This window comes from Desulfocicer niacini (genome assembly GCF_054657595.1).
On sequence record NZ_BAAHYK010000023.1, the window covers coordinates 1 to 57,671 of the forward strand.

Below are 57,671 nucleotides of genomic sequence, written 5' to 3' on the forward strand. Positions count from 1 at the left end.
CTCAAATTTTATACCTTTTAGATTGTACTATGTTTGAATCCTAATGTTTAAATCACTGGCTTGTCCATGTGAATTGGTTTGTTCAGCAGCCCAGGGAAGTGGGGTGGAGAATTCACTTTAACTGCCGCTGAAGTGTTGCTTCAACAATAGCATAAAATCAGACACTGGTTCCGCGCTGCGCGCTCCCCACATCCACGGCGTTAAAGCCGACTGTGATTCTCACCCTTTAACAGCCCGTCCCATTAGCACATTTTAAAATTTAAAATGGAATTTCATTGTTATTTTCTTCGATATGCCCTCGATCTTCATCCGTTTTGATATACTCCCACATTTCGTTCTGATGCAACCAAATTAGGTCAGCATTTCTTGAGATAAATTCATCTACATCCATTCCATCAATCATGGGACGTCTTTTTACTCTAACTTGTTTGCCATTCATGAACACCCACTCATATTTTTTTCGGCGTTCGGCCTTTTCAACTTTTATAGCCCGTTTTTGCGCTGTTGTGAGTTTGTTTTTGATTTTTGACATTTATCAACCCATTCCGGGAATAGATGAATGGCTCCGTCGACGGATACGCTACTGGAACCAGTGGGTGAAAATTCATTACCCGGCCACGGCCCGGTAATTTTAATGAACCGCACTATGCGGACCCGCTTGGGGGGTGGTGCGGAGGCTGGGGGATTAACCCTCCTGGCTACCCGATTAACTGGCATTTTTTTGCAATCATAGTAGAAATAAAAGAAGACCACACTTCATCGGGTTCCCATACTGAATTCATTGCTTCAAACGCCTTTTCTTTTGATTTCTTTTGCTTAATGAGATAATACAAACCTAAAAAAGCAGTAACTCTCATATTTGCCGCACAGTGTGCATGGACTTTTTTGTTTTTATTGGATTCCATGGCTTTAAAAAACGATTCCAAGTCATTTTCTGTCGGGTCGTCAAACTGTACCGGAATATGTATGTATGTCATTCCAAGCGACGCAACCAAGCCAGTTTCATCAGGTAGAGAGTACCGAGCATCATTATGAAGTGCAAGGTTGATAATAGTATCATATCCTTGATTCGCAAGCGCCGATATTTGGGACTCTGTCGGCTGTCCTGAAGTCGAAAGTGAAGAATCTATTGATAGAAAATTAAATATATCTTTAATTTTGTCCATATTTTTGAATGCCTGTTAATGCCGAGTTGATAAGCGACCCACGTGGACTGTCTGCTCCAACTCGTTGTTCAATGTACTGCGGCACACGTCAAACGCATACTCAACGACTTGTTCAGTGCGCCGCGGGCGCACTGAACGCCTCAATCATCGGGCCAGCTATCACTCTTATTTGGATAGAACATGACTCGTTGTAACGTCAGCAATCAATTTGTTGCCAGCGCCAGTGACAGTTGTGCGCACGATATTTACCGTTTTGCCACGTTTAACAAATTCCGATTTTGCGATAAATTCGCCGCTTGTTTGGTTTGAGGCTAAATTCGCATTCAGGTTGATAGCCAAAGGAAAGCCCTGCATGCCTTCTTCAACTTTAACACCACCCATAACCAACACTGTGGCTGTCACATCAGCAAACCAAAGTATCGCCCCAGCATGAGCTACGCCGAATGGGTTTTTGATGCCTTCGGACACAGGCATCACTGAAATCACGGTACTTTCCGAGTGCTCTTTGATTGTAAACTCAATGTTTCCTTTTACTTTCATACACGATCTCTTTTAATCCCAGAAGCTAAATTCCAATTCAAACTCACCAAATTGTAACGGATACGCTACTTTTAAACATCTGCGGTTTCATCCATAGCACGTTCGTTGTTGAAAATTGTTTCAAGAAAGAGTCAACCATAGATGCGACCCCTTTTTCCGACCTTATCTGAACATCAATCGGCCTTGTTTCCACATAATTTAACTAAAGCTTCGCAGTTGAAAATTCAAGTTCATTTTTTGCAATATCATCTATAATTTCAAGCAAATGTAGGACAATATCAATATTACTTATTTTGGAGCTATCTTCAATAAAAATTATCTATAAAATCAATTGATTGCATTTTTTATAGATAATTTAACTGCGGAACTTGAGTTATTCTTTTATAAACGTACCGTCCTGATACTCTTTAAATGCAGTTGCCAATTCCTCCTGGGTATTCATGACAATGGGGCCTCTCCATGCCACTGGCTCCTGCAATGGTTTTCCTGTGAGCAGCAGGAACCTCAAGGGTTTATCAGAGGCAGTTACGGACAGATGGCCTCCTTTTTCAAAAAGAACCAGTTTACCATTTTCGATGGCTGTACCGTCTGTTGTCCCTTTGCCACCGATCACATAAATAAAGGCTGTATAGGAAGGCTCAACCTCATGGGTAAAGACCTGTCCTGGAGGAACGGTACAATCTAAAAATTGGGGGTTGATAACAATGTCGTCCATGGGTCCTTTTGTGCCGTTAATCGTTCCTGCAATGATTTTGATACGGACACCGTTCTGAATTTGAACCTCAGGGACCTGGTCTGCTGTAATATCACGGTATTTGGGTGATATCATTTTTTGGGATGCTGGTAGATTCGCCCACAACTGAAATCCGTGCATAGATCCATTCGCGTCTCCCTTAGGCATTTCCTGGTGAACAATACCGCTGCCCGCCGTCATCCATTGCACATCTCCTGAAGATATAATCCCTTTGTTGCCCAGGCTGTCCCCGTGTTCTACATCTCCTTTGAGGACATAGGTGATAGTTTCGATACCCCGGTGGGGATGCCAGGGGAAACCTTTCAGAAAATGTTCGGGTGTATCAGACCGAAAATCGTCCAACATGAGAAAAGGATCAAATGTCGGGGCTTCATTGTATCCAAAGACCCTGTTCAAGTGTACCCCTGCACCTTCCAAAGTGGGTTGACAAGTTAACATGAGTTTAATATTTCTTGCATCTGACATGACGTTTCTCCTGTTCATTGATGTTTAAATGAAAATGAACACACCGATTCTATTCATTTAATTCTTTTTTTATGGCAGCCATTCCCACAACAGCGAAGACTGCCGGCTCTGTCACGATGGACGGGGCAACATACTGAGAGGCACAGCCCACTGCAAAGCCCAAAACAGGTTCTTGCGCTGTCGTCTGGTCTGGAACTCTTCCTGTATTTCGGAACGGGCTGCCTCCATCTCTGCAGATGATGTGGAATAATTGTTGATAGCTTTTTGAGTCATTGAAATTCTGTGTCAGTCCAGTCCCAGTGATGGGGAGTCCTATCCCGATAGCCCGTGGGTAGTTCAAATTCGTTACCATACTGCTGGAAACAACAAGTCATAAAATCCGATTTATCAAATCTGTGACGAAATGCCAATATTGTTCTTGTATTGCTTTTCGGAAGAAGATTTTCAAAAAAGGCAGTACTGATAGCCGGAGCAAATTTTTCTTTTCTACAGGGAAATGAAAGAGAAACAGGTAAAGCTTCTTTTTCTATCCAATCTTGAGAATATTGAAAGACGACATTACCCTTTTTGTGGCGATCCAATGTACCGGCCAATCGTTTATTCAGTATGATTTGTAACCCGCCTGTCATTTTTCATTCTCAATTGAATGTGGTGTTACATATAGTTTTAGACCTAAAGCGCGAAGCAACACAAAAGTTTTGTCCATCTGAATGGTCTCTTTTCCTCTTTCCACATCACTAATGAACTTCACACTTGTACCTGTAATATCTGCCAAATCTGATTGTCTCATCTTCTTTTTTTTTCGGGTGTCTTGAATGGCTTTCCCAAGGTATTTAACCAAACGGACATGGTAGGGGTATTCTATATCTTCTCTCATACAAAACCTCAACTTAACCGTACAGTTAAAAAACATACAAATTGACAATCTACACCGTACAGTTAAATCATCTAATCGTCAATCTTTTTTCACCGAACGGTTAAATAAAACCATGGATCAATCAATTTTAGGGGTTGACTATAAGGTGGGGCACTATACGGGAGTCAGAGCACTATCTCTCACAAATACTTGTATTTCTTTATCTTTCATAGTGCCATCACAAGGTGGCCGACGTTATGATCAAGCCCTTAATGTTTACTCACGGGCTTGTCCACATGCAGTGGTTTATTCAACGACCCGGGGAAGTGGGGTGGAGACGTCACCCTAACACAAAATATCATCGGGGCTCCCTTTTAGCCATTGCCAATGAAGAAAAATGAAAATATAAAACTAAAAAAGAGATCTCTCTTTACTTGAAACAGTTCATCCGTTGTCAAGAAGGTCCTTATTCCACGTGATATTCAAAGGCGTTGGAATTTATATTTCAGTGCCTTTTTTGTTTGATTTTGCATGACCGACGGTGTCGTTTTATGCTAAGTAATAGTTAAAATATACTCACAGACACCATTTAAATGTAAACTGGCAAATAAAGGATGCCAAAAATCTCATGGAGAAATTGATAATAAAAGATGCTCTTAAGGTTTTTTCAGGAAATTCCAATGAACCCCTTTCCCGGGAAATATGTGAGGCTATGGATATTCCCCTGGGACACCTTGCCATATCCAAATTTTTCAATGATAATATTCATGTACAGGTTCAGGATAATGTCCGGGAAAGGGATGTCTTTGTCATTCAATCCTTTACCCATCCGGTGAGTGAGTATATCATGGAGCTGCTGGTGACCCTGGATGCACTCAGGAACGCATTGACAAGGCGGGTGACCGCTGTAATTCCCTATTTCTCCTATGCAAGATCAGACAAAAAGAATGCCTCCCGCATTTCCATTGTGGGGCGACTCATGGCGGATTTGCTGAAAACGGCTGGTGCGAACCGGGTATTGACCATTTTACAGATTGTCCCGGCTTAGGTGGGTAGCCCACCAAAATCTATAGTTGCAGTTCAAAATATTAAAACGGGAGTGCCCCCTATGAGGCGTAATATTCTGATCCTTGGCCTTGTTGTCGCCTGCTTTATTACAATTTTGAGCTTTCGGGTTGCCGAGGCAGGGGAACAGGGATCACTTCGGATTATTGAAAACGATTGGCCGCCATACTATTTTAAAAACAAATCCGACAAACTGCCCGGTTTTGCCAGAGAACTTTTGAGTATTTGTATATCCCGGCTGGGATATCGGGCAGAGTTCACCTTTTACCCGGTTAAACGAATGTATGCCTATCTGGAAAGGGGTGAACTTGACATCTCCATTTTTTCCCATAAAAAATCCCGTGAAGATCTGGTCTATTTCGGCCATGAACCGCTGTTTGTCTCTGGGTATCGGCCCGTGGTGCGTTCAGGCAGCGGCATTGGGATACTCAGCCTGGCTGATTTTGATGATCTAAAGATCGGACATCTGGCTGGACTGAGATACTCTGAAGCGTTTCTGACCTATATTGATAAGCGTCGTAAAGCAGGTACCCTCATCACCGGGACCACGGGAGATTCATGTCTCCGGATGCTCACGGAAAATATCATCGATATTTTTGTGGATTCCAAGAACACGGTGCTGTGGCGTGCGCAGCAGACGGGGATTACGGAAAAAATCACAATCCTTGACTATGATATCCAGACCAGCCGTTATTTTGTCACAGTCTCGAAAGCATCCCCCCGCATTGCCGACAAACCAGGTTTTCTGGAACAAATGGACGACTGCCTGCGAGTCATCAAAAAAGACGGCCGCTATCGGGAGATAGCCCGCAAATATGGGCTTTAAGGAAATTATACTTGTCATACTTACATAACATGAAGCTTCGTACTACAATCTGCTTGGTTTTTTTGGCAGGCTTTCTAATGCCGACAATCATTGCCTGCTTTCTAACCATCCAAGATCAACGTCATGTTCTTACTGCCGAACAGAACAAGGATCAGGCACGCACAGTCCAGGTGCTTGCCCTGGGCTTGAGTGAAGCGGTCTGGACCCTGGTTCCCGGGATGGGTGAACCTCTGGTAGACGCTGTCATGGCCGACAGCCGTATCCTGCGCATATGGGTGGACTGCGAGGAAGGTCCATTCATTCGACGGACCCAGGGGAGAGCTGAAAAAGGTCACATCCAAACGATGAAAAGCCCCATTTCCTATCACGGCAAGCTCATCGGAGAGGTGTTAGTTGATATTGACACAAATCCCATGGAAAGGATTCTGATAAAACAGGGCATCCGGTACCTATGGGTCTTTCTGGGGCCGTTTTTTTTGAGCACGGTGATCCTGTTTTGGGTATTGAACCTGAAATTTCTGAAACCCTTGGACAGACTTCTTCTGCAATCCAAAGATCTGGCCGGTAAAAAGCTCGACCAGAAATTTTGTTGGACCCAAGATGACGAAATGGGGATACTGGGCCAGAGCTTCGAACAGACACGCCAGTCTTTGGCAGCGCTTTTTCAGGAGTTGGAACAGACTAATATACGCATCGTGGGTCAGGCGGCTGAATTAACAACAACCAACGAAAGCCTGCAGTTAGAAGTGGCTGAACGGTTCAGGATCGAGGCGGCGTTAATACATCATCAGGAGAGGCTTGAAGAAATCATCAGCCAACGGACGGCCGAGTTGACCACATCCAACGAGGAATTGAAGCAGGAAATCAAAGACCGCCTGCGGGCAGAGACAGAGCGCAGGGAGATTGAAATCAAACTTCAACGTGCTGAAAAAATGGAAGCCCTGGGCACTCTAGCCGGGGGGGTAGCCCACGATCTTAACAATATTTTGTCGGGAATTGTCAGTTACCCTGAGCTGCTCCTAATGGACATTCCCAAGGAGAATTCGCTCCATGCTCCCCTGCTGATGATCCAGCAGGCAGGGGAAAGGGCCGCAGTTGTTGTGCAGGATCTCTTGACCTTGGCACGGAGGGGCGTTACAGCTAATGAAGTTCTGGACTTGCTCACGGTTGTTTCGGACTATCTGGATTCGCCTGAGTACCGCAAACTCTTGGAATCACACTCCGGTGTCAAGGTGGAAACGGATTTCAACGATAGGGGATTGAAAATTAAGGGATCACGCGTACATATCGCCAAAACGGTTATGAATCTGGTTGCCAATGCCGCCGAGGCCATCCCGGAAATCGGTACTGTTCGAATCACCATTTCCCCCCATCACTCCGACGCAGTTGACTTGGCCGACAAGGCCATGCCGGCGGGTGATCTTCTCATGTTGTCCGTATCGGACACCGGATCGGGAATACGAAGCGAAGATTTAGAGCATATTTTTGAACCTTTCTACACAACAAAAGTCATGGGCAAAAGCGGTTCCGGTCTGGGCATGGCCGTTGTTTGGGGTACTGTAAAAGACCATAACGGCCACATTGATATCCAAAGTAAAGTAGGGTTCGGGACAAACGTTACTATTTATTTTCCGGCCGGTGAATATGCAAAATCTCCTAAAATCCAGGAAATACCGGAAAGTATCGGCATGGAAAATAAAAGGATTTTAGTTGTTGACGACCTTGAAGAACAACGAATTATCACCGTAAGTATGTTGAAAAAGATGGGATTTCAAGCCATGGCGGTTGCAAGTGGGGAGGCGGCACTCCATGTTTTAACGGAACGTCGCTTCGACCTGTTGATACTGGACATGATGATGGAACCGGGTATGGATGGGTTGGAAACCTATCGCCGCAGCCTCAAGCTTAACCCGGATCAACAGGCCGTGATCGCATCCGGGTACAGCAAGACAGACCATATAAAGGAACTGCGAAAGCTCGGCAATTGCGGCTACATCAAAAAGCCCTTTCTTCTCAATGATCTCAAGCGGGTCCTTCGAGATGCTCTGGAGACATCGTGAAGTACTATACTATGGGAGGCGGTTAATTTAAAATGTGCTTGATGGGATGATCAGGCCATATATCCTGATGTCATGATGATCCCTGTCAATTTAATTGATCCCTCCCTGTCAGGTAGAATCTGCAAAGGCCACAGGTGTCGGGTTTAAATTTCCGGGCAGCTTTTAAGCAATGTTTGCAGATGCCGTGGCCTCAGAAACCACCACCCGGTTCCGCCCGTTGTTCTTGGCCTCATAAAGGGCCTGGTCCGCCATGTTAAAGCATTGCTCAGCAGTGGTGTCTTCCCGGGGAATATTTAAATAAATTCCCGCACTGATGGTGAAGTTAATCTTCCGGTCACCATGGGTGATATGGCTGTCTTGCATATATCTGCGCAGATCATCAGTATAGGCAGCGATCTTTCGGGCGTCCTTGCCCGTGCATATAATGGAGAACTCCTCACCGCCGATCCGGCACACGATATCTGAACGCCGCTGGAACCGTTCCATAAGGATTCTGCCAAATCGTTTTAGGCATTTATCTCCGGCAGGATGGCCATAGGTGTCGTTGATGCTCTTGAAATGGTCAATATCAAGGATGACAACCGAAAAGTGGATGGCACTGCGCTTGCATATGTCAAACATCCGCCGGAATTGCTCGTCAAATGTCCGCCGGTTAAAAAGCCCGGTCAACCCGTCGGTACTGCTCAACTCCTCTAAGGCATGGTTTGCCTCGACCAGCTTTTGGTTGAGCTTGCGTACTTTTTGTATCCAGAACAAGGAAAGGAGCACCATGACGGAAAGTACTCCCAGGATCTTCCAGAAGGGGGAATAGTCAAATTTTTGCTCCACCTTTACGCTGAGCCATTGATCCAGAATCCGGGACTTTTCCTGGTCAGACACGGACATGATAAGTTTTTGAAAAATTGCCCCCAACAGAGGCTCGTCACTCCGGGTGCCGATACAGGGCTGCCAGTCCATGGGCATTTTACCTGCAATTTTGACATCCACGATTTTCTCCTGCCGCAAATGATAACCGATACTGGTCATGGTTTCGATAAAGCCAAACAACTCTCCTCTCTGTAGCTTTGCGATACCTTCCGGATCGTTGTCCACCGCCACAAGGGACATGCGGGGATAGGCGGATTTAAGCCTTTCATAAATAGGTGAAGCCCTGATGACCCCCATGGGACGATCCATAAATTTCCTAACGTCGTCAATGAAGGGCGCATTAACAGAGGTGGCGATAACATTGGGGACGGTAAGATAGGGGCTTGTAAAATCCATGTACTGCTGCGTTTCATCTGTTTTCATGACGTCCATACAAAAATCGCACTTCTTCTGCCTGATCAACCGGTACAAGTCCGCCCAAGAGTCGCACTTCTCCACAATTATGGCGATGGGCAGCTTCTTGCCCAAAAGCACCATCAAATCAGCACCGATCCCTGTGTAACGGCCGTCGTTGCCGACCTTTCCAAAGGGCAGCCGGTCGGAGAGCACGCAAAGAACCAGTTTTTTCTTTTTTTTCAGATAGGCCAGCTCTTTTTTCGAAAACCTGAGCATGTAATCTGAAAAGCTCCCGGTTCTGGGAGAAAGCCAGGTGTTTTCAAGCATCTGCCAGTCTGCGGCGGACAGGGATTTTAAGGCCTTATTAAGAATGCTGTCCAGAGGGGCCAGGTCCGGCCGGACACCGAAACGTAGATCTTCAGGCGGCACCCCTTCAAAGCCAAGCTCTCCGGCAACCACCAGATTAACCAACCCAAGCTTGCGGATGTAGTGGTTTCCGGTATTAAGCGGAGAGACCACAGCGTCCAGATCCCCAAAGGATAAGGCCTTCATCATGGCGGAGTGATTGTCATATTCACGCAAATGGGGGCCGACAGCTGGGGATAGCGCCTCTTTATAAAAGACATCTGTGGTAATGCCCACAGAAAGGCCTCTCAAGCTGTTGACATCTTTGTAGTCTCTAAACTCGTTCCTCACAAAAACCACTGTTGGAATGGCGTGATAGGCATCCGTATACCGGGTAAATTTTGTCCGTTCTTTGGTATAGGAAATGTTGGCCGTGGCTTCCAACTGGCCGGTTTTAAAAAGATAAAGCACCTTGGACCAGTCATCCACAACATAGGAAAATTTTATTCCGGTCTTTTCGGAAATGATATCCAGAAGGGACGCGGTATAGCCCGCCTGGCGGCCCTGGCTGGTAAAGCTGAAGGGAGAAAAATCCGCCAGCATCCCCATGGAGACAATCGGGTGATCTTGAATAAAAGCCTTTTCCCCATCGGTCAAAAAAAGCTTGGAATCATCTTTGTTTAGATAGGGATATTGGCTCCACTTGCGGGTCAGAGCCGTAAGTGTTTCCTTTGGGACCGTCTTCAACAATTTGGTCAGAATCGAATGGAGCCGGGGTTCCTTTTGAGATACGCCCAGCCGGTAGTCCTCCTCTGTGACTCCTTCTATCTTAAAGGGCCCGGCTACTCCCAACCCGGTGAGGTTATTGTCCCGGGCGATGAAATGTCCGGTTAATTCGCTGGACACCACCGCATCTATCCAGCCAAAGGAAAGGGCCTTCATAAGTGAGATATAATCGTCATACTCGTGAACCTCGATCAAATCTTTCAAGCGGATGGCATCGGCGTAATAAATATCTTTTATGATACCGACCCTTTTCCCCTTAAGACTCTTCAACCCCGAAAAGGGGGAGGGAATTTCCCCGGTCCGCATGAACAGGACAAGCTTTTTAATGTGATAAGCCGGGGTGAAGCGCAGCCATTTGCTACGGTCCTCGGTAAAGGAGATCTGATCAATGACATCCAGTTCCTCTTTTTTGAAAGACGAAAAAACATTGGACCAGCTGCCTAGAACAAAGTTGAATTTCAGCCCTGACTTTTGTTCCAAAAGATGAAGCAGGTCAATGGAGAACCCGTTAATTCTTCCCTGGGAGTAAAATGAATAGGGGGGCTCGTTATCAATAACACCAATGGTCACCTGCTTTTTTTCCTGAATGTACGCTTTTTCCTCAGGCGTCAACGCCTTTTGGTTTTCCGTTGCATGAACAGTGACGGCAATACCCATCAAGGAGAGAGCCAGAATTATTTTAAAGATGTGAATCATCAAAGCACAAAAATTCCTTAAATTTGTTTATACATATCAATGGATTGAGGATAATTTGCCGCAGGATAAACATTTGCGTCATCTTCCTTTGGAGCAAATATCGGAAGGCTTATAGTCATACAGAGAAGGCAAACTGCTATTTTCGCAGCTTTTGCATTGATAACGCTGCTTGGCCGATTCAGTATCATCAAAACCTCTTCTGATAACCCTATGGGACTTACAAAATGGACACGTCCTTCCTTCTGGCCAGCGCAGTTCTCGCACTGTGTCGTAACACTGGGCATCATCAATCAAATTTTTTATGTTTACTTGCACTTGCTGAGCTCCGGTCAAAGATTTAAAAATGAAAAATTATCCTATAGCACATCAAGACCCCGGAATCCAACATGAGCCAAACGAAATTGCAGGGCAGTCCAATGTGGGCATTCGAATAAAGGAGCAGGATATTCCTGTGAAGGATGCGGTCCTTGGCATGTGCGAGCTGCTGGGGTTTGATCCCCTTTACATTGCCAATGAGGGAAAATTGCTGGCCATTGTTTCGCCTGGGGATACCGATGAGGTGCTCACGGCCATTCGGCAGAATCCCTTTGGTAAAGATGCGGCGGTGATAGGAGAGGTCACGGCCAAAGATCCGGGCCGGGTGTTCCTGGAAACCATCATTGGCGGGTCCCGTATAATGGACATGCTGGCAGGGGACCAGCTGCCCCGGATCTGTTGATATCCCGTCAGACCTCACAGGCATCGTTGGCGATTGGCACAATTAGGTGGAGGCGTTGGCTGAAGTCAAGGCGTTTGGATCTGTAGCCGTTGGCATTCAGATCATAGTCCGGATAATGCGTTTTTGCACAGTCAGGACACAGATGGGTCGGCTACATATCATCCTTAATCCGTGGGCAGCACCACAATGCTGAGCCAGAAGTTCTCAATGGATTTAACCACCTTGAGGAACTGGTTGAAATCAAGGGGCTTGGATATATAGCAGTTGGCATGCAGATCATAGGAATTAAGAATATCCTCCTCTGCCCGGGAGGTGGTCAATACCACTACAGGAATCCGCTTCAGGGCGCTGGATTCTTTGATTTCCGCCAGTACCTGTCGACCGTCTTTTTTGGGCAGATTCAGATCCAGCAGGATCAGGTCGGGCCGGGGGGCGTCGATATGGTCGTTCCGTTTCAGCAGAAAATCCATGGCAGCCTCACCGTCCCCCACCACATGCAGGTTATTTCTCATCTTGGTGGATTCCAATGCCTCTCTTGCCAGGTCCACATCGCCGGGGTTGTCCTCCACAAGAAGGATTTCAACCGGTTTTACATATTGTTCTGAACTCATGATTTATGACTCCTTTTTCGCGGCTGGCAGCGTAAAATGAAAAGTGGCTCCCCTGCCGGGTTCCGAATCAAACCAGATGTCACCGCCGTGGCGGTTAATGATCTGCTTGGTCAATGCCAGGCCGATGCCCGTTCCGGGATAGGCTTCACGGGTGTGCAGCCGTTGAAAAATAATAAAAATCTTATCGGCATATTGGGGATCTATGCCGATGCCGTTGTCAGTAATACTCAATTGCCACACGTCCTGCTCCCGTTTTGAGCTGATGTGGATCCTGGGCGGGGTGTCGGCTTTAAATTTAAGTGCATTGCCGATGAGGTTCTGCAGGACCTGGCCCAGCTGGGTTTTATCCCCCATTACCGTGGGGAGAAGATCAAAGGTTACCTCGCCGCCGGAGTCCCTGGTGGCAGCAGTGAGGTTTTCCAGGGCCTCATGAATCAGTGCATTGACATCCACCTCTGCAAACGGGTTGCCATGGGTGTTGATCCGGGAAAAGGTCAGGAGGTCCTGGATCAGTTTCTGCATCCGAATGGCGCCATCCACTGCATAATGGATGAATTTTTCACCTTTTTCATCCAGCCGGTCCCGGTATCGCTCTGCAATCAATTGGGTGTAGCTTGACACCATCCGCAGGGGTTCCTGGAGATCGTGGGACGCCACATAGGCGAACTGCTGGAGCGCCTGGTTGGATCGTTTCAGCTCCTCGTTGGTTTTCACCAGCTCGTCTTCAAATGCTTTTCGATCCGTGATGTCCACGCCCACTCCCATGAGGTAGGGGGATCCCGCGTGCTCGATCAAACGACCGGAAAAAAGAAATGGTATCCTTTCCCCTGTCCGGGTGGTGAAAAAGGCTTCGGACATGGCACTGCCCGATTCAAAGACCTGTTCCACCCGTTTTTGTATCTCTGTCAGATCTTGCCCTTTGAACAGATCAAATGAGGTCATCCCGGCCAGTTCTTCCCTGGAATATCCGGTGATGGATTCGAGATTTTGATTCCAACGGGAAAATTGTCCGGTTTGGTCAAACATGTAAAACACCCCGGGCAGGCTGTCGATGAGGGTCTCTGAAAAATATTTTTCCTGTTCCAGTGCCTGCTGATTCGCTTTTTGATGGGTAATGTCCGATGCCATTTCAAACCGGACCGGTTTGCCGGTGCGCCATTGAATCGCCTTATCTGCACAGCGAAACCAAGCGCCTGTGACCTTGTTCTGAAACTCCCAGACGTGGCAGGCACCGGGTTTTTCTTTAATAATGATATCGTTGGTGCAGAAGGAACAGGGCGTATCCAGATTATGGATAACCTTGTAGCATTTTTTACCTACAACGTTCTTGCCCCAGGTCTTTTCAAAGCAGTCGTTCACATAGAGTAGCTCATGGGTTTCGGGATCGCTGACATACACCACATCGTCAATACCGTCAAACAGCGCCAACGTTTCCTGGTGCTTCTTTTCAAGATGGGCAAATGCCGCACGGGACTCACGGATGTTTAAGAAAAACCGGTACAGGATAAAAAACAGGGTCAAAAAATAGCCGGACAGTCGCAGTCCGTGCCAAAACCACCATCCATCGGACCAGGCCTGGGAATATTGAAAAATAATTCCGGATAATCCGGATAACACCCCCACCATGGTCAGCAGCAGACATTCAAGATGACTGCCCGCCAGATAATTGCGGTATACCCGTATTGAGCCGATGAGAAAAAGCAAGCCCCCGGCAATGTTGAGGGCTTGTGCCGCCGGGGTAAATTTGCCGGTGACGATCATCGCCGGAAGGCGTGAGCGAAAAAAGATCACCGCCAGTCCGATACCCACGGAAACAAAAATTGTCCAGAGTTTGAGCGTTACCCCCCTGTTGAGTATCTTTTTAGATACCGGAAGCCACACCAGGGAAAAAAACGCCCCCCCCAGCAGCAGGGCCAGGCTGTGAAGCAGGACAAATCCATGGACCTCGGACATCGCAGCGTGAAACATTTCCAGGATTCCCATGGACAAAAATCCCAGCGCCACAAACAGGGCCCAGGGTGCCCGGTCCCGGTCCATCCACTGATCGATAAAGAGTCCCATGATCATTGCCGCCATCGCCCCGGTACTCTCCACGGTGGAATGCAGGGGGTAGGACTCAATTACCTGATACTGCCATAGCAGATGGGGAAACAGAACATTCATGAGTGCAAAAAGCACCGGCGTCATGACCAGAAGATGGCCGAGGGTTTTTCTGGGGTGTGGATTTTCCTGAATCTGCACTGCTACCTCCGGTTGTTACCTGCACAGCAGACATCCCATGGAGAGCCCACTTGAAAAAAGCTGTATATATCCCCCGTGGTGCCCGGGCAGGTCATGGTGGCGTGCCACTGTGATCCTGTTGCAGGGCAAGACGAAATTATATAAGCTTGATCAATTATCACACTTTGCAGTGGGCCACAATGACTTTACCTGATTGGGGCTGTTTTACAATGCTGAAAATCATGAAAAAAATTGATTTGCAGCTCAATATCCTGTATGATTTTTTGCGCATAAATTACATGTGTATCTCAGATGTCTGTTATATATTTTATACGAATGGATGATCCCACCGATTTCCTGGGCCAGGTATTGTTTTTTCTTTGAACGGGGGCTTGTAAATGACTGAAAAACCAACATATGAAGCATTGGAACAACGGGTCAAGGCATTGGAGCAGGAAAAGCTTGAACATCAGTGGGCAACCGCTGCCCCGGCCAGAAAAGCAGAGCTTCCGGTGGATAAAACAGGGTCTGCCGACACGCCTGGAATTAAAATCCCAGCGGACGATCTGAAATCCATCATCAATGTTCAGGAAATCCAGTCCATCATGGACGAATTTCACAATTTGACCCATATGGTGACGGCCATACTGGACATGGATGGAAACATCATTGAATCCACGGGATGGCAGGATATCTGCACAAAATTTCACAGGGATCATCCCAAAACAGCCCGCAATTGTACGCTAAGTGATCTCTACCTGGCAAAGAATCTCAAGCCGGGAGAGTATGTGGATTATAAATGCAGGAATGGGTTATGGGATGTGGTCACGCCTCTGTATATAGGTGACACCCATCTGGGGAATATATACACAGGTCAGTTCTTTTATGAGGATGACCCCGTGGATGAAGCATTTTTCATGGAACAGGCCGCCTTGTATGGATTTGAAAAAGAGGCCTATATGGCGGCATATCGGCGTATACCCAGGTACAGTCGAGAAACCATCGGACACCTCATGGATTTCTTGGTTAAATTTGCCACATATATCTCCAGAACCAGTCTCCTGAACCTGCGGTTGGAAAGGGAAATTGGGGATCGCAGGAGGGCCGAGGAAAAAATTTCCACACTGAACCTGCAATTGGAAAAACGTGTCCGCCTTCGCACCGCTGAGCTTGAAGAGACCCACAAAGAACTTGAAGACTTTGTCTATTCGGTTTCCCACGATCTGCGGGCCCCCCTGCGTTCCATCAGCGGATTTTCTGAAATCATCCGTCGCAGATATAAAGACGATTTAAACGAAGAGGGACAGCACTATTTTGACAATATCATCAAGGCAAGTAGACAGATGGGGGTGTTGATTGATGAGTTGCTGCGGTTTTCGCGTCTGGGGCGTAAATCTGTTAAAATGGAAAATATTTCCCTTAAAACAATTTTAAAAGAAGCCCTTGGGACCCTGGCAGAGCGCATAAAAGAGACCGGAGCCCGGGTTGATTTCCCCGAACAGATGCCCGTTGTTCAAGGAGACGTCACACTGGTCACCCATCTGTTTATAAACCTGCTGGAAAATGCCCTGATATACAAAAATCCCGATGCGCCTGTTCTTATCCGCATTGATATTAAAGAAGATACGCCATATGTGGTTGTTTCCATTTCCGATAATGGCATTGGGATTGCCCCGGAGTACCATGAAAAAATATTCAAGATTTTCCAGCGACTTCACAGTCAGGAAGAGTATCCGGGAACCGGCATTGGACTTGCCGCTGTGAAAAAAGCAGTACATATGATGGGGGGCAGTGTCCGGGTTGAGTCCCAACCTGATAGAGGGAGTGTTTTCAAGATAAAGCTGTTAAAAAGAGAGATGTCCGTTCAGGAGGAAATAAAATGATAAAAGAAGCCTCATTGCTTCTGGTGGAAGACAACCCCATGGATGTGGAACTTATTCTTCATGCCTTCAAAGAGGCACGCCTGAGCAACAAAATTCATACGGCCAAAAATGGGAAACAGGCCCTTGAATTTTTATTTGGTGAAGGAAAATATGCCGATAGAAGGCAATTTCCCCTGCCGGATATTATCTTGCTCGATCTAAAGATGCCGGGCATTGATGGCCATGAAGTGCTCCGGAAAATTAAATGCACTGAAAAGCTCAAACGCCTTCCGGTGGTTATTCTGACCTCCTCCCGGGACGAGGGGGACAGGGCTTTGAGTTACGACAACGGTGCCAACAGTTACCTGGTTAAACCGGTAGCCTTTGATGAATTTTTAAAAGTCGTTAAAACCGTCTGCGACTATTGGCTGACATTAAATGTTGAACCGCCCATTGATTGATATCCAAGGGATCTGCCACCATGAGTAACAAGGTCAAAATACTCTACATTGATGATTACGATCTGGATCGAGAGTTGGTAATTATTAGATCAGCCCACAAGCCAACAGCATGAAATTCGGTTGCAGGGTGGGGACGGAGCCCTGCACGATGTGTTGTTAAGCAAGGCAACCTATACCGATGGAAAGGAAAATGTGGTGGGTTTGATCGGTGCAATGCTTGATATCACCCTGTCAAAGGAGATGGAAAAGCGTCTTCAACACTCCCAGAAAATGGAGGCCATCGGCACCCTTGCCGGGGGCATTGCCCATGATTTTAACAATATTTTGTCGTCCATTCTGGGGTTTTCAGAGTTGGCATTGGACGCGGTGGAAACCGGTTCAGATCTGGAAGATGATCTTCAGGAGATTTATGTGGCCGGAAAACGGGCAAAGGATCTTGTGCGACAGATACTTACCTTTGCCAGACAATCAGATGATGCGTTCAAGCCCATTCAAATCCGTTCCCTTGCCGGAGAAGTGCTCAAATTCATCCGGGCCTCTTTGCCTGCAACCATTAAAATAAAACAACGCATTCAAGGTGATGCATACGTTCTGGGCAGTCCCTCCCAGATGCATCAAGTACTGATGAATCTTTGTACCAATGCAGCCGATGCCATGGCCGACAAAGGCGGTTTTTTATGCCTTGATATGGTGGAACGTCACCAGAATAAAACCCCTTTGATTTCTGGGTTGACACTGGAACCAGGGGACTATATTGAGATAAAGCTCACCGATACTGGTGTGGGCATTGATCCGGACATCCTGGGATCTATTTTCGATCCTTATTTCACCACAAAACCCCCCGGAGAAGGCACCGGACTGGGGCTTGCGGTGGTTCATGGGGTTGTCCAGGCCCATGGGGGAAAGATCTGTGTGGAAAGTACCCCGGGTAAGGGAACCACCTTTACCGTTTTCCTGCCCATTACCCAGCAAAAGAAAGACCACCAGGGGTATGTTCCGGAACCCCTGCCCACCGGATCAAAAATTCAATGCCTTTTTAGAGGAGGGGCGTTTTATGCCGATTGAAGTGATGGGATATCTCTCTTGTCCGGGAATCCCTCCAGCGTTGAGCCCCAGGAGATAAGCAGGGTGCTGGCGTTGTGCCAGGATTGAGTGTCTGGCGCCAGAGATAAAAAAACAAGGAATTTCCCAAATGACCATGAATGAATTTAAAATACTTCTCATTGAAGACAATCCCGGGGATGCCCTGCTCATTGAAGAGATGCTGGAACACTCCACAGATGAAGTCTATGCCCTGGAGCATGTGGAGCGTCTTTCTGATGGGTTGGATTGCCTGTCTCGGGGGGACATTGATGTCATACTTCTGGATCTTCACCTGCCCGACAGCCATGGAACAGAGACCTATGAAAAAATCCTGGCCCATGCCGGGGGAACCCCCATTCTGGCCCTCACCGGCATGCAGGATGAAGAGATGATCGCCAAGCTGTTTGCCAATGGGATTCAGGACTATCTTGTCAAAGGTCACACAGATGCCCGGATGTTTCTGCTAAGCATCCGTTATGCCATTTTACGGAGCCAGGCAAATGTGAAACTCAAGGCAAGTGAAGCCCGGTTTCGTTCATTGCTTGAGGCCATGACCGACACTGTAATCATTGTTGATAAAGATGGTATTGTTCAGTTTATGAACCCGGCCGGAGAAAAATTGTTTCGCACCACCATTGAGAGCTTTGTGGGGCAGCAATTCGGGTTTCCCTTGATGGAGGAGGACAGTGTTGAAATTGAACTCTTTGCATGGCGGGAAGATCCGGTGATAGCTGAAATGCGGGCCGTGGAAACTGACTGGGAAGGCAAGCCTGCCTTTCTTGCCTCCATCCGGGATATTACCCTGCGAAAGAAGATGGAGGATGACATGGCCAAAGCCAGCCGGGAACTGAAACACATCGTTCAGGAACTGGAAGTCTCCAATCGCAAGATTCTTGAAAATCAATCCTCCATGATAGAAGAGGAACGTCTCAAGGTGTTACTGGAAATGGCCGGGACCACGGCCCATGAGTTAAACCAACCCCTGGCGGTGCTCCTGGGAAATATCGAGTTGCTTGAAGCCCTGGCAGGAGATCCTGAAGAATGTAAAAGCTGCATAAAAGATATTGCCGTGGCAGGGAAAACAATCGCAACTATCGTTCAAAAAGTGCAGCGCCTTCGAAAATATGAAACAAGGCCCTATGGGAAGGGAAAAACCATTATCAAGCTGGACCAGGCTGTGAAAATTCTTTCAGTGGAGGATTCTGATTCTGATTTTGAATTTATTAAAGGTGCCCTGGCAGATAAAGAGGGCATCACCCTGAAACGTGCCAGAAATATTGACACTGCCCGGAAAATGATGGTACAAGAACCCTTTGATCTTGTCTTTCTGGATTATATTCTTCCTGATGGAGATGCCTTTGCCCTGTCTGACCTGATGCATGGGAAAGACCTGGATCTGCCGGTTATTATCATCGCTGGCCAGGGAAACGAGGTGATTGCCTCCCGTCTCATCCGTGAAGGGGCCTATGATTACATTCCCAAGAACCGATTGTCCTCACCGGTTCTGGCCCGCAGCATTCAAAACACCCTGGAAAAAGTAAGGCTCAAACGTGAAATAAAACAGATGAATGATAAGATCCAGGGAATGGCCCTCCAGGACAAATTGACCGGGTTGTACAACCGTCGCCATTTTGAAACCATGGTGGAAAAAGAGATGGCAAGGCACAGACGATATGAACACAGATTGCTGGTCATCATGATGGATATTGACCATTTCCGTCAGGTGAATGACGCGTATGGCCATGCGGCGGGGGATATGGTATTAAGAGACTTGGGTACGATTATCAGGAAAGCCTTCAGGGAAAATGACACGGCCTTTCGCTATGGGGGGGAGGAATTTGCCGTGTTGATGACCCATCTCGGTTCGGAAAAAGGACGATTGGTGTGTGAACGATTGGTCAAAAAGGTGGCGGAACATCTGTTTAAATATGAGACATCCGATTTTCATATAACTATCAGTGTGGGAGTTTCTGAATATATGGTCAAGACAGATCAGGAAGCAGAAGATACTATCAAAAGAGCCGTTGCTGCTTTGTCCCAGGCAAAACGGGAAGGTGGAAATCGGGTGGCTCTCGGCTTAATTGAAAAGGATAATTGACTTGACTGAATCAAATATCCACAAAAAAGAAAACACAACATCCGACAATGGTCATGACATGGAAAAAGTCGAAAAATATGCAGCGTCGGCACTCCCGGTGTCTGATGACCGTCAAATCATGGTGGTGGACGATGACCCCATGATTTTAAAGATGCTCACGCGGCTTTTGAATGTCATGAAAATTGAGGTGCAGGCATTTATTGATCCATGTGAGGCATTGGAAATATTTAAGAAATGTCCGGTGCCGGTGGTGCTGACAGATCTGGATATGCCGGGTATGGACGGTATTGAATTGCTGAAAGAAATGAAGGCTATCTGTTCTGCTTCTAAAATTATCATCGTTACCGGTTATGGGGACGAGAGGCAGATGGAAAAAGCCTTTGAGTATGGGGCAACGGAATTTATGGAAAAACCTGTTCAGATGGCGGTATTAAGAACGCTTGTGACATCGCTCCTTGATGAATCCGGGGGGTGACCACGACTGAAAAGGAGTTTTGGACACAGACACCGGAAAATGCAGAAGCGTTTTTAAAAAAATGGTACTTCTGGGCGACTCACAGTAGGCTTGAACCTGTCAAGCAGGCTGCTTATACCGTTAAACGTCATTGGGACGGCATCTTAAGATGGTTTCATTCCCACATTAATAACGGAATCCTAGAAGGCATCAACAGTCTGATCCAGGCGGCCATCTCCCTTGCGAGCAACCCACTTCTTTCCCTTCCCAACACAAGGAAGGTCTTTGACGCATTGAAAGCGCTTGAACTCTACGTGGTCATGGAGTACTACCTGACCCCGTCCGCGGCCCTTGCCGATTACGTGTTCCCGGCCTCTTCCACCGTGGAACAGCCGGAACTCTGGCTGACCAACAGCTTCTGCATGGCCTGTCCCCAGGGAATAGATCCCCTTTACGAGCGCCGTAACAGCTATGATTTCTACCGGGGACTTGGCATCCGTCTCGAGCAGGAAGCACACTGGCCCTGGGAGACGGTGGAACATGGGTGGTGGTTTCCGGAGAGTGAAGAAAAGCTGCCGGGCCTTTTCAGGGTATTTGAATCCAGTGCCAATCTCCTCTGCCCGGACGACCCCGCCCCGGGGTCTGCAACCCGGAAACCGGAAGCTGGCCCCACTCCGCACTGCTGTGCAGCATTGAAAAGGAAAATGTGGCGTGATCTCAGGCTGAATTGACGTTTACCCGACTTCAGGACACCGATCTTGATGACATTGCACATGATTTTTAAGAGTGGTATGATTGCCCCGAAAGGCCTTGCAAAAAAGCCTTCCTTATGAACGAACGGTTAAAGTAGTGACGACCCATTAGATCGTCAGAAATTTCTTCGGTTCGCAGCACAAGAAAAGGTAATATGATGACCACTAAAAAAAATCATGCCGGATCCGACCATAATCCATCATCAAAAATCAAACTGGAAGAAATAAGCACCGGTTTCCTTGTCACTTCTGCGGCACTAAGTCTGAAAAAACATTTTTCCCAGGCAATTTCCGCTGGCGGCTATCAAATTTCCACGGAACAATATGTCGTGCTCAGTCAACTCTGGAAGGAGGACGGCATATCCCAAAGTGATCTTGGCAGACGGTCGTTTAAAGACCGCCATAATATAAGCCGGATCATCAAAAGCCTTGAACAGAAGGCACTGGTACTTAAAAAATCCGATGCCAATGATGGCAGGCTGGCGCGTTGCGTTCTCACAGAAGAGGGTCGCGCGTTACGTGCCCCACTAAGCCGGATAAGCAGCCAGGTGCTCAAAGAAGCCTTCCAGGGGATGGACAAAGGGAAAATCCGGGAGCTGAAAAAGGATCTTATCCATGTTCTTCAAAATCTCGGTGAAAATCTGTTTTAAAAAAAATGGCCGATCAACTACAGAATGACTGACAGGATCGGCCATTTTTCACCTCAAGCCGTGTCCCCAAGAAAGTATCCATGACAACAAAAAAGTGTTGACAACAACATTCTCTTCCATTATACGCATATCTGGAAATGCGGATATGAAGTTCGCACTTTTTTTATAGCAGGTTAAAATAAAATCAAGCCACGAAGGCTGTCACAGGCAATCAAATTGTCTGTTATGCTTCGTGGCTTTTTTTGTTTCCGTTCACCAAAAACAAAAAATATAAAAAAAACAAATAGTTAATTTTTTTTTACGCTGACTTCTTTTTAAAAATTAGGAACACTTAAGGGACACTTCGGCTGGAGATGGAAATGGATATGAACATGGCTGGAAACCAGGTATTATATCAATCGGCAATTCAACCCTACCAGGGGGCTTTACGCAAAAAGAGACGTCTGATTGCATTGCTTCTTGTCCTGACGGCGGTGATGTTTTTTGTGGCGATGAACGCAGGTGCGGTGCATATCAGCCTGCCGAAAATCCTGACAGCGCTTCTGGGGTTCGGGGATGAAAGAACCGTCATGCTGGTCAGGAGTATCCGCCTGCCCAGGGTGGCGGCGGGAATTATCGCCGGGGCAGGACTTGCCATATCAGGCTGCATCATGCAGAACAACCTGCGCAACCCGCTGGCCTCCCCCTCCACGCTGGGGATTTCAAATGCTGCGGCCTTTGGGGCCAATGTGGCCATCATTCTGCTGGGAGCCGGCAATGTGTTAAGTACCGGCATAGGCCAGGTCTCCATATCAAATCCCTATACCGTCACCTTGATCGCCTTGTTTTTTGCCCTGGTGGCAACGGGATTCATCCTGGGCCTGTCCATGTTACGCAAGTTTTCACCGGAAAGCATTATCCTTGCCGGTGTGGCCATCAGCTCGCTATTTGCGGCCGGCACCATGATCATACAATATTTTGCCAAGGATACAACCAGTGTGGCCGCCGTGATTTTCTGGACGTTCGGAGATCTTGGGCGGGCGTCGTGGCATGAGATCTGGATGATGGCGGCCATTGTGGTGCTCTGTTTTATCTATTTTCTTTTTCACAAATGGGAATACAACGCCATTGACGCAGGAGAAGACAATGCCAGAAGCCTGGGCGTAAACATTGAGCGGATAAGGCTGGGCGGGATGTTTGCATCCGCCCTGATCGCTGCCGTCTGCGTATCTTTTCTGGGCATGATCGCCTTTATCGGCCTGGTGGCCCCCCAGATCACAAAAAGAATTATCGGCAATGACAAACGTTTTTTAATTACCGCTTCTGCCATCATCGGCGTGTTGATTCTGCTGGTATCCGATACCCTGGCGCGGGTGCTCCTAAGCCCGCAGACACTGCCGGTCGGGGCGGTTACGGCCTTTCTGGGCGGCCCCATGTTTCTGTATCTTTTGATGAAAGGCAGCGGGGCGTCAAGATGATTCTGTCAGTGGACGGCGTACACTTTTCCTATCCCGGCCGGGATGTTTTAAAGGAGATCAGTTTTTCCGTTTGCCAGGGCGACTGCATCAGCATCCTGGGTAAAAACGGCACCGGCAAGTCCACATTGCTCAAATGTCTGGACCGTATCCTGACGCCCCAGAGCGGATCGGTTTTGATTGACGGCCAGGATTTCAGGCACCTGCCCGGCTTGCACCTGGCCCAAAAGGTCGGCTATATCGCCCAGCATCAGCACCCTACCCACTGCACTGTCTTTAACGCCGTTCTACTGGGCAGAAAACCCTATTTCAAATGGGATGCAGGCCGACAGGATCTTAAAATCGTGGATGACATTTTAAAGGCAACCGGACTACTGCCCTATGCCATGCGTTACCTTGACGAGTTGAGCGGTGGAGAACTTCAGAAAGTGGTCATTGCCCGGGCCCTTTGCCAGCAGCCCAGGGTCCTTTTAATGGATGAGCCCACCAGCAACCTTGATCTGAAAAACCAGATTGACACCACAATCATCATTAAAGAGATCATCGGCAGGCAAAATATATCCGTTGTGGCCACCATGCATGATATCAATCTTGCCTTACGCTTTTCCAATAAATTCATGTTTATGAAGAACGGACGAATTTTTGCCGCCGGGGGCATGGAGATCATCACCCGGGAAAACATCGGTCAGGTGTATGGGGTGGAGGTTGATATCCATACCTGGCACGGCATACCGGTCGTCATCCCCCAATAAGGCAATTTCCCAATAAGGTAATTTACAGATAATAACTTAAAGGAGAAGAGTCTATGCACAACAGGAAAACCGCCGCCATCCTGATGATGTCAGTCCTGGTACTGTTTCTGACCGCCACGGGCCGGACCGGGACGACTTCGTCAAACAAGGCTGCAGAACCTTCCGGAACCGTTGAGATCACAGACATGGCGGGCAGACAAATCAAATTAAACGGTTACCCCGACAGGATCATCGCCATTGGCTCGGCATTGCGCCTTTACACCTATGTGGCCGGCACAGATAAGCTTGTGGGCGTTGAGAGAAAACAGCAAAGCGTTGCCACAGGCCGTCCTTATATCATGGCCAATCCGTCCCTGGAAGACCTGCCCATAATTGGCGAAGGCCACCCGGATGACCCTGATCCCGAATTAATCATGCAGGCCGCACCGGATGTGATTATCGCCGGAGATATCATGGATATCAAAAGCCTGGAACTGCTGCAGCAAAGAACCGGTGTTCCGGTGGCCATTATCAGCCAGGGCACGGGCACGCTCTTTGACGACATCCTTTACCGGGCCGTCAGGATCATCGGGGACATAACCGGAAAGCGGGACAGGGCCGGTGACGTGGTCAGGTACATGGAAAAATGCAAAGCGGAACTGGCCGGATTGACCCGTGACATTCCTGAACAAAAGAAGCCAGGCATTTACATCGGCGGACTCAGCCACAAGGGCGTACACGGCATTGAAAGCACGGCCTGCAGGTCCGATGTCCTCATGGCCATCGGAGCAAAAAACGTGGCCGATGAACTGAACGCGACCGCTTCGGTCATGATCGATAAAGAGAAGGTGATTCAATGGAACCCGGACATTCTTGTCATCGATGCCGGCGGGCTCAATGTGGTGAAACAGGATTATGCAAAGACACCCGTTTTCTATAACGCCCTTTCGGCGGTGAAAAACGGAAAGGTCTATTGTCAGCTTCCGGACGTGGCCTATTACCGGAACATTGAAACAGCCATTGCAAACATCTATTTCCTGGGCAAGCTGCTCTATCCCGGAGAATTTAAAAATATCGATCCTGAGCGCAAAGCCGACGAGATCTACTTATTTATGCTGGGCAAACCCCTTTATGACAAAATGGCCGGGCTTTACGGCGGTTTTACAGTCATTTCCCTGGGCAGTTGAAAACCGATTCCGTCCGGGCCGGAAACCGGATTGAACGTGACCATTTTAATGAAAAGGAGAGACAGAATGTTGCGTTGTATCAGTGTGGCTATCTTTGTTTTGATGTTAAGCTCGTATTGCTTTGGGGCCGACGGCAATTTAATGACCGATGTGATTTATCTTGAACCGATTACAGTGCGCGGAAACGCCCAGGAAGAAAACCTGAACAAGTCAAACCTGCGCGTCGAAGAGAAAAGCCGGAGCAACAACATTGCCGACTACCTGTTCAACGACACGGAAATATCTTTTAAAAGAAAATCGAATATCGGGGACAGCGGAGACGTGATTTCCATCCGCGGATTTGAAAGCAAGCGGATCATGCTCAACCTTGACGGCCGTGCCATCAGCTCGACCGGAAACGCCGGAGGGAACTATATCGACTTCAGTACCATTCCCCTGGATAATATCGAGCGGATCGAAATCATCAAGGGCGGCAGTTCCATTGAATACGGCAATAACGCCCTGGGCGGAGTCATCAATGCTTATACCAAGGCCCCGGCCGAAGATCCCAGTTTCAATTTCTACGCCACCACCGGCGGCTGGGACAGCGTCCACGACTTCCACAATATACGGGCCGGTTACGCCCAAAAATGGAATGCCCTGGGCATAAGCGTCGGTGCCAGCCATCAGGAGGCCGATGCGTATCTGCGCAACAATGACTACGAATCCACCCACGTCTATCCCAAGATCTATCTGGACCTGCCCTGGGAAGGGAAACTGACCCTGGGCTACAACTACAGCGATACTGAACGGGGTCTGATCCGCTCCAACCGGGCTGACGGAGATTCCTCCTGGGACAGCGACCCTGACCTGCCCGGGTATGACACCGCCATTGACAGCAACTATCCGGTGCACAGCGGAGAGTATTTTGCCGGCGGCGCGCCCACCCCCTCCATGACCATCATCGGCGACGGGGCATACTGGAAAAAGAAGCGGCATTTGCTTGATTTCAATTACCATCAAAACCTGGGAGAGGACGCATACGTCGATCTCGTACTTTTCAAGAACTATGAGACCCGCCTTGAACGGAACTACGCCGACGTGGCCGCCCGTAACCTGGCGGAAAAATCTCCCATGGACACATTCAACGACGGCGCGGCCCAGACCCGGGACGGCGACCTGGTGTTTGAGCGGGAAGTCACCGTGGACAAAAGCTACGGGGGCAAGCTCAAAGGGGGCTGGGATTTCTCCGACCACTCCCTTCTGGCAGGGGCAGAATACAGGATCATGGATTCCGGCGGCATGGATATCAACTATGTGGACACCAACTTCAACTGTGCCGGCCCCAACGGCTGGACCGGGGCCATGTCATCCTCATCCGGCAGTCCCAAGGCCTATGTGACCGGCATCTTTATGGGAGACAAATATGCCGCAACAGACCGACTGCTCCTGGACTTCGGTCTCAGGTTCGACCGGTTCACCTACACCCCTAACGGCGGGGATAAGCAGGACAATCACCAAATCTCGCCCAAAGCCACGGCAACCTATAATATTGATGACTCACAGACCGTCACTGTGGCCGCCTACATGAACTACCGGACCCCCACCCTGCCGGAAGCTTACTGGGGATCCCAGGGCAAACTCACGGTGCCTTACCTGGCCGGGGTGGACCTGAAGCCGGAATCCGAAACAGGTTTTGACCTGGCCTACAAATACCGGTTTCAAAATACCGGTTTCATCCAGCTGTCCGCCTACTACTACGACATTGACGACTATATTATTCAAAAGCCGGTATATGTGGCCACCGCCAGTGGGTCCACCTGGGCCACCCTTAACACGGATGCCATCATATACGGGCTGACCGTGGCTGCCGGTCACTCCTTTTCCGACAGGGTCAGGGGACAGATTTCAGCCACCTTGCAGGATACGGAAAAAAAGGACGACCCTTCCGACCCGGACGGCGTGCTGGAAAAAATTGACTATATTCCGAACCTCAAGGCCACCACGGGCGTGACCTGGGACATCCTGAACAACCTGGTACTGGACGTCACCATGAACTACATCGGGGAGCGTGACTATACCATCAGCACCGCCCAGGTCAAAAAGGGCACCCTGGATGAATACTGGCTTCTGGGCGCAAGCCTGCGCTATCAGTTAAACAAACACACCACACTTGAACTGTACGGAGACAATCTGACCGACTCCGATTATGAGGAATCCTGGGGCTATCCGGCCACGGGCACCAACCTGGGCGTAAGCCTGAAATGGCAACTTTAAGAAAAATAGAGGAGGCGGGTTGAATTTATTTCCGTTAAAAAACAAGGATACCTGGAAAGAATTGTGGAAGAACGTACTGAAAAATGATCCGGAAAAAAAACCGGACAGGGACCATATTAAAAACTGGGATCAGCGGGCCCAGGGGTTTGCCAAACGCGTTGATTCCCCAGAGGCGGTTCTGCGAAAAGAGCGCATCTTTTCCATGCTGAAAGATGCCGGAGCGTTTGAGGCCGGTACCCGGGTCCTTGATATTGGTGCCGGACCCGGAAGCTGGGCCATTCCCATGGTGGAAGCCGGTGCAACAGTAACAGCACTGGAACCCTCCGCGGGTATGGTGGAAATCCTTAAGGAAAAGATGGCTGAAAAAGGCATCGGTTCCGACCGGATCTGCATTGATCAGCGAGCCTGGCAGGATGTGGATGTGGAAAAAGAGGGACTTTCCGGTCAATTTGACCTGGTTTTTGCATCCATGAGCCCCGGGGTCAATGACCCTGAGACCCTGGACAAAGCCATGCGGGCCAGCCGGAAATTCTGCTACCTGAGCACCTTTTCCGGTGGCGGCATGCGGGACGGCTACAATAACCTCTGGCAGAATGTTACCGGCCGGGAACTGGAAACGGTGTCATGGGATTTTATTTACCCATTCAGCTATGTTTACGCCCTTGGATACCGGCCCCGGACTGATTTTATCACCTGGTCCATATCCCGGAAAGAACCCATTGATGAGGCGGTTGATAATATAATTTTTTTTGTCAGGGGCGCTGAAGATGTTACCCCGGAAATCCGGGAAAAGGTGATTGCCTATGTAACAGAACACGCTGTTAACGGTTTTTTTCACCAGGAACACACGATCTGCCAGGGAATAATGCTGTGGCAAATTGCCTGATTTTACCCCAAATTTTACAGAGACACACAGAGACACTCTGATCATCCGAACCGGCCCGGCAGGGGCCGGTGATGCCAAACCCCATATATTCATAACCGCACCGGGCTGCTGGCGGCGCACTGCCCTGAATGGCGATGCCGCACCAGCAGCCTTTAGATCGGAAACATGCACAGCAACTGATAACGGTATCTCTCCGCTGACACGCTGCCAGGGTTCAAACACCTTGAAATCATCAGCCAGACCTTCGGCTACCGGCGCATTAGATATCATGAGTAAAAACCCAGAAGGCCTCCGCAGAAAATAAGAACGGCTCCATGGGCATTGCCATTGAAACACTTAAAAATGACTGGTTATTATGCTTTGTTCCTAAGCTTTTGACACCAGTAGATCCCCCAACCCAGAAGCCCGACGGGTCCGACGTTTAACTGCCCAATCAAAAGAACTACCCGTAGGTTCCACCAGAGTAAACCGGGTACGGGCACGGGTAATGCCAGTGTAGAGAAGCTCCCTTGTCAGCACTGGGCTTTGGGTATCTGGCAACACCAACACCGTGTGTTCAAATTCCGATCCCTGGGATTTATGCACGGTCATCACATACACCGTCTCCACCGTGTCCAGACGGGAGGGAAGCACCTTTTTAAGACTACCATCCACCATGGGAAATACCACCCGGTAGATGACCTTTTCCAGGGCAAAATCCCACACCGGTAGATAAATACCCACATCGCCATTCATCAACCCAAGGGTATAATCGTTGCGGGTGACCATCACCGGGCGGCCAGGATACCAGCCATCAATACTGGAGATCAATCCAGCACCGGCCAAAATCCGGGCCACGGCCTGGTTCAGCCCCTCCACCCCAAAGGGACCCTTTCTCACCACGGCCAGCAATTGAAACTGCCCAAACAACTCCAGCACCTGCCTCAACCACAGGGTTTCGGATTCCTCGGTGACATCCCCTTTTTTAAGAGAAGATCCGGCCACCGCTTCCAGGTAAACCCGATACCCCCCTGTTTTTTGCTGCACCTCTGATCTATCTGTGAATTCTGAGCTTTCTGTGAATTTTGATTTATCTGAGAATGAGGATTTTCCCCCTGCCCTGCCCTCCAGCACAACACCGTCACTGTCCAGCCCGTCAAGAACCAGGCGTTTAAAGGCGTTAACCTCCAGGGATTCCAGTGTCATGCGTTTTATGTCTGTGCGGGTTTCCAGGCCTTCCTGGAACAGGGCGTTCGCTCCATCCACATCCCCGGCATTCACGGCCCGGGCCAGGGCGCCGATGCCGCTTTTCTCCCCAAATCGATGGCTCTTTTGCAGCACCACAATGTGCTCCTGCATGGGGCCGGGCTTCCCCCGAAATTTTTTAAGGGAATATCCTGTGTACTCCTTGGTCCACTCCATAAACGCCTTGTCATACCGGGGGGGATCTGCATCCCGGCACAGGTCACCCAGCACGGCCCCTGCCTCCACCGATGCCAACTGATCCTTGTCCCCCAGTAATATCAACCGGGCATGGGCGGGCAAGGCATCCAGCATTGCCGCCATCATCTCCAGATCCACCATGGAGGCCTCATCCACCACCAGAAGATCCACGTGGAGGCGGTTCCGGCCATGGTGAACAAAATGCCGGGAATCCGGACGACTGCCCAGAAGCCGATGAATGGTGGTCACCTCCCGGGGCATGTGGGCTTTGATGTCATCGGACAATTGATCAAGGGCACTTCCCATGGATTCTGTAAGCCGGGCCGCGGCCTTGCCCGTGGGGGCTGCCAAACGTATTTTCAAAGGAGCGTCTTCTTCCAGGGCCAGGGACTGGAGAAGGGCCAGCACCTGCACCACGGTGGTGGTCTTACCGGTGCCGGGTCCCCCGGAAATAACGGTGAAGGCATTTCTTGCGGCCATTCCGGCGGCAAGGCTCTGCCAGTGGACCTCCTTTCCCGATGCCTCCCTGGGCGATCTCAGAGAAGAAAAGGCCCAGCTCAGTCGCCAGCTTAAATCAACGGGTACGGGAAACCGCCTGGCCATGAGTTCCTTTATGGTTCCGGCCACAAAACAGGTGTGTTGCCAGGATCGATATAAATAAAGCCGGTGGCCGTTTAATACCAGGGGCCGTTGTTGCTCATCCCGGGAGACCAGAACAGAGCCCACTAAAAAAGCTTCCCAGGTTTTCAGGGTGAGTCCCTGGAGCACCTGGGAGGGCTTGTCGGGCAGATTCTCCCCGGTTTCTCCTTCGGGTGGCAGGGAAAGGGTGGCATCGGGATCTGCCAGGGCGATGGCAAGATCCAGACACACATGGCCCCGCCCCAGCTGGTGGCTCACCAGGGCTGCGGCCAGCAATACCTCTCCGGATTCCTGGGGGGCTTCCCGGTTTAAAAACCGCACAAAGGCCCGATCCAGGGAACGCATCCATCCCTTATTTGTCCATCCATCCAGAAGTTCAAACAATTGTTCCGGTGTCAAATTATTACCTCGCTTTTAAATACCTTGTCCAGGGTCTCAATAAGCGCTTTGGAGGGCCGTTGAGCATACACCCCGTTTCCCGTGCCGTCCACGCCCCGCAAAAACAGATATACGGCCCCTCCCACATGGATATCATAGTCATAATCCGGCAGGCGGGATTTTAAAAGGCGATGCAGGGCCAGTGTATAAAGCACCAGTTGCAGGTCATAGCGATGGGATGCCATGGCATGAGCCATGGCATCGCGGGTATAATCGGCGTTGGTATTGCCCAGATAATTGGATTTGTAATCCATCACATAATATTGATTTTGAACGACAAAAACCAGATCCATGAACCCTTTGAGCATACCGTTGAGCCGGTTCCATTTCAGCACAGGCCGCCGCACTCCGGGTAATAATGCATGGGTTACAGCCCGGTCCAGCCTGGTTGTATCCACATGGGTGGCAGAGAACATGAACTCCATTTCTGCATGACACTCGTTCCGGGAAAGATCTGACAGACACATACAAGGATCGGCCCCAAAGTCTAAATGCAGGGGGGTTAAAAGCAATTGATGAAACCAGTTTACGAGCGTTTCCTCCCACTCTTCCCAGCCATGGCGGGGACATACCAGGGCAAGATGTTCCTGGATGATCCCGGGATTCTTGGCAACAGCGTCAAATCCCTGGTCCGCAGCCCATTCAAACAGATCATGGAGAAAGGTACCCGGTTCAGGGCCCCGGGCAAAGGTGTGGATGGACCGGGCAGGAGAGATGATGGCCGAATCAATGACAGGTTCAAATTGGGCCTCCATGAGCTGATCAGCCCTGGCTGAATCCGGAGAATCAGCGTCTGATAAATCCGCCATGCCACCTGCCCCCCCAGCAGACACATGGATGTCCGGCATGGTGGCCCCATCGGCAATGCCGCTGTAACTGGTGATGAACCACCGTTGCCATCCGGGATGGGGAAAATGTCGTGCCGGGGCAAAAAATTCGCCGTTATCCCCGGGTATTTCAAGCATATCGGAACATTCCGGCGCCGAAGTGACACAGATTTCGCTGCAGTGTTTCCCCATGTGATCCAGTAATTGAAGGATATCCCGGGTGGAATATTCCTCCCCCCCGGTGATCACATGGCCAATGCCGGCGCAATGGAATTCATTGGTTTCTCCTTTTTTTAAAACCCGTCCCACAACCCCCATCCCCAGAAAACAGGCATGACAGGCCCGGGTCATGGCCACATAAAGAAGCCTTAAATCCTCGGCCAGGGACTCCCGTGCTGCCAGGGCCAGGGCCGTCTCTCCAGGATTGATTCCCACTTGACGATGGCCCTGTTCATCGTGCCAGAACACCGGGGATTTACCCGTGGAAACCTTTCTATAGCTGCAAATAAAGGGCAAAAACACCAGGGGATATTCAAGACCCTTGGATTTATGGATAGTCACCACCTTTACCAGTTTTTCATCACTTTCCAGGCGAAGGATACCCTCGTCAGAACTTGTATCCGGTGTTTCCAGCTGCCGGGTGAACCATCGGATCACGGCGTGCTCTCCATCCAGGGACATGGCTTTGGCCTGGATCAATTCCGCCAGATGCAGCACATTGGTCAAACCTCGCTCCCCCATGGACGAAGCCAGTAAACGGGCCGGAACATTAAAGTCACGCAGCAACGCCCGCACCATGGGAAGCACCCCGTTGTGGTGCCAGATAAGGTGATAGTGCCGAAACCGTTCCCCTTCTGCTTCCCAGGCCAGTTCATCCTTGCTGAGATTATCCAGAAAAGCAAAGGACATATCCAAAAGGGCTGTCCCCAGGGCCGCCCTGATGTATCCGGCATTCCCCGGAAAGGCACAGGCCCGTAAAAGATACAACAGATCCAGGGCTTCTGCAGACTCAAACACCGAGCGTTTATCAGACAGGTACACCGTGCGCACCCCTCGATTATCCAGGGCCTGGCGTACGGCTGCGGCTTCTGTTTTATTTCGTACCAGGATGGCCATGTCCCCGGGGGTTAGGGGGGTGATGGTCTCCTCGTGATCTTTAAATCCACATTGGGGGGGGGACTGAGCTGCCAGGTTTAACAGGCGCACCATCTCTCCTGCACACACTTCGGCCATGTGGTGAATGTACCCCTTGTCTCCGGTTTTAATTATGGGCTCATCCTGGTCCGCTTTCCACAGGGTCAGGGGCTGGGGAAAATCATCTTTTACAAAAAAACGATCCGCCCTTCCCCGGGCCTTCACCGGTGTAAAGGGAATTTCATCATAAAACAGAAACGGCCCCTGTTCATGGGCCGTGGCCAGGCCAAAAAAATAGTTCACCGCCGCCACCATATCCCCGGCCGAGCGATAGTTGGTGTCCAGGGTATAAAGGCGCTCTGCAGCATCTTTACGGGCCAGAAGATAGGTGTGGATATCTGCCCCCCGAAAGGCGTAAATGGCCTGTTTAGGGTCTCCGATCATGAAAAATCCCGTATCCGGCTGATCAAGATAAATGGTGCCCAGGGTGGCGTATTGCACGGGGTCTGTATCCTGGAACTCATCCACCAGGGCCACGGGAAACTCCTTTCTGATCATCCGGGCCAGCTGCTCATTTCCCGGCATATGAATGGCCTGTTCCAGGTGGGTGAGCAGATCATCAAAGCCCACCAGGGCCTGGCGGCGTTTTTCCTGGTCCACCCGGGCTTTGATCTGACTTGCCCCATGGATATAAAGGGTGCTTTCCAGGTCCAGGTCTTCCAGGACCGTGTTGAGTTCATCCAGAGCATCAAAGGCCGGATGTTCCGGGGGTGCCCCTTTTTTGCTTTTTCCGGCTTCCAGGCCGGAGCGGGACAACTGCATCAAGGCCTTCTCATCTGGCAGCTCGCACTTGCCAGCACTCCAGAATTCCATCTCTTTGAGCCATTTTTCCAGGGAGGCTTCCCGGTATTTATTACCGTTGAGATGCTTTTCGGTCCTTGCACGGCGCAGCAGATTCGCCACATGGTCAAAATCAGATGCCCAGCTCTGCCGGGCCGTTGCAATGGCTGCTTCCCTTTGCACCAGAATCTCCCGGGGCTCCCGGGGGGGGGCTGGGTGGCGTGCACCCATGAAGGGCCTGACCTTTGCCAGGAGCTCCCGGGGGGTGGTAACAGATAAGGTATTTAACACCATGGCAAGCTGAGAGGCAGGTAAGGGGTAAAAGGTGGCCCGCCAATAGTCACAGGCCGCCTGCTCCATGAGGTGATCCTCTCCCGGAGCCAGTTCCAGATCAAACAGACTGCCACTGCCGAAGGCGTAACGCTTGAGCATGCGCTGGCTCCAGGAATGGATGGTGAAGATGGCGGCCTCGTCCATCCATTGGGCGGCCTGGTCCAGAAGTCGGGCGTTCCCCGGCCATGCATCCACATCACAACTTTCACCCAGGCTGATAAGAAAGTCGTCACCGGGGTCCTGGTGTCGGAAAAATGCTGCTGCCTGGGTCAACCGGCTTCGAATGCGGTCCCGGAGCTCCTGGGTGGCGGCATTGGTAAAGGTGACCACCAGAATCTCCGGCGGGGTCAGGGGACGCGCAAAGGCATTTTTTCCCCCCTGCCCCAGCACTAAACGCACGTATAGGGCTGCAATGGTATAAGTTTTACCCGTACCGGCACTGGCCTCTATCAGGCGGGTGCCATGGAGCGGAAACGTCAGGGGATTTAAGGGGTGTACCATGTTCAGGAAATTCCTTAAAATTTTTATAAATCGGGCAGATTTTCAAGCTTTGTTGTGGGCAGAGCAAGGTACCTTACAAACTCTGGCTGTGCCCGTTATAGATCCAAAGGACTTTTAATCTCTTTGAGGGGCTTTGATTTCACAGTATGGGTATAGATCATGGTGGTACGCACATCACTGTGCCCCAAAAGTTTCTGGATGGTCCGGATATCATATCCCGATTCCAGCAAATGACTTGCAAAGCTGTGACGAAAAGTGTGGGCTGTGGCCCTTTTTGTCAACCGTGCCCTTGAGACTGCATCTCGCAGGGCTTTTTGAACATGGGTTTCATGCAAATGAGAACGTCTTATCTCCTGGCCGTCTTTTGTTCTTGTTAAATTTTTTCCTGGAAAAAACCACTGCCAGATAAATTGTTTCCCGGCATTTTTATATTTTTTTTCAATGCTGTCAAACATGAAAGCCCCATCATAAGCACTTCCAAGATCCATTTGATGTAAATGGTAAACCCTATCCATGTGAGATTTAAGCTGGGGCGTCAATTTCTCGGGAATGGGCACTGTTCGGTCTTTTTTTCCTTTCCCATCATGGATGGTGAGAATACCGGCATCAAAATTGAAATTATTCACCCTGAGATTAAGGCATTCAAACAAACGAAGTCCGCATCCATACAATAATCCCACCACCAAATTGTAGGGGTACGCCAAATTTAAGAGGATGCGTTGCACCTCCTCCCTGGAAAGTACCACAGGGATATAAGGGCGTTTTTTTGCCCGAACCACACCATCTACTTTTCCAAATTCTTTACCAAGTACATTACGGAAAAAAAACAGCAGGGAGTTGAAGGCCAGATTCTGGGAAGATGCTGACACTTTTTTCTCCACAGCCAGATGAGTTAAAAACAGCTTTACATCCTTAGTATCAAGAAGATCAGGGTTTTTAAAACAGATAAAGTGTTGAAATTTAATGGTCCAGCCACTGTATGATTTAAGTGTTTTGGGGGAATAGTGACGGAATTTAATTTCATTGGCCAATGAAGTCAATGCCTGGTCCCATTTTTTTTTCATGGAAACTGTCTGGGATACTTGCGTGTCAACTTTATTTCGGGCTGGGGGGGTGCGATACGGTTTTACTGTCTCATTTAATTGGGTAGCATTTTTCCCTCTATTTTTATCCCCATGCGCAGAAGCAGGAGAAGCGTCTTCGTTCATTTCATAAAAGATGAAGATTGCATCTGAAGCTTGTTTCAAATTAAACGGGCTCTGTTTTTTTGACTCAAGTTTTTTAATAAAATGGGGTAAACTTTTGGGATTATTTTTGTTGAAATTGTATTTCATGCAAAAATCCCAATAGTATCGAAACCATTTAATAAAATAGGGTCGTTTTTGTGCTGGTATAGATTGTTGAGACAATGTGTGTTTGTATTTACTTAAAATATCCGGAGGAATTTGGATCATGGCCAATAGTCCCTATTGATTAACTCCTGTTATTGAGGATTATACTCATAAATAGTTACATACATAGTTTTTTTGTGCTTGTCAAAAATATTTTTTATTGATATGCATTTGTACAACTTGATTTTTTTTCTTGACACGCCCGTCATTTGGAACTCTTGCGCGACTGTTTGATAAAATATAAATAATGACAATTCCCAATAGTCTTATCCCAATATTCAATTTTTTGTTTTATTAGTTTGGGGATTACACAGAAAAAAACTGGTTAATTACTTGTTGGCGTGCGACACGATGTCGCATTATTGGCTGTTTGGCGGGCCTGTCGGTCCTGACCAAACCCGGCATTCTCCTGCCGGTACCCTAAGTGGCATGCGGTTGCCGGTGCATCCGGCAACGGTGTGAAGCCCAACTGACAAAGTACCGAATTCCGCAACTGCGGAAGGGGTGGAAGCCGTGAGGCAGATACCCTCCTGGAAGCCTCATTCCGGGTGAGGGCAAGGGTTTGGATGATATGGTCAAATTAATTGAATGTTCCGCAAGTACCGTCAGGGAGAACAAGCTAAAGAGGCTGGTAAGCTTGGACCAAAAGGTGAGCGGTCAGGTTGCAGGTTTGCTAACTGCCTGCACGGAGATGTTGCGCCGCCGGTGCAGAGGGCAGACCTAAGTCATCCACTAATTGGCAATAGTGCGGAACGTGGAAACCCCGTATCTTCGCCGGGAGTATTCGGCAGGTGAAACCGCAAGGCACACTGTTGGAGGTGCGGGAGTAAGATGCAGGAAAAAGCGAATGCCATCTTGTAATGAGGTGGATACGGGTTGAGGCGGATTTCCCCAACATTACCCGGCCCGAAAGGGAGCTGACGTCCGGCGGATGTGTTTACAGGCACATCCGGGCAGGTGTTTCTTTGCGAGAGAGTTTGGAGAATCTTTGAGGATGGGAAAGCAAATGACGGCAATAGCTGGTGCGCCCATCAGCAGCTTTACGCTGTTAAAAGACTGCAGATGCGTATCGCAAAGGTTGTTAAAATAGCACACGGCATATATGCCAGAGGTTCTTTCAAAAGGATGCATTTTCTTTTGACTCGGAAAAAGAACAGTACTTTCCGAACGAATGCTCAAGGACATATGCTATGAAATAACTGTAAATTTCATTATTGCGAAAACAACCGGGCGGCCCCGCAAGGCTTAGCCTTAGAAATGCTTGAGCCGTATGACGGGAAACTGTCACGTACGATTCTGAGGGGGCCTGGGGTAGATAACTACCCCCGGCTACCCGATCTAAAAACAAAACTACAAAACTATGAGCGTATACCAATACCGATACTGGGAACAGTTGAAAGAGTTTAAAACTCATGTGCTATATTTACATAATTACGCAGTGCATTCTGAGATGTGGGATAAAAGAATAAATATATTCCTTGCTATCACATCATCTTCAAGCATTGCGGCCTGGGCTATATGGCAAAAATACCAAATGATTTGGGCTATTATAATTGCGATTTCTCAAATAATTACCGCTGTAAAACCGTTTCTTCCTTTTAAAGTAAGGCTAAAAGCGGTCTCAGATTTGAATAGCAGAATGCAAAAAATATCTTTAGACTGTGAAAAAGGTTGGTATTCAGTGGCAGAAGGAGAATTAACCGATAAAGAAATTCATGAATTGTGTATTAAGCTTAGAGAAGAATCACGACAAGCAGAAAATCAGTGTTTAAAGGGTATAGTTCTTCCGAAAAAAAAGAAATTGTTGCAAAACGCTGAAAAGGACACGGATTTATATTTAACTCAAAAATATCACCAAGGAACCTAAGCCATGGCAGAAGAAAACAATAATGATTCAAACCAAGGTCCATCTATCCCGTCAAATGAAGATTTTGGTAAAAATTTACCTATTACAAACACAACAACACCTATGCCAAATGTAAAACCTCCAAGAGAGACTCCAAGCAGTGGTAGCAATGAACCTACAAATCAAAGCACCAGTGATAATTAAAAGGCCAACAAAACGCTCGAGAGGGACCGGGCTACCTGCGCGGCGTTTTGGAAAGTATCTGGTTTAGGAAAATTTACCTTTTATCGGAGCTTTTGGGGTTTAAAAGCCCGGCCCCTCAGCTCCCCGTTAACTTCATCCAGCGTTGGAGGGGTGAAAATGAAAGACATGAAAAAGATTCTATGGGTCGATGACGAACCTGCTCACGTTTCAGAAAAAGCCGCATTTTTAGAGGATAGTGGCTTTTCAGTAAAACTTACTGATTCTCCAGCAAAATGTATGGACATCTTGAGTAGCGAAAAAATAGATTTGTTAATATTAGATGTGATGATGATTCATACTGATGAGTTAGATGTACTTGATACAAAGGGTGGTCATGCTACGGGACAATCCCTGGCTCGATGGGTAAAACAAAAATATCCTTATATAAAAATAATAGGCTGTTCTGTACGTACAGATGATGAAACGATTCAATGGTTTAATAAACACACAGCAGGCTATTGGCCGAAGCACGAATTGAGGCCCAATTCCAAATTTTATCGACGAGTGGAAAGCGTATTTGAAAATACAAGCCTCCCTATTCGAACGTTTATTGTGCATGGCCATGCAGACAAAGAAAAGTATGAATTGAAGAATTATCTTCAGAATGTTTTAAAATTAGATGAGCCAATAATTTTGCATGAACAAGCATCTCTTGGCAGAACTATAATCGAAAAGTTTGAAGATGAATCTGATCAAGTTGATTTGGTGTTCGTTCTCCTGACACCCGATGATAAAGTATGCGAGGCAACAAAATCAAATAAGATTAAACGTAGAGCACGCCAAAATGTCATTTTTGAAATGGGTTATTTTTATGGTAAATTATTCAGAAAATCGGGGAAAATAATTTTATTATACAAGGGATCATTAGAATTACCTTCTGATATTTCGGGTGTAATATATATAAATATTGATTCTGGGATTCTTTCCGCTGGAGAAGAAATCCGACGTGAGCTTGAAGGCTTACGATAAATTAAATGAAACGTGAAAGCAAAATAGACAATGACTCTTTATTGAGTGAAGACATTGCCCTTGAAAACTGGTATCGTGACTATTTTTTACCTTTGGATGTTGAAATTGGTTTCGGGGGTACACCGTTAATTTGCCAGTTGGCCAAGTACCAATATAATAGAAAATTTGTAGGAATAGAAAAGCTAAAACATTTTTGTTTAAGGGCTGAACGATATGTTGAGGAACATTCGATAAGAAATGTTAAAATTATAAACAGTGAAGCATATGAATATATCTGTCAACACATCCCATCAAACAGAGTTGATACCGTACACGTTTACTTCCCTTCTCCAGGCCCTTCAGCCCAAAGATTATTTTCGAAAGATTTTGTGAATCAAATTTATCGAATAGTAAAACTAGGGGGACAACTCAGATTATTAAGTGATGATGAAAACTATTTCAAATCAATTTATATGCTATTTAATAATACTTTGTGGCAACATATCAATTGGTGTCGGTTTAATTTAGATTTGCCTGATTGTAGCTTGGTCGGCACTGACTGTGAAAATAAATATGGTAGCAAGTATGCTTTGCAGCTTATTAAATTGTAAATGTATCATTCGGAGTTATTAGATATGGTTTCAGATGATGACATGTTTGACTTTGATTTTGCTGTTATTCTTCATTCTCATTCTCAGAGATTGATCGGAATATCGGAATGGTTAGAACCAGTTCTTGAATATTTAGGTAAAGATCCATTCATTGGCCATGGCGATATATCTCATCTTGAAGTTGAGCAAGCACTATTAAAACCAATAACTAAACTACATAACAGTTTAGAGAAAATATTTAATACAATTGGTGGTGATTTATCTCAGCGGAATATTCCTGAAGAATTTATGGCAAATTTAGAAGATATAAAACACACCTTGTCAAAATATTTAGACGCTCCTTGGGGCAAGAAGTATCGACCAGCATACATTTATGCACAACTTACAGGTATCTTGGAACTTTGTGAACGAAACAAGCAAATTAAGGTCGCTAAACAGCTAAAAAAAACTCTTATTTTTGACACTAAAGAAGTTCAAAGAATACTATGCCTCTATGATATGAAAAATGCTATTATAAGAATAAATGAGATGGAATACCAAACTCGAGAATTGAGAGAGTTTTATTCAGATTCAATACACCCTCAGATTCATAAAGATATTATTTTGTTATCCGATATTGTTAGGTCGGCGATGCGAGAGCAAAATGTTTATGCTAAAGCAAAAAGGATTGAACTGCGTTTCGATGACAATTCATCAAATCCGAAAATTATTGCTGACAGAAGAATAATCAGCCGAGCAGTTTCTAGCGTTATTAATAATGCAATAAAATACAATTATACATTAAGAAGTGGTAAAGTCTGGGTTCAAATTATATTATCTGACCACGAAGACAATATTAAATTATCAGTTGAAAATTGGGGAGCACCTATCACCAAAGATGAACTTGAATCAGGGATTATTTTTAAGCCTGGAATCCGGGGGGCCTATGCAAAAGCAAAAAAAGGCGAATCTGGAAATGGGATCGGTTTGACGGATGTTAAAAGAACAGTCGAGGCATTTAATGGATCAATCGAAATTTTCTGTAGACCGGCTAAAAATCAAGTAAATGGAATTAATTACGAGAAACCATTTATTACAACTATCCATATATTTTTCCCAAAAATGCAAGAAAGCAGTTAACCAAAAGGTTGAGCAGAGGGCTGCTAAAGAGCCGTTACTGACGTTCTTCTTTATTTTCAAGTTTTGTTTGCTTCTTCAATATCTCAGCTTTTAAGCCGCCCCTCCTCACCTAGCCGTTAAGTGCGCCTGCGGCGCACTTAATGCCGAGTTGAGAATGGGTTTGACGAACGCCGCAGCGCACTTAACAACGAGTTGGAGCAGTCAACCCACGTGGGTCGCTCCTCAACTCGGCATTGTGCATCAAGAAGGAAATGAATGAAACAAGGAACCATATTTGAACATTTAGCTCATGAAGTTTTCACTGTTTTAAGTAGATCAAAAGAACATGAAAAAGTTGAACATGATGTAAATTTGGAAGGCCCTGACGGGCCAAGACAAATTGATGTCCTTATTTCAGGTAGTGTTGGCCCCTTTGAAGTAAAAACTATTGTTGAATGCAAAGACTACAATAAAAACGTTAATGTTACAGCTATTGATGCCTTATATTCGAAACTACTTGATGTTAATGCGCAAAAGGCTGTCTTAGTTGCGCGGAAAGGCTTTAGTAGCGGAGCTAGGAAAAAAGCAAAAAGGCTTGGGATTTCATTATGTACATTGCATAGCATGGAACATGAAAAATGGAAGTTTCAAGCTGAAATCCCTTTAATCCTCATAGAACACGCATGTGAAAAAATTACTCCTAGTATGGAGTTTACAGCGATCTCAACTGACATTGATTTCATAAAAATGATGACCATCAGCGACATTCCTATCTCTAAGGTTGTTGCAGATTACTGGAATAATAATGAATTACAGTGTGAAGATGGAGAGAATGAGCATTTGCTAATCCCTGATATTCCTAAACCTCACTGGGTATATGTGCCAGATGGAAGAAAAATGGAGGTCCAAAATCTTAAGATTACAATGCATATTACCAAGAATTATTATTTTGGTTATGCAAACAATCTGAAATCGGCAAAATACATAGAGTTCATTGAAGAAGGAACTAAAAGAGTTCTTTTTGATCCAAACGAACTATCTGATTATAGGGAAACTTTTATAAAATATAACAGGATGGACGATGTTCCTAAAAATGCCGATAATATAAATATTAACATCAAATTGATGAGAGAAGAACGATTTGACAAAATAAATATTGCACAACCAGGCGTTTCACGTGGACGCGCGTGATCGCGCGCCAGTGAACTTAACGTTATATTTTTTCAATTATGTAGACGTTGCGTGCATTATTGAGAATGCAGTATTTGTGTGAGAAAAACAATAAATGAAACCAAATAAACTTGAATTGAGATCTTTACGACCTGAAGATAAGGAGACCTTTATAAATGCTGTCGCTGCATTTGAAAAGGAACAACCCGCTTTTGAATTCGCATTTGATTTTGATGCGTCTGCGTCCTTTATTGAATACATAAAAAAACTCGAACGCTGGTCATTGGGTAAAGAGTTGCCCGACAAATTTGTTCCAAATACATTTTTTGTCGGGGTCGTTGAACATGAAATTGTTGGACGGTTGTCGCTCAGACATCATCTTAATGATTTTCTGGCAAGAATCGGCGGACATATCGGATATGGCGTCATTCCTGCTCACAGAAAAAAGGGATATGCCACAGAGATGCTCAAACAGGCGCTTCCGGTCTGCACATCACTCGGGATCGATAACGTGTTGATAACTTGCGATATTGACAATTTAGGATCACAGAAAGTAATCGAAGGATGCGGTGGAATCTTTGAAAATACAACAAATGATCCGCTACTAAAAGTTCAAAAAAAAAGATATTGGCTTAATGTTAGCGAATAGAACGCCCGCAAGTACAATTATATAAGGCGAATATTGCCTGTACAGCTTGTAAGTTAAACAATTTAATTAAAAAGATAAAAGTGACAGGATTGGCTCAGGAACTCAAAAACGAATCTCAATCGCCTGCCTGCCACCACAAAACCACGCATCCAAACTTGTTTAACGCCTTCAACCTCAATGTCACGAAGCAAATACGGATTATTTTATGCCCAGGGTCTCAGGCTATTTTTCAGCGCCAATCATGAACATGGGGGTCGAAGCAAAGTTGACTTTCTGCACCTCGTCCCAGACATGTTTTCCGATATCAAACTCGATTAAGAGTTTTGTAAATCCTGTTTCCTTAAGCACCCTGGTATCCCACTCTGGCCGGCACTTCCGGCTTAAGGGCAGTTTCTTCGCAATAGATTCCATGGTTCTGGCATAGGCCTGGGAAAAATGATCCGGATAGGACCGTTTTTTTGTCTTTTGGCGGTCCCGATCCCATGCCTTTTTTGCGTCCGGGTCAAACAGGTGAAGGTACCAGTTTGCATCGAAATTAAGGAGACGTCCGCCCGGCCGGAGCACCCGAAAAAATTCTCTGTAAGCTTTTTCCGGCATCTCAAGGTTCCAGGTCAGATTCCGTGTGATCAGTAAATCAAAGCTTTGATCTTCAAAATCCAGGGACTGGGCGTCCATCCGGGTAAAAGAAATTTCATGCCCGAACCGCGCACCGTTTTCCCGTGCCTGTTCTATCATGGCCTGGGTGTAGTCCACCGCCGTGACGCAATGGTTCCATCCGGCCATGATCAGGGCCAAAAAACCAGGCCCTGTGCCCACATCGAGAACCTTCAGTCCGCGGCCCCGGGGCATATAGTTTTTGATCAGCCTTTTCCAGGCCGAAGAACGAGCCGAGTTCAGCTCTTCTACATTCCCCTGGCTGTACCCTGTCGCCCGCCCGGTCCAATAGGTACCCACCTGCTCCAAAAGCAATTCTGCCATATCAACACCTCTCCCATAAACAAGAAACCACGAACGTATTCCTGCTGTTACCTGGCCTTGCGGCCAAATTTAGCAGACGAAAACCTTCGTGGCTTTAATTATCGTTATGTCGTTTGTTAGAACGCCTTAGGCGTCGGATTTAAGCATTCATGCTTAAGTTGGCGTTTTTTTATCACCGGCGGAATCAAAAAGTCAAGCGTTTTCACCCCATGAAATACAATCAGGCCTGAAACCTCTCCCCGATCTCGTTTTGCGTCCGGATGCGATGGAACAACAAGTTCAATGGGATGCAAATTTCGGGATGCAAATTTTCAACTTGACAATTTTTGCGGGATGGTGGTAACTGTATGCTCCAAGCTGGGTACGAATACTCGGGACTAGTAAAAAGTAACTGTCAAAACCACGAAGGTTTTTAAGCGCCCTTATTTATCGGAGGGATAGCTTTATAAAGCTTTTGTGGTTTTTTTTTGCCTGGTGCTGATGTCACGACTTCTACAGCGCTGAAAATAAAGGAGAAAAGTACATGACCCTGAAACGCATACTCATCACGATGATCATTTTCCCCGCATTTTTTGTCATCGTTTTTTTCCCCGGCCTGTCCATGGGCGCGGATCACAAGGGCCTTATTGTGGGCACTTCCTGGGGCCCGGGCAGCAATCCGCCTGATCCGGCCAAGAACTGGGACGGCTGGTATCTCAACGAGATTGGGGTGACAGAGACCTTGATGGCTCTGGATTTCGACCAGAAGCTTGTGCCCCTGCTGGCAGAGTCCTGCACCAATATCTCTCCGACAACATGGGAAATCCGCCTGAAGGCTGGCATTACCTTCCATGACGGCGCCCCCTTGAATGCCGAAGCGGTGAAATGGAACTTTGACCGGTTTCTGGATGAAAAAAGCAATACATTTAACGAGAGAATGGCCCAATTGCTGAGTATTAAAAACATCCACGTGAAGGATGACAAAACGGTGGTGTTCGAAACCATCGAGCCTTTGGCCTCATTTGCCAATAAGCTTGCCGATACAGGCACAGGCCTCATCTCTCCTTTGAGTGAGGGAAAAGGCACCTTCGGAACCGGCCCCTTCCAGGTCAAGGCATTTTTTCCCAACGAAAAAATGATCGCGGAACGGTATGAGGGTTATTGGGGTAAGAAGGCATTACTTCCCCGGGTGACCTTTGTGTATAACAAGGATTCCCAGGCCAAAATGCTGGCCTTTGAAGCCGGGGACCTGGACCTGCTTCCCCTGTTTCCGGAGATGGATATTCAGCGGATAGAGAAGGACCCGAGATTCCAGATTTACAACAGGGAAACCAACCGGATCTGCTATTTAGTTCCCCGCATAAACAGCGGGCCTTTGGCAGATCCTAACATACGCATGGCCTTGAACTACGCCATAGACCGGAAGGAAATCGTGGAAGTGGTGCTCTCGGGTATCGGCGGAACCGTGGGGAGCGGTATTTTTCCAAATGTGTTGCCCTGGCATAACCAGTCGCTTTCGCCCTATCCCTATGATCCTGAAAAGGCAAAAGCCCTGTTAAGGCAGGCCGGTGTCACCGATTCTGACGGCGATGGTATGCTGGAATACCAGGGTGACCCCATCAAGTTACGCATGTGGACCTATAGCGGGCGGCCCTCGCTTCGTCCCACGCTGGAACTGGTTCAGGCCCAGCTCAAGCGGATCGGCATCGATTCCCAAATTCGGGTGAGCAAGTCGGGTTCCACCAACAGAGAGGCCATGAAGAATAACCAAGCAGATCTGATTCTAAGTCTGAGCAGCACCGCGCCCCAGGGAGACCCTGACTATTTCGTCTCCACCTGGCTGGGTGCCGAGTCTTCCTTAAACTGCAGCCAGTATAAAAACGAGGAACTTGGAAAATTATTGGCTAAGGGCCGAACTACCTTTGATTTTGAAGCGCGCAAGGCCATTTACGACCGCATCCAGAAAATCATATATGAGGAGAACCCTATGATGGTGCTTTTCTATAAAAGCAAGGTCTCGGCCGGTTGGAACCATGTGAAGAATTACCGGGTTCACCCAGCAGAAATTTATGTTATCCGCCCGGAAATGGCTATTGAGAGATAAGTTGGTCTCCCTTTTAACCCACCCCCCGGCTGGCTGCATGGCAGACCTGCCTCATGATGACGGGATGCTGGCGCAGCCGGCTCTGTCCGGGCCCATCCTGGAGGTGGACGGCTTAACGGTGGGCTTTGGAAATGCCAACGGCCGTCCGCCGGTGCTCAACGGGGTGGGCTTTTCCCTTCGTCCCGGAGAAATACTCGGCCTGGTCGGCGCTTCGGGCTCGGGAAAAAGTCTTTTGGCCCGATCCCTTCTCCGCCTGGAAAAACCAGCCCGGATCCTTTCTGGTTCCATTCGGATTCTGGGTGAGGACATTTCCCAGTCATCCCAGAAAAGGGTCCGGGCCATCCGGGGCAGCCGAATCACCTATGTGCCCCAAAACCCCTTAAGCGCACTGGACCCGGTCTATTCGATCCGGTTTCAATTCAAAGAAGTCCTGAAAAGTCACAGGGCCGCCCATGGAAACGGCAGAAGGCCTGACCGCCCCCGAACCCTTGTGGATAAAGTCCTTGACTGGATGGGGTCTGTGGATATTTCCGAGGCCCGCACCCGAATCAAGCAATTTCCCCACCAGTGGAGCCGGGGGATGCTCCAGCGGGCCCTTCTGGCCATGTCCTTTTCCCCGTCACCGAAAATCATTATCCTGGATGAGGTCACCTCGGCCCTGGATCCGACCATCACCCTGCAGATGATCTCTTTGATTTCCGCCCTAAGGGACCGGCATGAGACCGCGGTCATCCTCATCACCCACGATCTTGCCATTGCCAACGAGATCTGCGATTCCATCGCGGTCCTGCACCGGGGGCATATCGTGGAACAGGGAAGGACCAAAGATGTTTTCCATCACCCCCGGCACGATTACACCCGGCAATTGATTTCCAATATGGTGATTTGACCCCATGATATCCGACTCTTTGATATCCTGCGAAAACGTTACGGTAAATTTTCCAATGGCCAAAAGATGGCTGTTAAAACCCAGCTATCTGACCGCCATAAAAGGGATCAGCCTGAAGATCAATGCCAACGACGTGTTCTGCCTGATCGGAGAAAGCGGATCCGGAAAATCCACCATCGCCAAAACCCTGCTCGGGTTTCATCCCTATGAAGGCCGGGTCTTTCTGGAAGACGCAGCCTTGTCCCGGAATGACCGGGAACGCCATCTCGCCTTGCGCCGGCAGGCTCAGATGGTCTTTCAGGATCCCTGGGCCTCTCTTTCTCCCTATCACACCCTGCAGTGGTCCATTGAAGAACCGCTTCGGGCCAGCGGGGTTCCGGCCGGCCAAAGAAGAAAAATAACCGAGCCTTTGGTCCAGCGGCTGAACCTCGATGATGAGGTACTCGGCCGCCTACCCGCCCATGTTTCCGGCGGCGAGTGTCAACGAGCCTGCATTGCCAGGGCCCTGGTCAAGCGCCCCAGGATTCTCTTCCTGGATGAACCCTTGAATGCCCTGGATGCCCATATCAAAAAACAGGTGGCGGATCTGCTCCTGGATCTGAAACAGGAGTTCGACCTGACCTATTTTTTGATCAGCCACGACCTTGCCCTGGTGAAAAAAATGGCCACCACGGTCATGGTGCTCTATTTGGGACGGGTCATGGAGACGGTCAGGGCCAGCGTTTTTTTCGAGCATCGAAAACACCCTTATTCCTATGCACTGCTCTCCTCCGTGCTGACGCCGGGATTCTGGAACCATCCCCGGGTGGTCCTGAAAAATGAAATCCCGTCTCCCATGTTTCCGCCAAAAGGGTGTGTATTTCATACCCGATGCCTTGAAAAAACAGCCCGGTGCCAGACCCAGACCCCTGGTCTGCGTAAGATCGGCCCGGACCACTTTGTTGCCTGTCATCTGGTGTAAGCCCATGTACCGATTCATCTTCAGACGCTTGATCTCCGCAGGGTTCGTGTTGTGGGGCGTTTCCTTTCTGACATTTATGCTGATGGCGTTTGCCCCCGGCGATCCCGCGGCAAAGGTCGCCTATGCGCGATACGGTGGGGCAGATAACGTAACCGGGACGACCATCGAATGGATCCGGCAACATGAAGGTCTGGACCGGCCCTGGCTGGCGCAATACGCCAATTGGCTCAAACATATTGTAAAACTTGATTTCGGCAACTCCATGATCACCCGGACCAAGGTTACCGAAATAATCATGAATAGACTTCCCAATACCCTCCAGCTTGCCCTGGCTGCCGGAGGATTCTGCCTGGCCATATCCCTGCCCCTGGGGTTGATCTCGGGCATAAAAAAGGGATCCTGGATAGACACGCTGGGGGTCGGTCTGTCGGTATTGGGGGTGTCCATACCCAACTTCTGGTTGGGACTTGTGCTGATTATTGTCTTTGCCGTGGAATTGCAATGGCTGCCGGCCTTTGGCCGGGACAGCTGGCGTCATCTGATCCTGCCGGCCTTTACCCTGGGCTCGGGTATCACCGCCTATTCCACCCGTATTTTGAGATCTTCAACCGCCCAGGCCCTCCAGTCGGAATTTCTGCTCTCCATCCGGGCAAAGGGGGTGGGCGAAGGCCGGATCATCGGCTTTCATGTGGCTAAAAACGTCATGATCCCCATGATTACCATTCTCGCACTGGAAATCGGCTACCTTCTGGAGGGCGCTGTCATCACGGAAACCATTTTTGCCTGGCCGGGCGTCGGACAATTGATGTTCACCGCAGTGAGCGATAACGACTACCCTTTGATCCAGGGTCTTGTGATTCTGGCGGCCTTTTGCTTTATTACCATCAATTTTACAGTGGATGTCTTATATAAATGGCTCGATCCCAGAATCAATCTTTAAACCGAGAACAGGCCGACTCGATGAATTCCGATCCCACAGCGGCAGTTCACAAAAAGTATCCTCCCGTTCCCGCTCTGATATCCGCAATAATTATCGCGGCATTCCTGATCATGGCCCTGGGCGCGGATGTTATCGCCCCCCATGACCCCACAGAAACTAATATCCGGATGAGATTAAAAGGGCCGTCTCTGGACTATCCTTTAGGCACTGACGCTCTGGGACGGTGCCTGGCCTCAAGAATCATATACGGGTCCCGCACCTCCATCGGGTTGGGGGTGCTCATCATGACCATTTCCGGCATCGTCGGCGTGCTAATCGGCCTGATCTCAGGGCTGGGAGGAGGGCTTGTGGATGAACTCATGATGCGGATCACGGACATGTTTCTCTCTTTTCCGGAGATCATCGCCGCCCTGGCCATCGCCGGCATTCTGGGACCCAAGAACATCAACCTGGTCTTTGCCCTGGTCATGGTCAGCTGGATGCGGTTTGCCCGCATGGTCCGGGGTATCACCCTGTCTGAAAAGGAACGGGATTTCATCCAGGCAGCCCGTCTGTCCGGGGTCTCCCAATGGGGGATCATTCGGCACCATATCCTGCCGGCCTGCCTGCCCGCCATCATGGTGCTGGGCAGCCTGGGCCTGTCCAAATCTATCCTGGGCATATCCTCCCTGGGGTTTTTAGGGTTCGGCATCCAGCCCCCATTTCCGGAATGGGGCAGCCTGCTCATGGAAGGGAAAGCCTATATCCGCACGGCACCCTATCTCGCCATTTTCCCGGGACTTGCCATTATCCTTCTTGTCCTCTCTTTGAACCTGGTCGGAGACCACCTTCAGGATCAATTGAGTGAGAGGTTCCATTCAAAAGAGAATTAAAAACAATTAGTTACACTCATCCCATCTTCGATTAAAAGTCCGGATTGACGGTTTCCTGCCGTTCCAGCCACTTCATTCAGGCCGCGTTTATGTGCGACATTATTTTGAGGCAAAGAACATAGGGCAGCAAAAATTTTTTTGGAAGTTAATCCTAACCTGGACAAGCCAGAACCAAAAAGGTTTTGTTGATTTCCTTGCCAAAACAACACGAAAATCAGAGATAAGAATCTAAAATCGAAATAGACCTCTATTTTCCGAAATCGGAGCTGCACTTGAGTATCAATATCTGCTTTACCGACTGGGGATGATAACTTCCTGAGCTCATGTGATTCCATTTGTACCCATGGCTTTTGTGGTTAATAAAAATTGTACCCATCATAAAATTCACGAACTGTGCCTTGTTATTTCCATGAAATCCTGTATTTTTTAGCCTATGATACCCACAACACCACAATTGAAAGTGAAGTGGTAATGCAGGTCATGGCGGACGTGATCCGGGCGGACCTGGTTCAGTTCGGGACAGCCATCCATCGATTTAATATCCCGTTGATTGAAGATGATATCAATCACTCAAGTGGTAATATCCAAATTAATGACTGACGAGCACACAAGAAAAAGGAAGAAACACATGGACTATCGACGCCTTCTGGCAGGCCGGACCCGGCTCATGCAAGCCAACGCCATACGGGAAATTCTCAAAGTAGTGTCCGATCCCGGCATCATTTCACTGGCTGGCGGCATTCCGTCTCCGGACAGCTTTCCCATGGAAATTTTTGAAGAACTCACTGCCCGGGTGATTTCAACCTACGGATCCCAGGCCTTTCAATACGATCTCACAGAGGGGTTCATGCCTTTAAGGGAACAGGTGGCCATCCTCCTGGAAAGCCGTGGCATTGCCACCCCCCCCGAGGCCGTGAACATCACCTCAGGCTCCCAGGGAGTTCTGGATGCAGTGGCCAAGCTCATGATCGGCAAAGGGGATAAGATTGCCCTGGAATCACCCACCTATCTTGGGGCTATCTCTGCCTTCAACCCCTACGAACCTTCCTACATTTCCATGGCAACCGATGAACAGGGTCTGATACCGGAATCCCTGGAACAAACCCTTAAAACCCATGACGTTAAGTTCATCTATCTTGTACCCACCTTCCAGAACCCCACAGGAAGGAGCCTGACCCTGGAACGGCGAAGGGAAATAGCGAGAATCATCCAGGCTCACAACGTCCTGCTCATCGAGGACGACCCTTATTCCGCCCTGCGGTATACAGGCCAGGAGCTGCCCCCCATTAAGACGATGGCCCCGGACCATGTCATCTATATCTCCACCCTGTCCAAGGTCTTTGCCCCGGGACTGCGCATCGGATTCTACGCAGCCCCGGAATTCCTGCGCCAGTGGCTGGTACTGGTCAAGCAGGGCGTGGACCTCCACACCTCCACCTTCAATCAGGCCCTGGCCGCGGAATACCTGGCCGGCAACTACCTGGAAGCCCAGTTACCCAAGATCATCGGCCTGTACAAACCCAGGCAAAAGGCCATGTTGGATGCTCTGTCCGAGCATCTGCCAAAAAACTTTAAGGTCTCCCCGTCCGAGGGGGGGATGTTCCTCTGGGTCACCGGACCCAAGGGACTCGACGGCCTGGCCCTTTACCGCAAGGCCATTGAAAACGGGGTGGCATTCGTGCCGGGGCAATTCTTCTACACGGACCCGAATCAGGGAGGGAAAACCATGCGCCTCAACTATACCATGGCAGATGTACCTACCCTGGAGAGGGCTGTTGAAAAGCTGGGCCAGACCATCCGACAGTCGGCAATTTTCAAATTATGTCAAAGATAAAACAGGAGTTAATCAGAAAATGTTTAGCACAGAGTTTTTACTTACTTCGTTAGTGGTCGTCCTAATACCTGGGACAGGTGTTATTTATACGGTTTCAACAGGGCTTTTTAAAGGTCGTCGGGCAAGTATTGCTGCTGCATTTGGATGTACAACTGGTATTGTCCCTCACTTGACAGCAAGCATTCTTGGGTTATCGGCTATTCTCCATATGAGTGCGATTGCATTCCAAACACTTAAATATGCAGGCGTTATCTATCTATTATATCTCGCATGGTCCATGTGGCGGGAAACGGGTTCAATACAAATGAACTCCCAGGAATCAACAAAAAGCCTGCACCAAATTGTAGCAAGGGGATTTTTAATCAATATTCTTAACCCCAAACTTTCAATATTCTTTTTGGCTTTTTTACCCCAGTTTATCTCACCATTCACCTCATCACCTATTTTTCAAATGTTCATTCTAAGCGCCGTATTCATGCTTATGACTTTAGTCATTTTCATATTCTATGGTCTTTCTGCAAACTACGTAAGAAAATATATCGTCAACTCTCTCAAAGTTACTACTTGGTTGCAAAGATCATTTGCAATCATATTTGCGGCACTTGCCAGTAAACTTGCCATGATAGAGCAATAAAAGTATCTACAAGATAAATAAAACCTGTGATCAACACTGCGACATAATTGGGTAGCCGGGGGGTTAATCCCCCAGCTCCACCCCACAAGCAAGTCCACATAGAAAAGTTCGAGCAGGCTGTGGGCACGATCAATCTTGGTGACAGCACCCCGGATCATCTTGTGAAAAATGCCCTTGAAGAGGTCGTCCGCGCCCATACTGCTGGTATCAACCATACAGTCCTTTCTCATCCCGTATCCTTTCATCTTTGTATAATAGACTTGACAAAATGGGTAATATAATAATATAAGGCCGCAATGAGTAACGCTTTCATCATATAATTCAACTTTCAAAGTTGAATTATATGTAAAGGATCAGACTTACACTTTTGGATAGCTAAACGTGTAATTTATCGGATCTTGGTCAAAACACCGGCCACGCTTGTAAATGGGTAAGCGGATAAAATGATGCATAAAGCCGACAATAAAACAGAAAATGGGTTCGATGAAAAACTTTGATTTCTCCATTATTCGAAATCTCCGCAAGAAGTGGGGACTGACGGCTGAAACACTTGCAGTGCGGGCCAATATGACCCGCGCCACAATAGTCAAAATTGAGTCGGGAAACGGAAATCCGACCATAGAAACCATCCATGCCATAAGCCGGGTATTCCATCTCTCAGCCGGTGAACTGGTCTCTCTGGCAGAAAAAGCCAGTGTTGAGACTGGAAAAACATCACCATATACTGATAACGGCCTTGAAGGCGTTCATATCTGGTTCCCTGATTTTGAACTTTATCACCTAAAGGCAGCGGCAGGCATCTGCAAAGTTTCAGAACCCGTTCTGCATGAAAATACCGCAGAGGTGTGTCTGGTACTTTCCGGCAGGGTGAGGCTAACCGTAGATGATAATGTCACAGAGCTGGCATGTGGAAAGGCCATGAGGTTCAAGGCCCTTCATCAACATAGCCTGGAAATGATTGAGGCATCGGAGTTCCTTCTGATCCACCATATTTTACCTTAGCATGAAAAATCGGCCCCTCTGGGCCACACTTTATAATTAAGACCACGAAGGTCATCCCCCATAGTCTGGGAAATGATCTCGTGGTCTTTTTTTTTGGGAAAAAAATAATTTAAAGACCAAGTGATGAGGAGAATGGATGAAAATGTATATGAAATGGTTACGGATATCAATCTGTCTGTGTCTTGCATGGGGGCACGCCATTGCAGCAGAAGAAAATCAAGTGGGCGGTATCGAAACAAAGGACCTTGGAGAAATAATTGTGACCGCAGACCAGGAGAATGCTGCGGCAAGAAATGTTATCCCCCTGGAAGAGATACAGGCACCACAAATCAGCGGAAGTATTCTTGATACCATGGAGAGTCAGGCAGGTGTACAGTTAATACGTCGGAGTCAGACAGGCGCCGATGGCGGCGACTTGCGGATCAGGGGATTTGATGAAACCCGTCTGATCATCATGAAAGACGGTGTAACGCTGAACCGGGACGGCTCCTATGGAAACGGCCCCGTGGACTGGAGCAGTATTTCCCCTGAATCCATTGAAGGGATAGAGATCTACCGGGGTGCCTGTCCGGCAAAATATGGAAATACCCTTGGTGGCGTTGTCAATATCATGGGCAAAAGACCCACCTCGGATCCTGAAACCACACTGGGTGTCTCCTACGGAAGCCTTGATACGGTGAACACCAGTATTTCCCACTCCTGGAAAAAGGGTCCCGTGGGCTGGACGTTCTCTGGAGGCCATTTTGAAAGTGATGGCTACCTTAAAAACAATACCCTGGATCGTGACAACTTTTCAGGTATGGTTTCAGTGGCGCTTCCTGACGCATGGGAAATTGGAGTGGGCATGGATTATTCCACAAAGGAGAATGGAAATCCGGTCTATAACCGCCCGGACAGTCCCTATTATGATTCATCCTATCCCGATGCCGATGAAAAAGAGCTTGGTGGCCCCGGCATCGGTGTCCGTCTCATCAACGGCAGTCTGGCCTGGGGGGATGGAAGCATTACCGAAGATGAAAACACCAATCTGACGACTTTTATAGAAAAAAAATTTACCACTGGAAAATTTCGTCTGGACGCACGTTTATGGAATCAGGATCGAACGGAGGCTTTTGTGGATGCAGAGGACAGCTCAAAAACAATCTATGAAAGAAAGACCCAAGCTGAAGATAACAACTGGTCGTTGAAAGGAGAGATGATTTATGACCTGTCCGATCATAAAATCGAATGCGGCGGAGAAACCCGTCGGTATGGATGGGGCGAGCAGAAGGTCACTTACATTGATGAATCCTATTTTAACGGTTCCATCAATTTTATGAAATTCATCAAGGAAGGGTTTAAGGGCCAAGATGATGTTATGCACTACCATGCGCTCTATGTTCAGGACACATGGTCAATAAATCAAGCGTTTTCAGTGGAGTTAGGAGTAAGGCAAGAGTGGTTCAGAGCAGAAAGTATTGACCCTGATGCCTTTGGTTTTGTGTGGCCTGCCGATGTCACCGATATAAGTGAATCCCAACTGGATCCGCGTCTTGCATTGACCTGGCGACCCTGGAATGATGCATCCATCGTTGCCCGATGGGGTATTGCCCATAGATATCCCACCTCCGGTGAGTACTTCTGGTGGTATCTCAACAATGCCACAGACTACTTTAACACTGATTTTAATTCCGAAGAGGCCATGCAGTATGAGTTGGCCTGGAACCAGTCCCTGAAAGGAACAATCGATTTTTTTGTCCGGGGATATTATTATGACATTGACGATTATATCTCCTCAACATCCGTCCCGGGCGTCGGTTCCGTGTACTTCAATATCGGCCAGGTGACCATCAAGGGCATAGAGACGGGCCTCTCAGCCATGTTACCCTATAACCTTCGTCTCTGGGGTAATTTTACCTTTCAAGATGGAGATAAAAGCGATGATCCCTGGGATGCCGACAACAGGTTGAGTAACCAGCTGCCTGATTTTCCCGACTATATGGCCAATGCCGGCATTGATTATACGGGTAAATCATTAAAAGCAAAACTCTGGGTAAACCATGTGGGTGAGCGCAAACATTTTAACGGAAATGAACTGGAAAAGTTAGATAGCTACAGCCTGGTAAATATCTCCGCAACCTGGCGATTTTTCGAAAAGGAAAATACTTCCATGGATCTTGAACTCACAGGGGTAAATATTCTGGATGAATCCTATGAAGAAGACAGTGGTTACCCCATGGCAGACGCAGGTGTAATGGCCGGTATCCGGTTAATTTTTTAATAATAGGTCTCTGTTTAATAATAATATCTTCGCCAATCATATTTTTGATCAGCATCCCAACCCTATAATGTGCCTTCAAAATGATAAAACCACAACTTATAGACATTTGAGATCCTGCTAAAAGCACATTTTAAAAATTGGCGAAGGTATTGAATAAGAGGAAATGAAAATGAAAATGAAAAATTTTATTATTATACTTGTTCTGACCATTGTGATGTCAGGGTGGAACAGTATTGGACGGGCTGATGCCAAAGATTTTGAAGTCCTTGGACAGGAAGCCTTTGACATTGCCATGAAACGGCTTAATCCCAATGAAGATGACAGCTGTGCCTGTCTGACCAATGCCGGGTACACAACCTTTAAGGGACAAAGTACCCAAGGGCTGTACGATATAATTTCCAACAACAAAAAATTGAGCTTTGCCAAGGGCAATCTTCTGGTGGTCCATGACCGCAACGATGCACCACTCTGGCTTGCTATGGTGTCAAAACCCTCCTCAGACAAACTGATGATGGTGTATGTTACCATAACCGACGCCGGAATAAATTGTTCGGATCTTCTGGACGTGTACATCGGCAAAGGCACCTCCTTCATCCCCTTTAAAACGGCAATGGGAGAAAAAGCGTTTGCCATTGTAACCCTTGCCAATGGCTGGGCTGATAATATCCCCGAAAATTTACTCAGGGGAGCCCTGTTTCATGATCACCTGTGCTGTGGGGTGTCCAGTGGTTATTTTACGGTGAAATTCATTCAGGAAAAGATCCCTCTGGGTCAGGGGGAGCGCTACATCTACATAGGAGCCCCGGCCTGGTGCCAGGACGATTATATAATGCTCGCCTTAAATCTTACCCCGGGAAAGCATGGCTATTATACCATGGCATATCCCTGGAGCAGACCATGGACAACAAAAGAAAAAAGCTATGATCAGTTGGGGGGTATTATCATTGTGTATAACAACAAAACCAACAGCGGTCAGGCCCATCTGTTACGCTTCGATTGGCGTATGTCCGAATTTAAACGCTTTGCCCATTTCCCGGATGATGGAGAGGTGGACTGGAAAAATCAGCCCTGGCTCCATGCCATGTACAACCGATTCTTAATGGAAAATAAAAAAGACTTAGAGAAATTTGTTTCCGTGGTTCAGACCAAGGAGTTAAAGAACAAAAAGGACCTGAACCGTTTGATTAACATGGGCACCAATCCATTGGAAGAGATGCTTGGAATTGATCTTGAATGGAAAAAGGCTACCGCCCTAAAAGAGAAAGGATAAATCATGATATTCAAACCATTTATGCGTGAAGGGTTCATCCCTCTGCCCGTGGCGTTTATTTCCACCATCAGTCAAACCGGCGTTAGAAACATTGCGCCATATTCATGTGTCATGCCGGTGCTCCGTCCCCTGGATCTGATTTGTATCGCCACGGCTAAGAAACGGGACACGTTAAACAACATTCGAGAGACAAACGAATTTGTGCTCAATCTGCCGGGGGTTGATTTTGCCGACAAGGTCATTCCAACTGCAAAATTTACCCAACCGGAGGTGGATGAATTTCAACTGGCCAACCTGGAAGAAAAACCGTCCCACATAGTAAAGGCTCCCGGCATTGCCGGGTGCTATTCATGGATGGAATGCCGCTTGGAAAAAGAATATGAAGAGGAGAACTATATTCTCATCATGGGAAAAGTTTTAAGGTTGGAGGTGGATGATGCGGTGGTGGGGTCCGACGGCTCCCTTGATACAACTAAGGCAGAACCCCTTATGATGACCGGAAGTAAAACAGGAATGCATTTTTGTACCGTCCGGTCAATAGATAAATTTGAACCGTTCTCCGCCATGTTTCCCAAAGGAAAAGATGCCCTTGGTGATAAATATATTTCATAAATAAGGCGATTTCTGTCAAAGGACATACCAGCTGACTTATCTTTTTATCCGTCTTTTGCGTTGGATTTTTCCGTCCAGAGAACGACCATGTACGGAAAAATCCGCCTTGAATACGAATAATAATTCTGGGCGACAACCATAAGCTGGCCACCCTCCCCCGTGGCCAGCACTGTTTTATGGGCAAAAAAGTCCCCACCCGGTCGTCTTTACTGTTGAACACATAAAGCACCATCACCTCACAGGAGCAATAAAGCTCCTGGGTATCCCGGGAGGGATGGTTATTGGGGAAGGAGCCCGTCCCTTCGTACGGTTACCACTTCATGGCGGGGAATAGCAAGATCATTGATCGTACATTCTATCCCTGCAATGATCAAATTAGATACATCAGTAAAAAATGTTATCTACCTTTGACAAAAAGCCGCGATCATTCTATTGTAGAGGCTCTTTAAATTTGTTCTTAATCGGCGAGCAAGCACTGTTTTTTCCCATACTCATATTTTTAAGAAAGGAGCTGATCTGTGCACAATTCGTTTTTGGATATTTTCAACAGTATCCTGAGTTCAGTTCGTGAACCGCTCGTGGTGCTTGATTAAATTGCAGACAAGCAATTGGAGGTTTCCCACCTCCATGGAATGACAGCCATTGAAGCGGTCAGGCCCCAAGGAAATCCATATAACGAGTATATTGAGAATCTAAAAAGGAGTTTAAGATCATGCAGCGGTTTATGTTTCAGATAGGCCTTACACTGGCGCTCATAGGTGCCGTAATATTTTCAACCAACACGGCACTCGCAGGCAAGCCGGAGGGGAATCACGGGAAAAAGGACCAAAAGCATACACAGGAATCCAGGGGCGAACGGAAAACGGACAACAAGGGTTCCAATCATGGGAAATCCTACAATAACAGTGGGCATAACGCCCAGAAGAGCGGCCACTTCAATGAACAAAAGCAGCGATTCATCCACGAATATTATTCGAATCAGTTTCGGAAGGGGCATTGTC

At 47.9% G+C, this 57,671-nt stretch carries 49 protein-coding genes and 1 pseudogene (1 of these 50 running past the window's edge); 35 read left to right on the top strand and 15 right to left on the bottom strand.

Annotation, left to right across the window (positions count from 1 at the left end):
• Positions 1 to 259 precede the first annotated feature (259 nt).
• From ACYQ2M_RS13510 to ACYQ2M_RS13535, 6 genes are all read right to left on the bottom strand, one after another.
• The gene (locus ACYQ2M_RS13510; protein ID WP_459916882.1) at positions 260 to 532 is read right to left on the bottom strand and encodes a hypothetical protein; all 273 of its coding nucleotides are present in this window, start codon (positions 530 to 532) and stop codon (positions 260 to 262) included.
• A 166-nt stretch (positions 533 to 698) separates the two neighbouring features.
• Positions 699 to 1,166 carry a protein tyrosine phosphatase family protein gene (locus tag ACYQ2M_RS13515; protein ID WP_459916883.1) on the bottom strand — a complete coding sequence of 156 codons (468 nt, stop codon included), beginning with the start codon at positions 1,164 to 1,166 and terminating at the stop codon, positions 699 to 701.
• A gap of 165 nt (positions 1,167 to 1,331) precedes the next feature.
• Positions 1,332 to 1,706 carry a PaaI family thioesterase gene (locus ACYQ2M_RS13520; RefSeq protein ID WP_459916884.1) on the bottom strand — a complete coding sequence of 125 codons (375 nt, stop codon included), beginning with the start codon at positions 1,704 to 1,706 and terminating at the stop codon, positions 1,332 to 1,334.
• A 373-nt stretch (positions 1,707 to 2,079) separates the two neighbouring features.
• Entirely contained in the window at positions 2,080 to 2,925 is an 846-nt protein-coding gene (locus ACYQ2M_RS13525) for a pirin family protein (protein ID WP_459916885.1), read from the bottom strand.
• Positions 2,926 to 3,194: 269 nt separating this feature from the next.
• Entirely contained in the window at positions 3,195 to 3,554 is a 360-nt protein-coding gene (locus ACYQ2M_RS13530; RefSeq protein ID WP_459916886.1) for a HipA N-terminal domain-containing protein, read from the bottom strand.
• A complete protein-coding gene (locus ACYQ2M_RS13535) occupies positions 3,551 to 3,802 on the bottom strand; it encodes a helix-turn-helix domain-containing protein (RefSeq protein WP_459916887.1) in 252 nt (83 codons plus the stop codon). Before ACYQ2M_RS13535 ends, ACYQ2M_RS13530 begins: the two co-directional genes overlap by 4 nt.
• Before the next feature lie 607 nt (positions 3,803 to 4,409).
• Here ACYQ2M_RS13535 and prs point away from each other — a divergent pair.
• From prs to ACYQ2M_RS13550, 3 genes are all read left to right on the top strand, one after another.
• Positions 4,410 to 4,829: a ribose-phosphate diphosphokinase gene (prs, locus tag ACYQ2M_RS13540; RefSeq protein WP_459916888.1), complete on the top strand. Its 420-nt coding sequence runs from the start codon at positions 4,410 to 4,412 to the stop codon at positions 4,827 to 4,829.
• Between the two features lie 60 nt (positions 4,830 to 4,889).
• On the top strand, positions 4,890 to 5,672 hold the full coding sequence (locus ACYQ2M_RS13545) for a substrate-binding periplasmic protein (RefSeq protein ID WP_459916889.1): 783 nt from the start codon (positions 4,890 to 4,892) through the stop codon (positions 5,670 to 5,672).
• A 77-nt stretch (positions 5,673 to 5,749) separates the two neighbouring features.
• Positions 5,750 to 7,732, top strand: a complete 1,983-nt coding sequence (locus ACYQ2M_RS13550; protein ID WP_459916890.1) for a hybrid sensor histidine kinase/response regulator — start codon at positions 5,750 to 5,752, stop codon at positions 7,730 to 7,732.
• A gap of 162 nt (positions 7,733 to 7,894) precedes the next feature.
• Here ACYQ2M_RS13550 and ACYQ2M_RS13555 read toward each other — a convergent pair whose 3' ends face one another.
• Positions 7,895 to 10,822, bottom strand: coding sequence for a transporter substrate-binding domain-containing protein (locus ACYQ2M_RS13555; protein WP_459916891.1), 2,928 nt, complete (start codon positions 10,820 to 10,822; stop codon positions 7,895 to 7,897).
• A gap of 78 nt (positions 10,823 to 10,900) precedes the next feature.
• Positions 10,901 to 11,137 (bottom strand): transposase, encoded by a 237-nt coding sequence (locus tag ACYQ2M_RS13560; protein ID WP_459916892.1) that lies wholly within the window; start codon positions 11,135 to 11,137, stop codon positions 10,901 to 10,903.
• 28 nt (positions 11,138 to 11,165) lie between these two features.
• On the opposite strand from ACYQ2M_RS13560, the gene ACYQ2M_RS13565 reads away from it, so the two are divergent.
• Positions 11,166 to 11,540, top strand: a complete 375-nt coding sequence (locus ACYQ2M_RS13565) for an AIR synthase-related protein (protein ID WP_459916893.1) — start codon at positions 11,166 to 11,168, stop codon at positions 11,538 to 11,540.
• Between the two features lie 164 nt (positions 11,541 to 11,704).
• Here ACYQ2M_RS13565 and ACYQ2M_RS13570 read toward each other — a convergent pair whose 3' ends face one another.
• Positions 11,705 to 12,151 (bottom strand): response regulator, encoded by a 447-nt coding sequence (locus tag ACYQ2M_RS13570; RefSeq protein ID WP_459916894.1) that lies wholly within the window; start codon positions 12,149 to 12,151, stop codon positions 11,705 to 11,707.
• 3 nt (positions 12,152 to 12,154) lie between these two features.
• Entirely contained in the window at positions 12,155 to 14,392 is a 2,238-nt protein-coding gene (locus ACYQ2M_RS13575) for an ATP-binding protein (RefSeq protein ID WP_459916895.1), read from the bottom strand.
• A gap of 377 nt (positions 14,393 to 14,769) precedes the next feature.
• Between ACYQ2M_RS13575 and ACYQ2M_RS13580 the strand changes: the two genes are divergently transcribed.
• From ACYQ2M_RS13580 to ACYQ2M_RS13635, 12 genes and pseudogenes are all read left to right on the top strand, one after another.
• Complete coding sequence (locus ACYQ2M_RS13580; protein ID WP_459916896.1) at positions 14,770 to 16,254, top strand: sensor histidine kinase; 1,485 nt, start codon at positions 14,770 to 14,772, stop codon at positions 16,252 to 16,254.
• Positions 16,251 to 16,694, top strand: a complete 444-nt coding sequence (locus ACYQ2M_RS13585) for a response regulator (protein WP_459916897.1) — start codon at positions 16,251 to 16,253, stop codon at positions 16,692 to 16,694. The genes ACYQ2M_RS13580 and ACYQ2M_RS13585 overlap by 4 nt, the downstream gene beginning before the upstream one ends.
• Positions 16,695 to 16,814: 120 nt before the next feature.
• Positions 16,815 to 17,759 carry a sensor histidine kinase gene (locus tag ACYQ2M_RS13590; RefSeq protein WP_459916898.1) on the top strand — a complete coding sequence of 315 codons (945 nt, stop codon included), beginning with the start codon at positions 16,815 to 16,817 and terminating at the stop codon, positions 17,757 to 17,759.
• Between the two features lie 127 nt (positions 17,760 to 17,886).
• On the top strand, positions 17,887 to 19,875 hold the full coding sequence (locus tag ACYQ2M_RS13595; protein ID WP_459916899.1) for a diguanylate cyclase: 1,989 nt from the start codon (positions 17,887 to 17,889) through the stop codon (positions 19,873 to 19,875).
• Between the two features lies 1 nt (position 19,876).
• Positions 19,877 to 20,350 carry a response regulator gene (locus ACYQ2M_RS13600; RefSeq protein WP_459916900.1) on the top strand — a complete coding sequence of 158 codons (474 nt, stop codon included), beginning with the start codon at positions 19,877 to 19,879 and terminating at the stop codon, positions 20,348 to 20,350.
• A gap of 11 nt (positions 20,351 to 20,361) precedes the next feature.
• Positions 20,362 to 21,060, top strand: a pseudogene (locus ACYQ2M_RS13605) (transposase); the annotation flags it as partial.
• A 176-nt stretch (positions 21,061 to 21,236) separates the two neighbouring features.
• Positions 21,237 to 21,731: a MarR family winged helix-turn-helix transcriptional regulator gene (locus tag ACYQ2M_RS13610; protein WP_459916901.1), complete on the top strand. Its 495-nt coding sequence runs from the start codon at positions 21,237 to 21,239 to the stop codon at positions 21,729 to 21,731.
• 359 nt (positions 21,732 to 22,090) lie between these two features.
• Positions 22,091 to 23,188 carry a FecCD family ABC transporter permease gene (locus tag ACYQ2M_RS13615; protein WP_459916902.1) on the top strand — a complete coding sequence of 366 codons (1,098 nt, stop codon included), beginning with the start codon at positions 22,091 to 22,093 and terminating at the stop codon, positions 23,186 to 23,188.
• A complete protein-coding gene (locus ACYQ2M_RS13620) occupies positions 23,185 to 23,937 on the top strand; it encodes an ABC transporter ATP-binding protein (protein ID WP_459916903.1) in 753 nt (250 codons plus the stop codon). Before ACYQ2M_RS13615 ends, ACYQ2M_RS13620 begins: the two co-directional genes overlap by 4 nt.
• Positions 23,938 to 23,990: 53 nt before the next feature.
• Positions 23,991 to 25,103, top strand: coding sequence for an iron ABC transporter substrate-binding protein (locus tag ACYQ2M_RS13625; RefSeq protein WP_459916904.1), 1,113 nt, complete (start codon positions 23,991 to 23,993; stop codon positions 25,101 to 25,103).
• 66 nt (positions 25,104 to 25,169) lie between these two features.
• Positions 25,170 to 27,359: a TonB-dependent receptor plug domain-containing protein gene (locus tag ACYQ2M_RS13630; RefSeq protein WP_459916905.1), complete on the top strand. Its 2,190-nt coding sequence runs from the start codon at positions 25,170 to 25,172 to the stop codon at positions 27,357 to 27,359.
• Positions 27,360 to 27,378: 19 nt separating this feature from the next.
• Positions 27,379 to 28,245, top strand: a complete 867-nt coding sequence (locus ACYQ2M_RS13635; RefSeq protein WP_459916906.1) for a class I SAM-dependent methyltransferase — start codon at positions 27,379 to 27,381, stop codon at positions 28,243 to 28,245.
• Between the two features lie 366 nt (positions 28,246 to 28,611).
• Here ACYQ2M_RS13635 and recD read toward each other — a convergent pair whose 3' ends face one another.
• The 3 genes from recD to ACYQ2M_RS13650 all read right to left on the bottom strand — a co-directional run bounded on the left by recD (position 28,612) and on the right by ACYQ2M_RS13650 (position 35,443).
• Positions 28,612 to 30,705: an exodeoxyribonuclease V subunit alpha gene (recD, locus tag ACYQ2M_RS13640; RefSeq protein ID WP_459916907.1), complete on the bottom strand. Its 2,094-nt coding sequence runs from the start codon at positions 30,703 to 30,705 to the stop codon at positions 28,612 to 28,614.
• The gene (recB, locus tag ACYQ2M_RS13645; RefSeq protein WP_459916908.1) at positions 30,702 to 34,379 is read right to left on the bottom strand and encodes an exodeoxyribonuclease V subunit beta; all 3,678 of its coding nucleotides are present in this window, start codon (positions 34,377 to 34,379) and stop codon (positions 30,702 to 30,704) included. The genes recD and recB overlap by 4 nt, the downstream gene beginning before the upstream one ends.
• Before the next feature lie 95 nt (positions 34,380 to 34,474).
• Entirely contained in the window at positions 34,475 to 35,443 is a 969-nt protein-coding gene (locus tag ACYQ2M_RS13650; protein WP_459916909.1) for an integron integrase, read from the bottom strand.
• Positions 35,444 to 37,163: 1,720 nt separating this feature from the next.
• Between ACYQ2M_RS13650 and ACYQ2M_RS13655 the strand changes: the two genes are divergently transcribed.
• The 7 genes from ACYQ2M_RS13655 (at position 37,164) to ACYQ2M_RS13685 (ending at position 42,335) form a co-directional block, all read left to right on the top strand.
• Complete coding sequence (locus ACYQ2M_RS13655) at positions 37,164 to 37,637, top strand: hypothetical protein (RefSeq protein WP_459916910.1); 474 nt, start codon at positions 37,164 to 37,166, stop codon at positions 37,635 to 37,637.
• A gap of 3 nt (positions 37,638 to 37,640) precedes the next feature.
• Positions 37,641 to 37,820, top strand: a complete 180-nt coding sequence (locus ACYQ2M_RS13660) for a hypothetical protein (protein ID WP_459916911.1) — start codon at positions 37,641 to 37,643, stop codon at positions 37,818 to 37,820.
• A 156-nt stretch (positions 37,821 to 37,976) separates the two neighbouring features.
• Positions 37,977 to 38,828, top strand: a complete 852-nt coding sequence (locus ACYQ2M_RS13665) for a TIR domain-containing protein (protein ID WP_459916912.1) — start codon at positions 37,977 to 37,979, stop codon at positions 38,826 to 38,828.
• A gap of 5 nt (positions 38,829 to 38,833) precedes the next feature.
• Entirely contained in the window at positions 38,834 to 39,418 is a 585-nt protein-coding gene (locus ACYQ2M_RS13670) for a class I SAM-dependent methyltransferase (protein WP_459916913.1), read from the top strand.
• Positions 39,419 to 39,442: 24 nt separating this feature from the next.
• Positions 39,443 to 40,537 (top strand): sensor histidine kinase, encoded by a 1,095-nt coding sequence (locus ACYQ2M_RS13675; RefSeq protein WP_459916914.1) that lies wholly within the window; start codon positions 39,443 to 39,445, stop codon positions 40,535 to 40,537.
• 255 nt (positions 40,538 to 40,792) lie between these two features.
• A complete protein-coding gene (locus ACYQ2M_RS13680; RefSeq protein WP_459916915.1) occupies positions 40,793 to 41,707 on the top strand; it encodes a restriction endonuclease in 915 nt (304 codons plus the stop codon).
• 94 nt (positions 41,708 to 41,801) lie between these two features.
• Entirely contained in the window at positions 41,802 to 42,335 is a 534-nt protein-coding gene (locus ACYQ2M_RS13685; RefSeq protein WP_459916916.1) for a GNAT family N-acetyltransferase, read from the top strand.
• 222 nt (positions 42,336 to 42,557) lie between these two features.
• Here the strand turns inward: ACYQ2M_RS13685 and ACYQ2M_RS13690 are convergent, their stop codons facing one another.
• On the bottom strand, positions 42,558 to 43,313 hold the full coding sequence (locus tag ACYQ2M_RS13690) for a class I SAM-dependent methyltransferase (protein WP_459916917.1): 756 nt from the start codon (positions 43,311 to 43,313) through the stop codon (positions 42,558 to 42,560).
• A 523-nt stretch (positions 43,314 to 43,836) separates the two neighbouring features.
• On the opposite strand from ACYQ2M_RS13690, the gene ACYQ2M_RS13695 reads away from it, so the two are divergent.
• Genes ACYQ2M_RS13695 through nikC form a run of 5 tightly spaced genes read left to right on the top strand, consistent with a single transcriptional unit; the run spans position 43,837 to position 49,058 of the window.
• Complete coding sequence (locus tag ACYQ2M_RS13695; RefSeq protein ID WP_459916918.1) at positions 43,837 to 45,396, top strand: ABC transporter substrate-binding protein; 1,560 nt, start codon at positions 43,837 to 43,839, stop codon at positions 45,394 to 45,396.
• Positions 45,386 to 46,285 (top strand): ATP-binding cassette domain-containing protein, encoded by a 900-nt coding sequence (locus ACYQ2M_RS13700; protein ID WP_459916919.1) that lies wholly within the window; start codon positions 45,386 to 45,388, stop codon positions 46,283 to 46,285. Before ACYQ2M_RS13695 ends, ACYQ2M_RS13700 begins: the two co-directional genes overlap by 11 nt.
• A gap of 55 nt (positions 46,286 to 46,340) precedes the next feature.
• The gene (locus tag ACYQ2M_RS13705) at positions 46,341 to 47,246 is read left to right on the top strand and encodes an oligopeptide/dipeptide ABC transporter ATP-binding protein (RefSeq protein WP_459916920.1); all 906 of its coding nucleotides are present in this window, start codon (positions 46,341 to 46,343) and stop codon (positions 47,244 to 47,246) included.
• 4 nt (positions 47,247 to 47,250) lie between these two features.
• Positions 47,251 to 48,186, top strand: a complete 936-nt coding sequence (locus ACYQ2M_RS13710; RefSeq protein WP_459916921.1) for an ABC transporter permease — start codon at positions 47,251 to 47,253, stop codon at positions 48,184 to 48,186.
• 20 nt (positions 48,187 to 48,206) lie between these two features.
• Positions 48,207 to 49,058 carry a nickel transporter permease gene (gene nikC / locus ACYQ2M_RS13715; RefSeq protein ID WP_459916922.1) on the top strand — a complete coding sequence of 284 codons (852 nt, stop codon included), beginning with the start codon at positions 48,207 to 48,209 and terminating at the stop codon, positions 49,056 to 49,058.
• Here the strand turns inward: nikC and ACYQ2M_RS13720 are convergent.
• Positions 49,055 to 49,393 (bottom strand): hypothetical protein, encoded by a 339-nt coding sequence (locus ACYQ2M_RS13720; RefSeq protein WP_459916923.1) that lies wholly within the window; start codon positions 49,391 to 49,393, stop codon positions 49,055 to 49,057. The two genes, nikC and ACYQ2M_RS13720, sit on opposite strands and share 4 nt — an antisense overlap.
• Positions 49,394 to 49,686: 293 nt before the next feature.
• Between ACYQ2M_RS13720 and ACYQ2M_RS13725 the strand changes: the two genes are divergently transcribed.
• From ACYQ2M_RS13725 to ACYQ2M_RS13755, 7 genes are all read left to right on the top strand, one after another.
• The gene (locus tag ACYQ2M_RS13725; RefSeq protein WP_459916924.1) at positions 49,687 to 50,892 is read left to right on the top strand and encodes an aminotransferase-like domain-containing protein; all 1,206 of its coding nucleotides are present in this window, start codon (positions 49,687 to 49,689) and stop codon (positions 50,890 to 50,892) included.
• Positions 50,893 to 50,911: 19 nt separating this feature from the next.
• The gene (locus tag ACYQ2M_RS13730; protein ID WP_459916925.1) at positions 50,912 to 51,526 is read left to right on the top strand and encodes a LysE family translocator; all 615 of its coding nucleotides are present in this window, start codon (positions 50,912 to 50,914) and stop codon (positions 51,524 to 51,526) included.
• A gap of 483 nt (positions 51,527 to 52,009) precedes the next feature.
• A complete protein-coding gene (locus ACYQ2M_RS13735) occupies positions 52,010 to 52,528 on the top strand; it encodes a helix-turn-helix domain-containing protein (protein ID WP_459916926.1) in 519 nt (172 codons plus the stop codon).
• A gap of 136 nt (positions 52,529 to 52,664) precedes the next feature.
• On the top strand, positions 52,665 to 54,788 hold the full coding sequence (locus tag ACYQ2M_RS13740; RefSeq protein ID WP_459916927.1) for a TonB-dependent receptor: 2,124 nt from the start codon (positions 52,665 to 52,667) through the stop codon (positions 54,786 to 54,788).
• 169 nt (positions 54,789 to 54,957) lie between these two features.
• Complete coding sequence (locus tag ACYQ2M_RS13745) at positions 54,958 to 56,058, top strand: FmdE family protein (RefSeq protein WP_459916928.1); 1,101 nt, start codon at positions 54,958 to 54,960, stop codon at positions 56,056 to 56,058.
• 3 nt (positions 56,059 to 56,061) lie between these two features.
• The gene (locus tag ACYQ2M_RS13750; protein ID WP_459916929.1) at positions 56,062 to 56,670 is read left to right on the top strand and encodes a flavin reductase family protein; all 609 of its coding nucleotides are present in this window, start codon (positions 56,062 to 56,064) and stop codon (positions 56,668 to 56,670) included.
• Positions 56,671 to 57,382: 712 nt separating this feature from the next.
• Positions 57,383 to 57,671: the 5' portion of a hypothetical protein gene (locus ACYQ2M_RS13755; RefSeq protein ID WP_459916930.1), read on the top strand. The gene runs 245 nt beyond the window's last position; 289 of the gene's 534 nt are visible here — the first part of the coding sequence; it begins with the start codon at positions 57,383 to 57,385; the stop codon falls past the right edge of the window.

Excerpts from the sequence above, each read along its gene's own strand:
- ACYQ2M_RS13510 (WP_459916882.1), bottom strand. The coding sequence starts at position 532 with ATGTCAAAAATCAAAAACAAACTCACAACAGCGCAAAAACGGGCTATA.
- ACYQ2M_RS13515 (WP_459916883.1), bottom strand. The coding sequence starts at position 1,166 with ATGGACAAAATTAAAGATATATTTAATTTTCTATCAATAGATTCTTCA.
- ACYQ2M_RS13520 (WP_459916884.1), bottom strand. The coding sequence starts at position 1,706 with ATGAAAGTAAAAGGAAACATTGAGTTTACAATCAAAGAGCACTCGGAA.
- ACYQ2M_RS13525 (WP_459916885.1), bottom strand. The coding sequence starts at position 2,925 with ATGTCAGATGCAAGAAATATTAAACTCATGTTAACTTGTCAACCCACT.
- ACYQ2M_RS13530 (WP_459916886.1), bottom strand. The coding sequence starts at position 3,554 with ATGACAGGCGGGTTACAAATCATACTGAATAAACGATTGGCCGGTACA.
- ACYQ2M_RS13535 (WP_459916887.1), bottom strand. The coding sequence starts at position 3,802 with ATGAGAGAAGATATAGAATACCCCTACCATGTCCGTTTGGTTAAATAC.
- prs (WP_459916888.1), top strand. The coding sequence starts at position 4,410 with ATGGAGAAATTGATAATAAAAGATGCTCTTAAGGTTTTTTCAGGAAAT.
- ACYQ2M_RS13545 (WP_459916889.1), top strand. The coding sequence starts at position 4,890 with ATGAGGCGTAATATTCTGATCCTTGGCCTTGTTGTCGCCTGCTTTATT.
- ACYQ2M_RS13550 (WP_459916890.1), top strand. The coding sequence starts at position 5,750 with ATGCCGACAATCATTGCCTGCTTTCTAACCATCCAAGATCAACGTCAT.
- ACYQ2M_RS13555 (WP_459916891.1), bottom strand. The coding sequence starts at position 10,822 with ATGATTCACATCTTTAAAATAATTCTGGCTCTCTCCTTGATGGGTATT.
- ACYQ2M_RS13565 (WP_459916893.1), top strand. The coding sequence starts at position 11,166 with ATGAAAAATTATCCTATAGCACATCAAGACCCCGGAATCCAACATGAG.
- ACYQ2M_RS13570 (WP_459916894.1), bottom strand. The coding sequence starts at position 12,151 with ATGAGTTCAGAACAATATGTAAAACCGGTTGAAATCCTTCTTGTGGAG.
- ACYQ2M_RS13580 (WP_459916896.1), top strand. The coding sequence starts at position 14,770 with ATGACTGAAAAACCAACATATGAAGCATTGGAACAACGGGTCAAGGCA.
- ACYQ2M_RS13585 (WP_459916897.1), top strand. The coding sequence starts at position 16,251 with ATGATAAAAGAAGCCTCATTGCTTCTGGTGGAAGACAACCCCATGGAT.
- ACYQ2M_RS13595 (WP_459916899.1), top strand. The coding sequence starts at position 17,887 with ATGACCATGAATGAATTTAAAATACTTCTCATTGAAGACAATCCCGGG.
- ACYQ2M_RS13610 (WP_459916901.1), top strand. The coding sequence starts at position 21,237 with ATGATGACCACTAAAAAAAATCATGCCGGATCCGACCATAATCCATCA.
- ACYQ2M_RS13615 (WP_459916902.1), top strand. The coding sequence starts at position 22,091 with ATGGATATGAACATGGCTGGAAACCAGGTATTATATCAATCGGCAATT.
- ACYQ2M_RS13620 (WP_459916903.1), top strand. The coding sequence starts at position 23,185 with ATGATTCTGTCAGTGGACGGCGTACACTTTTCCTATCCCGGCCGGGAT.
- ACYQ2M_RS13625 (WP_459916904.1), top strand. The coding sequence starts at position 23,991 with ATGCACAACAGGAAAACCGCCGCCATCCTGATGATGTCAGTCCTGGTA.
- ACYQ2M_RS13630 (WP_459916905.1), top strand. The coding sequence starts at position 25,170 with ATGTTGCGTTGTATCAGTGTGGCTATCTTTGTTTTGATGTTAAGCTCG.
- recB (WP_459916908.1), bottom strand. The coding sequence starts at position 34,379 with ATGGTACACCCCTTAAATCCCCTGACGTTTCCGCTCCATGGCACCCGC.
- ACYQ2M_RS13650 (WP_459916909.1), bottom strand. The coding sequence starts at position 35,443 with ATGAAAAAAAAATGGGACCAGGCATTGACTTCATTGGCCAATGAAATT.
- ACYQ2M_RS13660 (WP_459916911.1), top strand. The coding sequence starts at position 37,641 with ATGGCAGAAGAAAACAATAATGATTCAAACCAAGGTCCATCTATCCCG.
- ACYQ2M_RS13665 (WP_459916912.1), top strand. The coding sequence starts at position 37,977 with ATGAAAGACATGAAAAAGATTCTATGGGTCGATGACGAACCTGCTCAC.
- ACYQ2M_RS13670 (WP_459916913.1), top strand. The coding sequence starts at position 38,834 with ATGAAACGTGAAAGCAAAATAGACAATGACTCTTTATTGAGTGAAGAC.
- ACYQ2M_RS13675 (WP_459916914.1), top strand. The coding sequence starts at position 39,443 with ATGGTTTCAGATGATGACATGTTTGACTTTGATTTTGCTGTTATTCTT.
- ACYQ2M_RS13680 (WP_459916915.1), top strand. The coding sequence starts at position 40,793 with ATGAAACAAGGAACCATATTTGAACATTTAGCTCATGAAGTTTTCACT.
- ACYQ2M_RS13685 (WP_459916916.1), top strand. The coding sequence starts at position 41,802 with ATGAAACCAAATAAACTTGAATTGAGATCTTTACGACCTGAAGATAAG.
- ACYQ2M_RS13690 (WP_459916917.1), bottom strand. The coding sequence starts at position 43,313 with ATGGCAGAATTGCTTTTGGAGCAGGTGGGTACCTATTGGACCGGGCGG.
- ACYQ2M_RS13695 (WP_459916918.1), top strand. The coding sequence starts at position 43,837 with ATGACCCTGAAACGCATACTCATCACGATGATCATTTTCCCCGCATTT.
- ACYQ2M_RS13705 (WP_459916920.1), top strand. The coding sequence starts at position 46,341 with ATGGCCAAAAGATGGCTGTTAAAACCCAGCTATCTGACCGCCATAAAA.
- ACYQ2M_RS13710 (WP_459916921.1), top strand. The coding sequence starts at position 47,251 with ATGTACCGATTCATCTTCAGACGCTTGATCTCCGCAGGGTTCGTGTTG.
- nikC (WP_459916922.1), top strand. The coding sequence starts at position 48,207 with ATGAATTCCGATCCCACAGCGGCAGTTCACAAAAAGTATCCTCCCGTT.
- ACYQ2M_RS13720 (WP_459916923.1), bottom strand. The coding sequence starts at position 49,393 with ATGGAATCACATGAGCTCAGGAAGTTATCATCCCCAGTCGGTAAAGCA.
- ACYQ2M_RS13725 (WP_459916924.1), top strand. The coding sequence starts at position 49,687 with ATGGACTATCGACGCCTTCTGGCAGGCCGGACCCGGCTCATGCAAGCC.
- ACYQ2M_RS13730 (WP_459916925.1), top strand. The coding sequence starts at position 50,912 with ATGTTTAGCACAGAGTTTTTACTTACTTCGTTAGTGGTCGTCCTAATA.
- ACYQ2M_RS13735 (WP_459916926.1), top strand. The coding sequence starts at position 52,010 with ATGAAAAACTTTGATTTCTCCATTATTCGAAATCTCCGCAAGAAGTGG.
- ACYQ2M_RS13740 (WP_459916927.1), top strand. The coding sequence starts at position 52,665 with ATGAAAATGTATATGAAATGGTTACGGATATCAATCTGTCTGTGTCTT.
- ACYQ2M_RS13745 (WP_459916928.1), top strand. The coding sequence starts at position 54,958 with ATGAAAATGAAAAATTTTATTATTATACTTGTTCTGACCATTGTGATG.
- ACYQ2M_RS13750 (WP_459916929.1), top strand. The coding sequence starts at position 56,062 with ATGATATTCAAACCATTTATGCGTGAAGGGTTCATCCCTCTGCCCGTG.